We start from the raw sequence: 57,281 nt of genomic DNA on the forward strand, positions 1-57,281 counted from the left end.
TTCACCGAATTAAATCCCAGTGCGGAGATCGATACGAATAGATTTCTGGCATCTATAAGATGCTGCAGTGCGGAGAAAATAGGTACGGGAGTCCCAACTATAAAGTGCTAGTGGGGTCCGCATTACGATGGGCAAATCAGGGGAGAACGGCGTATGCAGAGAGGCATGGCGGAGCATTGGATTCATTCCATGAAAATAACGTGTCCTTGATTCAAATCATATAGTCGCACAGTTGTAACTGTCAATGTTGAAGCCATGCTAGGGGTGTTTGATATTATGTTCATTCTCAGTTTGGTTTTAAGGGAAGGCAAAGCCCGGACCTTGTAAAAAGCTAATACTTTCACGTGTGTAGGGGGAGGCGACCATTTCAAACGGTAGTAAAATATAATGAACGATAGAGTTGCCGTGCAAATTCCAGAATATCTACGGTGAATATCTGAATCGGTCAAAGGCTGACACGGCGTGCGATCGTTACGAGCTAACTGCTTGCGCGGTTGGTACGCGAGGGATTCCTTGTGCCCGACGGGCGCTCACGCGGCATGATTTATCACCTGCCGGGTGAGCAACTGCCTACGCCGGAGCAAGTGTTCGCAGGTCCGCTACAGAGCTCCGAACATAACGCCGGCAGCTCCGAACATAAGGTCGAGCTGGATATGCAGCGAAACGTTGATGGCTGCTTGTTGAGCGATCATATTGACGCGCCGCTGATCGACGCTTTGGACAGGCTTGATGCAGGGTTTCGAGAAAAGCTCGAAATACGCATGATGCGTTGAAGTAGTTTTGTACCCTTAAAGCAACGTCTATCGGAACGCCAAAACGAAAAAACCCGCCAGAAGGCGGGTTTTTCGGGGGTTTCAGAGATTTTGAAAGCCTTCTCTGGAACCTTGTATGGTGCCGGCACCAGGAATCGAACCCGGGACCTACTGATTACAAGTCAGTTGCTCTACCATCTGAGCTATACCGGCGTGTTGGGCGACGATTATAGCGATTGGATTGGTTCTGTAAACCCCTGAATTCTGACTATTTTTGCGTGGGGCTTTGCCAGGGATCAATAGTGCTTGTCGGTCGTGTCTTTTCGCGCTTTTCAGGCAATTTCCATTAAGGATCACGTGGCGCTGAATACTCGCATTTTCTGTTCTAACAGCCCTTTGGTTCTGCGGTTATGTCCTTTCGAGCGAACGCTTATGCACAACAAGATTCGTGGCGCACGCGTTATATGACGAATTTGTGGATCCGTTCTCATTGGCACGCAAATCACTGTTTTTCTGGTTTTTTATTCGAGTGTACGAAAACTGAACAGTATCGTTTCACCTCTGAAACAGCTGTAAATATCGGATCCACGATTTTTTCATCAACAGAGTTATCCACAGGCTGTGATGCTTTAAGGGCGTTCCGCCAGCATCAGGAAATTGCGCGGTGTGAGTGGGGTTTCACAGAAAGTGCCGAGACGAACCGTATAGCCCTGCTCAAGCAGGAAAAGGGCTCGGTCAAGGACCAGCCAAAGCTCCAATGGGCGTCGGAAAAGTCCGCGTAGCAACTCCAGATTGCGTACTTGCGCCAATCGCTGCCAGCCGGCGGCTTCCAGCGCTGGCCAGTCCTGCGGGCTGATTGTGGATAACTCTTTGAGCCCGGCCAAATGATGGCAGTAATCGGAGAAGGGCTTGTCCAGCCAGGTGCTGGGCAGGGAGGGGGTCGGCAAGTATTCGTCAACGCCACGCAGCTGCCGTTGCAGCAGGTCGAAGGCCAGGCGCCGGGCCATGGAGGTATCACGCTGGCGTCGGACGCGAGCGCCAGCGGTGACGGTTTCGCTCATCGGTAGCGCGAGATCATCGAGGGATAGATGTAGGTCCGAGGCCTTGGCGGCCGACGAAATCGGCGAGTACTGAGAAAGACTGATCCGGTTGTAGCAGCAAGGGGCGATGGCGAGTTGCTTGCAACCTGCCGCACTGGCGAGCTGAATCAGGCGCACATGCAGATCGCCGCAGGCGTGTAGCGCGACAGGCGTGTACTCGGCATTCAATAAAGAAGCCGCGTTGGCCGCGAGTACATCCTGTTCAACATGCAGCGCATGCAGTTGATGACGCTGGCTGAGGGCCTGGCCGCTGGCAACCAGCGCCGGGTCAAATTCCAGGCAAGTCAGTTGTTGGCCGGTTTGCAGCAGTCGACGCCCCAAGTGCCCTTTTCCCGAGCACCAATCCAGCCAGTGCTTCGGCGCATCGGCAAACTGCAATCGACTGGTGAAGGCTTCGATCTGCTGCCACTTGCGCCCCGGCACATCGACATTCAGTCGATGACCGGCCGCTTCCAGCGAATGTGCGGGTAATTCATCCACAGCACTCAGTGCTAAGGACATCGCCGCCAATGAAGCAAAAGGCTCCGGCGCATCTAATAGGGCGGGTTGGTTGTGAGCGTTTTCCGCGTCCTGAAGCGACCGTCCGCGTAGCCAGGCGGCCAACTCGGGGTAGGAGGTTTCCCAAGGGAGTTGCAGATGAGTAAAAGGCCGTGGTTTCCACAGTGCCTGATGCTTTGTCAGAAAAGCATCCAGCGCGGTGAAGCGGGCGAGTAGTTTCTCGCCCGTCAACACCTGGGAATCAACGCCCTTGGCAGGCATCGACGCGCAACCAGCGCTCCAGCAGCTTGAAGCCGCGCACCAGCACATAGGCCATCAGCAGGTAGAACATGCCGGCGGCGAAGAAGATCTCTACCGGCAGGTAAGTCCTGGCAATGATGGTGCGCGCCATGCCGGTCAACTCCAGCAGGGTCACGGTGCTGGCCAGAGCGCTGGCCTTGAGCATCAGGATCACTTCGTTGCTGTAGGCCGGCAAGCCGATCCGCGCCGCCCGTGGCAGCATGATGTAGATCAGCGCCTTGGCTTTGGACATGCCCAGGGCTCGTGCCGCTTCGATTTCGCCCGGTGGGATCGCCTGAATGGCGCCGCGCAGGATTTCAGCGATATAGGCCGCGGTGTGCAGGGTCATGGTGGCCGTGGCGCACCAGAACGGATCGCGCAGGTACGGCCACATCGAGCTGTTACGAATGACGTCGAACTGCGCCAGGCCGTAGTAAACGAGGAACAGTTGAACCAGCAACGGCGTACCACGGAAAAAGAAGATGTAGCCGTAGGGAAATGCCCGCACCCACCACAGGCGCGATGAGCGCGCGATGCCCAGCGGAATGGCCAGCAGCAAACCGGCGATCACGGCGATGGCTACCAGCTCCAGGGTCAGGGTTGCGCCCTGAGCCAGTTTCGGCAGCCACTTGATGATGATTTCCCAGTTCATTGAGTGCTCCTCGCGAAGCCGCGAGCGGCGCGTTTTTCCAGGAAGTGCATGCCGGTCATGGCCAGAATCGTCAGGCTCAGGTACATGAACGCAGCGACCATATAGAAGGTGAACGGTTGCTTGGACACGGTCACGCCGATTTGCGCGTGACGCATGATTTCTTCCAGACCGATCACCGACACCAGCGCGGTGTCTTTCATCAGGATCATGAACAGGTTGCCCAGGCCGGGCAGGGCGATACGCCACATCTGCGGCATGATCAACTTGGTGAAGATGCGCCATTTCGACAGGCCCAGCGCCACGCCGGCCTCACGATGGCCCTTGGGAATGGCCAGGATTGCGCCACGAAACACTTCCGTGGCGTAGGCGCCGAAGCACAGGCCCAGCGCAATCACACCAGCGGCGAAGGCGTTGAGTTCCAGATCGGGATTGCCGAAGAACTCGCCCAGGGCGCGCATCAGATTGACCGTACCGAAGTAGATCAGCAGCACCCAGAGCAATTCCGGGATGCCGCGAACCAGGGTCGAATAAGTACCGCCAAGCCATTGCAGCGGCTTGTACGGGGAAGTCTTGGCCAATGCGCCGAGCAGACCGAGCACCAGTCCCAGGCACAGGGCCGAGAGCGCCAGTTTCACAGTCATCAGCGCGCCAGCGGCGAGCGCCGGGCCGAATCCGTAGAGGTCGATAATCATGGATTTCTTTTCAAATCGCGGCAGGCAAGGCCGGGGACCGGCACCGTCAAAAGGCGGCGCCGGTCCGGCAGGTCAGTATCAATAGATGCTGAACGGGAAGTACTTGTCGTTGATCTTCTTGTAGGTGCCGTCAGCGACGATTTCTTTCAGTGCGATGTTCAGCTTCTCGCGGATCGGGTCGTTTTTACGCACAGCGATACCGATCTTGTCGCTTTCTTCCACCGGGTCGCCCTTGAATTCGTAAGAACGGCCGGCGTCGCTTTTCAGCCACTCGTAGTTGACGTATTTGTCCGCCAGGATGCCGTCCAGGCGACCGGAGGTCAGGTCGAGGTAGGCGTTTTCCTGGGTGTCATAGAGTTTGACTTCAACGCCATCCATGTTGTCTTCCATCCAGGTGCCGGCGAGGGTCGCACGTTGTGCGCCGATCACTTTGCCTTGCAGGGAAGCCTTGTCGGTTTTGAAGTCTTTGTCTTTCGGTGCGATGAATTGCAGCTTGTTGGAGTAGTACGGGTCAGTGAAGTCCACCGCTTGCTTGCGCTCGTCGGTGATCGACATCGAAGAGATCAGGAAGTCGAATTTCTTGGCGTTCAGGGCCGGGATGATGCCGTCCCAGTCGGAGGTGACTACAGTGCACTCGACTTTCATCTTGGCGCACAGGGCGTCGCCGATTTCCTTGTCGAAGCCGACGACATTGCCACTGGCATCTTTGTTGTTGAATGGCGGGTAAGCCGCTTCGATGCCCATCTTCAGGGTTTCAGCCATGGCACCGGCGCTGAAGGCCAGGGTGACGGCGGCAGCCAGGAAGACCTTTTTGTAGTTCTGCATGCGGGTAGCTCCGTTAGCGGTTGCTGGACATGAATTGTTTGCAGCGTGCCGAAAGCGGGTTTTCAAACACCTGCTGTGGCGATCCTTGCTCTTCTACCAGGCCCTGGTGGAGGAACACTACTTCGCTGGAGACCTGACGGGCGAAGCCCATTTCATGGGTGACCAGCAGCATGGTGCGGCCTTCTTCGGCCAGTGCGCGGATGACATTAAGTACTTCCTGGACCATTTCCGGGTCAAGCGCGGAGGTGGGCTCGTCGAACAGGATGACCTTGGGCTGCATGGCCAGGGTGCGGGCAATTGCCGCGCGTTGTTGCTGTCCGCCGGACAATTGCGCGGGGTAGGCGTGGCGCTTGTCGGCGATGCCGACCTTGGCCAGCAAGGCTTCGGCAACTTCAATGGCTTCGGCCTTGCTCTGGCCGAGCACGCGGCGCGGGGCCTCGATGATGTTGTCGAGCACGCTCATGTGCGGCCACAGGTTAAAGTTTTGAAACACAAAACCGATTTCGCTGCGCAGGCGATTGATCTGCTTGCCGTCGGCAGCGACCAGTTCGCCGTTCTTGGCGGCTTTTAGCTTGAGTTCTTCACCGGCCACCAGGATCTGGCCTTGGTGCGGGTTTTCCAGCAGGTTGATACAGCGCAGGAATGTGGACTTGCCGGAGCCGGAGGAACCCAGAATCGAGATCACATCGCCATCGCGGGCGGTCAGCGAGATGCCTTTGAGCACCTCCAGCGAACCGTAGCGTTTGTGCAAGTTGCGGATTTCAAGCGCGGGCGTGGCCTCAGCCATGTGCGTTCCTCATATATGTATCGCTCCTGCTGTTGGTTGCCTTCCTGGCGAGGCGGCCAACCTAGCATAGCGTTTCAGTGGCAGCCAACAGCGCTCCAGACGGTAAACGGGTGGCGTATGGCAGGTTGTCGCATCGGCACAGCAGACTGTCGCCCCGTCAACAACCGAACAGCCGTTTGAAGCATGCTTCAAAGTAGAAAGCGGGTCTGCTGTCGCAAAAAAGGGCGCGATGTTGCCAGCTTTGACGGGGGGTGGGAAGCGCTAACCGGCCAAACGTACTTTTATTGTGCGTTACGTATTTTTGGGGTGTGTTTCCGGTGCGGTGTTTCGTTCATTAAGTGGGTCGCAGGGTAACGTTCTGGCAAAGTGCTATTACTATCAATGACTTGCAATGACTGTCGGGTCAGGGCGAAGTCGCCGGCCTAGACGGTTTCGAAACATTTTGGCGCAATTATTGCGTGCAGATTCCGGAACGCCCCGTTGGTTTCTTTTTACAGAAGAGAAATTCAAACGGGATGCATGCATTCGCTTTTCCTTACAAAGGTAGTTTCAATGAGCAATACCCAAAGCTCTAACGGCCTCGAACAGGGGCTCAAACCGCGTCATGTGACCATGCTGTCGATTGCCGGTGTTATCGGCGCCGGCCTGTTCGTAGGCTCGGGCCACGCTATCGCTGCTGCTGGTCCGGCCGTGCTGTTGGCCTACGCCGCCGCCGGCATGCTGGTGGTCCTGGTGATGCGCATGCTTGGTGAAATGGCTGTCGCCTCGCCAGACACAGGCTCTTTTTCGACATACGCCGATCGCGCGATCGGTCACTGGGCTGGTTTCACCATCGGGTGGTTGTACTGGTGGTTCTGGGTGCTGGTTATCCCGTTGGAGGCCAACGCCGCCGCAACCATCCTGCATGCCTGGTTCCCAGGCGTGGGCATCTGGGCCTTCGCCTTGGTCATCACGATGCTGCTGACCATTACCAACCTGTTCAGCGTGAAGAACTACGGTGAATTCGAGTTCTGGTTCGCCCTGGTTAAAGTGCTGGCGATCATCGGCTTCATTGTTCTCGGCGTCATGGCAATTTTCGGTTTCCTGCCGGGCAGCCAGGTCAGCGGCGTTTCCCACCTGTTCGACACTCAAGGCTTCCTGCCAAACGGCATGGGCGCGGTGTTGGGTGCCATTCTGACCACCATGTTCTCCTTCATGGGCACCGAGATCGTGACCATCGCGGCCGCGGAATCGAAGAACCCTGGCCAGCAAATCTCCAAGGCCACCAACTCCGTGATCTGGCGGATTGGTTTGTTCTACCTCGTATCGATCTTCATCGTCGTGGCCCTGGTGCCATGGAACGACCCGGTATTGGCCAGCCTTGGTTCTTATCAGACCGTGCTTGAGCGCATGGGCATCCCGAACGCCAAGATGATCGTCGACATCGTGGTTCTGGTCGCTGTGACCAGCTGCCTGAACTCGGCGCTCTACACGTCGTCGCGCATGCTGTTTTCCCTGGGCAAGCGCGGTGATGCACCGGCCATGTCCACCCGCACCAACAAGAGTGGCACGCCATACTGGGCGGTGATGTTGTCCACTGGCGCAGCGTTCCTGGCAACATTCGCCAACTACGTGGCCCCGGCTGCGGTGTTCGAATTCCTGCTGGCCAGCTCCGGCGCTATCGCGTTGCTCGTGTACCTGGTGATTGCGATCTCGCAACTGCGCATGCGCAAACAGCGTATGGCTCGCGGCGAGAAAATCGTTTTCAGCATGTGGCTGTTCCCGGGCCTGACCTACGCGGTGATCATTTTCATCGTCGCGGCCCTGACCATCATGCTGTTCCAGGACGCCCATCGCGTGGAAATCCTGGCGACCGGCCTGCTCAGCGCTCTGGTGGTTGCCACCGGTTTGCTGGTTGCTCGCCGTCGTCGCAACGAGCAGGGAGTTGCGGCAGTCGCGCGCTGAGTCTTCTGGCTCAAGGTAGATTGTTGATGTAAAAAACGGCCGCTGTCAGTGATGACAGGCGGCCGTTTTTGTTTTCAGGGGTAGGACTCGATTTAGTAGTAGATAACCCAATCTTCTACTTTAGAGAGGCTCGCGCTCCTGATCGTTGGGCTGTTCACGGTTGGCCATGAAGTCGGCGCTGGCAGTTCCAATATCGTCCGGCGCATCCAGCGACTGGCTGTAGACGTCCAGTGCGTCGCCGAAATCGGTGATGAATTGCGGCTCGGACAGCCACGCCTGAGCGGCGTCGCGGTCCATGCCATCAGCCCACATGCGGTAGTCGATCAGCATGTCGGCGGCCAGGTGGGTGGCGGCCATGCCTTCATCGTCGGCGTTTTCCATGTCCAGCAGTTCTGGATGGTCAATGATGATAAAGGCGAGGTTCGTCAGCAGCACGGAGAGCATTTCGCTGCGGCTAATGGCTTCCGCATCACGCATTTTGCTGAACATCGCCAGGGTGTATTCCGGGATCGGCTCGCCGATTTCGCCCAGGTCATCGTCCAGGGCGACGGGTTTTCTGCCGTGGATATTGATTTGCTTGGCTTTGAGCTTGGCGCGTTTGGCGCGTTTCTGTTGCTTATTCAGGGATGCCATGGGAACTCAGTTCGGTTTCTATTGGTTTTGGGCTGCGATGATTTCGGATGCGGCCACGTAGTCAGCCTGGAAGGCTGGAGATTCGATCCACGCCATCGCGCCAGCTTCGTCGGTTTCAGTGGACCATTGGCGATATTCGATCAGCGCGCCGATGATGAAGTCTGTCGCTGTTTCTTCGCCTTCCTGCTCCAGCACCAGCGCGAGCAGGGGGTGTTCAAGAAAGGCCGCGCACATCGCTTGTTGGCTGATCTTTGCTGCATCGATCATTTCCTTGAACATGTCAGTCAGGTCCACGGACTCGAAATCGATGCGATCGTCGTTCGGGTCCAGCTCGACCGGCGCGGCGGCTCGTTGGGTGCGGTTCTGCTTGGCCTTGGCCTTGGCGCGGGAGGCGCGTTTTTGCTGCTTGTTGGCGGAGGCCATGGGCGTCGTTCCGTAATTCGTTGAAAGGGCAGTGGCTCAGTTGCGTGGCACTGTCCGCCCCGGTGTGCCGGGGGCCAGTTCGCCGTTTTGCAGCCAGGACAATGCAATGGGCCATAGTGTGGCTTGGTATGCGCTGCGAAAAAAGGCGAAATGTCCGACTTCTGCTTCGCCGATGTCTTCGGGAGCAATGCGCAGATGGGTGTTGGTGCTGCTGGTGAAGTAGCCGAGCAGGCGTTCGATGGCCGGGATGGTGCCGTAGGGATCATCGCTGATGCTGATCGCCAGGATTTTCGCGCAGACATTGACGAAGGGCAGGCGACCGGTGGTTGCATGTATGGCGCGACCGCTTGGGCGTTTTTCGTAGCGCGGTGTTGGCGTGCTCCAGTCGCGGACCACGCCAGCGGGCGTGTCTTCCAGCCAGCCTAGGCGTTTGCCGGGGAAGTAACCGCACATCATTGTCACCAGCGGCATTACCACATGCCACTTGCCGAACATCCGCCAGCGATGAGCAGGCGTGTAGTCGCGCCAGTAAGCGAACTGCGCACCGACTGTCACCAGGCGTCGGATTAACTGGCCCGAAGCTCCCAGGCCCGCTGCGCAGCCTCCAAAGCTATGGCCGACTACATCGACCGGCTGGCCAGGAAACTCGCGATGTACGCGCTGCAACATCGCCTCGAAATCCAGGGCGCCCCAATCGGTCCATGAGGCTTGAAGTCCTTTGATAGATGCCGGGCGTGATTCACCAATGCCTCGGTAGTCATAGGTGATGACATCGAAATCGTTAGCGAACAGATAATCGGCAAAGCGTGAATAGTGCCGGCAGCGAACCGAGGTGGCGGCATTGATGATCACGACCGGGCGTGAAGTGTCCCGGGTGGCGTGCCGCCAGATGAAGCCGCCGAGGATGTAACCGTCGGCGGCGGGTTGCTTGAAGGGGGCGGCAACTACGTCTGTCGCCGGCTGCATCTCGATTTGTGTGGGGGGCAGTGATGGCATGTCCTGCAAATTCATCGGCGTTGGACCTTTCCGGGTAGTTGACCACGATAGTCTTCACGCCATGTATGAACAATCCATCGTCACTATCACGGTTCCTGATGAAGCCGTTCTTCAAGTAACGCCTGCTCCCGGTCCAGTTCTGCTCGCAGTTCTTCCTCACTGGGAAGTACCAGTTGGTACTTGCTGGCGAACAGTTGCTCGTTGCCCTTCAATACCGAATAGCGCACAACGGATTCATCCTTTTGTGCGCAGAGAATGATGCCGACGGTGGGCCCATCTTCAGCTCCGCGCTTCAGGTCGTCGTACATTCGCACATACATGTCCATCTGGCCTACATCCTGATGGGTCAATTCACCACGCTTGATATCGAAGATAACGAAGCACTTGAGTAGATAGTTGTAGAACACCAGATCGATGTAGAAGTCCTTGCTGTCGGTACTGATACGCTGCTGGCGGGCAATGAAGGCAAAGCCTTTGCCCAGTTCTAGCAGAAAGCCTTGCAGTTGTTCGATCAGTGCCTGTTCGATTTCACTTTCCTGAAGTTTGCCCGCATTGGGCAGCCCGAGGAATTCCAGCACCACCGGGTCACGGATAAAATCCCGGGGGCGAGCCTTCATTTGCTGGATGTTGGTGGTGGCTTCCTGCATGACGGGTATACGGTCTCTACTCGCCAGGAGGCGTTCGTAGTAAAGAGTATTGATTTGGCGCTCCAGCGCTCGGCTCGACCAGTTTTGAGTGGCTGATTCGTTCATGTACCAAAGGCGAGCACTTTCGCTGTCGACTCTCAGCAGCCTGCGATAGTGGGTCCAACTCAATTCGGGGCGCACTGCGTTCCAAATTGGAAAGGTCTGATAGAAATCTCGCATGTATCGCAAATTGCGCTCATCAAAACCTTTTCCAAAATCGGCAGTAAGGGCTTTGGCCAATTTGGCCAGCAATTGCTTGCCATAACCCGCCCGCCGAGCGCCTTCCTGCTCGAACTCAACAATATGCCGGCCGATCTGCCAGTAGGTTTGCACTTGAACGGTGTCGACGGCTCGCAGCACCTTCTGGCGTGCCTGGCGGATCAATTCACCAAGATCGCCAAGCAATGAAGCAATTTGTGGATCGTGTGTGTCATCGGGTTTGAGGGCGCTCATTAAGTCTTCCGCAGCTGGTTGAACAGGCAGAAGAGAATGGCAAAACAGTCCTGGCCGACGATGCAGGGCGCCGCCGAGAAGCCGGAAGGAAATGCCTGACTCGTTGGCAGGACCGGCCCGATGTCGTGTGAGGCGTCAGGAGCAAATCACGTAGTACGTTTCGTAGTGAGCCCAATCACGAATCGATCTGGAACATGACCACTCCCTCAGAAATCACAATTAAGTAACGATGGGCTCTGTAAGCCCGGGAGTCGTCTTCATGAAGAGTTTCCATTCACTGATGTTGCCCCTCGCCACGGTTGGCGTTCTGATGCTTCCCGCCATGTTGCAAGCAGCCAGTCTTGGACCGATCGACAGCTCGGGTGTGCAGGTTCAGAGGCAGGAACAGAACGGTATTGCTTATTTGTCGGGCGGTATCGGCGAGGATGAGTCGAGAGCTATCCAGCAAACCACGGGCTACAACTTGCACATGACCTTCTCTATCGGGACGGAGAACAAATACATTCCCGATGTGGATGTGGTCATTCAGAAAGCCCCGAGGCAAACGGTGTTGACGCTCAGTCAGGCTGGCCCGCTGGTCTACGTTCAGTTGCCGGCCGGTAAATACACTATTGTCGCGACACGTAATGGTGAGGAGCGACGTGACACTGCGGATATAGGAAGTGGCGCAGCTCGTAACCTAGTTTTCCACTGGAATGGTGATAGCTAGACCAGCGAGGAAGGAAGGGCGGCTATGTCGCGAGTGAGTCGGGGAATAGCTCTTGGCTAAATCGCAGGCATAAAAAAACCCTGAATCTTGCGATTCAGGGTTTTCGGTATTTGGTGCCCAGAGACGGAATCGAACCGCCGACACGGGGATTTTCAATCCCCTGCTCTACCGACTGAGCTATCTGGGCAACGGGGCGCATTAAACTGGTTTTTCAGGGGGTCGTCAAGCAAGTTTTCAAAAAATATTTAATTATTACCGTCGCTTACGATCCAACCCCCAATTTCACGGGATTACTCGGCGGGCGGCACGTAGCCTTCGGCCTTGGCGTAATCCTCGCCGGAGAAGAACTTATCCATCTCGCCCTGAAGATATTTGCGATCTTCGGCGTTCATCATGTTCAGGCGTTTTTCGTTGATCAGCAAAGTCTGGTGCTTTTGCCAGTCGGCCCAGGCCTTGGCCGAGACGTGGTCAAAAATGTCCTGGCCTTTGGCTCCCGGGAAGGGAGCACGCTCCAAGGCAGGCAATTCTTCTTTGTACTTGCGGCACATGATGGTGCGGGTCATGACGACTCTCCTGCGTTCAATACGACGGCCGCGCGTTCGAGCAAGGTTTTGACCGGGGCGGCGAGGCCCAGGCGCGGCGGGGTGGCGAGGTTATACCAGAGCCAGTCGGCCTCGGCCACGTGATGGCCAGCCTCCTGGACCTGAACCAGCCAGGGTTCGATAGACAACTGAAAATGGCTGAAGGTGTGCACCAGGCTCGGCAGCGCCTGCTGGGTGCCGAGTTCCAGCGAGTGCTGCGATGCCAGATGCTGCAGGTCATCGAGGTCGTCGAGTTCCGGCAGGCTCCAGAGACCGCCCCACAGGCCCGTGGAAGGGCGACGGTAAAGCAGAATCGCGCCTTCACCATTGGCGAGCATCGGCATCAGCGTGCGTTTCTGCGGGATGGCTTTACGCGGCTTGGGGATCGGGTAACGGGTTTCCAGGCCAAGCATGTGCGCTTCGCAGCCCCTTTCCAGCGGGCAGAGCAGGCAGCTCGGTTTGCTGCGGGTACATAGTGTCGCGCCCAGGTCCATCATCGCCTGGGTGTAGGCGTTGACCCGATCATGCGGCGTAAAGCGCTCAGCGTTCGCCCAGAGCTGTTTGGCGACCTTCGGCTCGCCGGGGTAGCCCTCTTGTGCGGTATAGCGCGCCAGCACCCGTTTAACGTTGCCGTCGAGGATCGGTGCACGCAGGCCCATGCTGATACTGGCAATGGCGCCGGCGGTGGACAGTCCTATGCCCGGCAAGTCGGTAAGTTTTTCCACGTCCCGGGGAAATTCGCCACCATATTGCTCGACGACGATCTTCGCGGTTTTCTGCAGATTACGCGCACGGGTGTAGTAACCCAGACCGGTCCACAGGTGCAGCACTTCGTCCTCCGGTGCAGCGGCCAGGGCTTCGACCGTCGGCAGCGAAGCCATGAAACGGTCGAAGTAATTCAGCACCGTGCTGACCTGGGTTTGCTGCAGCATGATTTCCGAGACCCAGACCCGATAGGGGTTGATGTCCTGTTGCCACGGCAAATCGTGACGGCCGTGGCGGTCGAACCAATCCAGCACCGCCGTTGAAAACTGCTCGGCTCTCATCGTTTGAACAGCCCCTTGAGTGCGTCTTTGAGTTCCGGGCTGACCTTGTCGCCAAGCTTTTCGTCGATTTTTTCGCTGATTCGCTCGCCAGCCAGTTTGCTTGCGACCTGACCCATGCGCTCTTTGTCCAGCCGGCAGGCCTTGGCGCCCAGTTCCAGAGGGCCACGGCAACGAAGCGGCCACTCGATGCCGACGAATTTCTCACTCACCTGGCAGGCCGGGTCCGGCATGTCGCTCTTGTCGCCTTCGACGATGATGCCTACGCGGTAGTCCATACCCAGTACACGCAGGTCGACATCACCGTCGCCATTGACGGTCATGCCCGGGATGCGCACTTTAAGGTCCGGGTTGCTGGCTACGCCGTTACGGAAATTCAGGTTGCCCTTGAGTTCCTGGAACGGTGTGTCCTTGCCCCGCGGTTCGCCGCTGAGGGTTTTGCGGTTGAGCGTGGCGATACCTTTGCACAATTGTTGTTCAAGATTGGCATTGAGCAGCACGCCATTGTTGATGACGAAACTGGCATTGCCATTGAGGGTTTCGATCAGCGCTTTCTGGCTGTTGCCACTGCCGGTGAGAGTGCTGTTGAGTGTTACCAGGCCTTTGACCGGTGGATTTTTGCCTTGGCCTTCGAGGATTTTTTCCACCGGCACCCGATTGATCTGCGTTTGCATATTCAGCACTGGCGTTTGCTGGCGCACGTCAAGGGTGCCTTTGGCTTCGAAGCTGCCTTCGTACAAGTCGCCGCGCAGGTTCGCCAGCGTGAGCAGCCCGCCTTGGCCAGTGGCCTTGAGTACAGCGTTGTGGATCGGCAGTTTTTCCAGGGTCAACTGGCCGAAGGTCAGGTCGGCATCCACATCAAGTTTGCTCAGGCGCTCCACCGGCAACAAGCGTTCATTGCTCCACGCCTCTTTGGTCGGCGCTGGCGGCAGCGGTGTGCTGCCAGCGCCCGCCATGGCATCGGCTTCGGTGCTGGCGACTTCAGCCTGACGCACCTGTTTCGCACTGGTGGCCTCGGCCGACTTCGGCGGCAGGTAACGGTCGATGTCAAAGGTGTCAGCCTTGAGTGTTGCGCGCAGTGATTGCTTGGCGAAGTCTTCGACGGCGATGCGACCGCTGAAGGTGCTGTCGTCGACTTTCAGGTTGATGTCATCGAGCGTGAGGCTGGTGGGTGTACCTGCCAGGCGGCTGACCAGTTCGACTTTGCTCAGGCTGCCTTCGGCCATCGCCGGGAGTTTCTGGCCGATGCTGTCGACGAATTTCGCCAGATCGAACTGGGCAATCGACAAGCCACCGCTGATCTGTGGGGTCTTGTCGAGGTCGTTGACCTTCAGTTCACCCAGTGCGCGCAGTTGGTTGGCGGAGATTTTGATGCCGGTCCATTCAGCGACGTTGGCGGCCTTGTCCAGCAGCAACTGGCCCTGAGCGGCGAAGGTCATGGTCTTGCCTTGCAGGGGATCGCCGGCGACTTCACCGGATAGTTTCATGTCTTCGAGCTTGTAGCGCTTCAACGCGCGTTCAAAACGCAGTTCGCCGTTGAGTTCGGTGCGGACCCGCAGAACCGGCTGGTTGGTGCCCAGGAAGGCGGTGAGCTTGACCGGGATGTTGGTGGAGTCATGCACCGGCCCCGTGCTCAGTTGAATGCTTTCCGCGCTGAATTGCTTGCCCGTTTTCTCGTCGTTGTATTCGACGCGGGCGTTGTTGACAGTCAGGCTGTCGATGTCCAGGCGAATGGGCTGAGCCGGTTTTTCTGCTGGAGCGGGGGTTTGCGGAGCAGGCTCACCGGCGGTGGCGGGAGGTGTGCTGGCGGTGTTCGCAGGGGCCGGCACCTTGCCAATGTCTTCCCAGTTGCCATGGCCATCCTTGTCGCGGTTCAAGCGCAGGTTCAGGCCTTCGACGCGCACATCGCTCATCTGCACTTCACGACGCAGCAGCGGCAGCACGCGGACTGACAGACCGAGCATCTGCAAATCAGCGAACGGTTCGGTTGGCTTGGCCAGGGTCGCCACGGCGGCGTCGTGCAACTCCAGGCCCAGCCATGGGAACAGGCTCCAGCCGATATCGCCATTGAGCGTCAGCTCGATGTGGGCCTTGTCGCGGGCAATCTGGCGGATCTCGTCTTTGTAGTCGTTGGGATCGAAGAGGTGGGTCAGGGCAAAGCCCAGCGCCACAATGATCAGCAACAACCCGAGAAGCACCAGACCCAGGATTTTGCCAAACGCTTTCATGGGCGAGTCCTTGTAGTTATTCGAAATCGAAATTTAGCCGAGGAGTATAGCGCTCCAAAACGGACGACCGGTCAGCGATCATTCCGACAGAACATCAAGTGGCACGTTCAACTTGGCCGCCAAAGCCTGGACTTCCAGGTGACCGACGGGCGCCAGCAGACGCAGGGTGGCGCCCGATTGCGCAGCCATGGTCTGTGCTTCTCGCACCAGGCGTTCCGCGACCCCACGACGTCGGGTGATTTTTCGCACACACAGCTGAGACAAATGCCAGACCTCCGGGTGTCGTTGCAGGCGTGCCGCACCCAGCAGTCGATCATTGAAACGTCCTGCGATCAGAGAACTGTCCTGCAAACAGGTTTCAATCAATTGCGTATCCCCTGCAAACGGCGCGAACAGCCACTGTGGGGCGTCACCATAGATCTTCTGCAAGTCTTGCTGATCCTCAGGGGTGGCTTCGTTCAGCAACTCGACAATAACCGGCATGGTGTCTCCTCTGGAGTGAATCGGCAGCTGCTAGAGGCCGAGAGATCGGATAACGTACAAAAGGTGATATCAGTTTGGCATTTCTGTCACGTGCAAATGGTAACCTTCGCCGTTCGTCGGTCCTTCTGTGACCAGATATCGCACCAGAATGAAGCCTCACCCTGGAAAAAGAACAGTCATGCCTGCGTGCAACAAGGCTGGGGGGGAAGAGTGGCTGGCGAACCATACTAATAATTGGGGGATAACAATGACCACGAGTATCGCGGCGGACGGCTATGCCGGCCAGCCCTCGTTCCTGTCCAAGGAGCGCATCATCGCCAAGCCCGGTTTCAACCGTTGGCTGGTGCCACCGGCCGCTTTGGCCATTCACCTCTGCATCGGCATGGCCTACGGATTCTCGGTGTTCTGGCTGCCGCTGTCCAAGGCCTTGGGTATCACTAAACCACTAGCCTGCGCACCGGACATGAGCTTCATCGCTCAAGTCTTTTCTTCGCAATGCGACTGGCCGATCTCGATGCTCGGCTGGATCTACACCCTGTTCTTCATCTTCCTGGGTTGCTCGGCAGCGATCTGGGGCGGCTGGCTGGAACATGCGGGGCCTCGCAAGGCTGGCGTCGTGTCGGCAGTGTGCTGGTGTGGCGGTCTGCTGATCTCCGCGCTGGGTATTTATACCCACCAGATCTGGCTCATGTGGATCGGCTCCGGGGTCATCGGCGGTATCGGCCTGGGTCTGGGATACATCTCGCCGGTGTCGACCTTGATCAAGTGGTTCCCGGACAAGCGCGGCATGGCGACCGGCATGGCGATCATGGGCTTCGGCGGCGGCGCGATGGTCGGTGCGCCCTTGGCGACAGCGCTTATGAGCCACTTTGGTTCAGCTGAAGGCGTTGGTGTATGGCAGAGCTTCGTGGCTATGGCCGCGATCTACTTCATGTTCATGATCGGTGGCGCGCTGTCCTACCGCGTGCCCCCAACCGGCTGGAAGCCAGAAGGCTGGACCGCTCCGGCGAAAAAAGCTTCAAATGCGATGATCACCAATCGTCACGTGCACGTGAACGTGGCGTGGAAAACGCCGCAGTTCCGCCTGGTGTGGCTGGTGCTGTGCCTGAATGTTTCGGCCGGTATCGGCATCCTCGGCATGGCTTCGCCACTGTTGCAGGAAGTCTTCGGCGGCAAGTTGCTGGGCAATGACCTGGCGTTCGGTCAGTTGGACGCCGGACAACTGGCTTCGATCGCTGCGACCGCTGCCGGTTTCACCGGTTTGCTGAGCCTGTTCAACATCGGTGGCCGGTTCTTCTGGGCCTCGTTCTCGGACTTCCTGGGCCGCAAAAACACCTATTTCGTGTTCTTCGCCCTGGGCTTTGCGCTGTACGCACTGATTCCAAATCTCGGTCATTTGGGTAACGTCGCGCTATTCGTAGCAGCGTTCTGCATCATTCTGTCGATGTACGGCGGAGGTTTTGCCACCGTTCCAGCTTATCTGGCTGACCTGTTCGGTACGCAAATGGTCGGCGCGATCCACGGTCGTCTGCTGACGGCATGGGCTGCAGCGGGCGTGTTGGGCCCGGTGCTGGTGAACTATCTGCGTGAGTATCAGTTGAGCATCGGCGTTGAACGTGCCGCGGCTTACGACATCACGTTGTACATCCTGGCGGGCTTGCTGGTGCTGGGTTTCATCTGCAACCTGCTGGTGCGCCCGGTGGCCGACAAGTACTTCATGACCGACGCTGAACTGGCTGCCGAACAGGCGCTGGGTCACGATAAAGGGGCTGACAGCAGCACCGTGCTGGAGTGGAAAGCGGCTGCGGGCACCAAGCCGCTGGCGATCGCTGCCTGGCTGGTGGTAGGAATTCCGTTGGCGTGGGGTGTTTGGGTGACGCTGCAGAAAACTGCAGTTCTGTTCCATTAAGTAAACGGTAAACGCACTACCCCTGTGGGAGCGGGCTTGCTCGCGAAAGCGGTGTGTCAGTCGACTTCAATCTTGACTGACACACCGCTTTCGCGAGCAAGCCCGCTCCCACATTTGTTTTGTGGTGTGCCCAAATGGCTTGTATGGACAGGTATATCCCCGACGACACGGGGTTCTATCCGTCAGTGATATCACCTCCCGTGTTTCTGTTTCCCGCCCGCGCCCCTATAATGGCTGCCTTTTTCGCCCAATGATTTTGCGGAGCTGGTGATGGCCGAACGTAAGGCGTCAGTCGAGCGCGACACTCTGGAAACCCAGATCAAAGCCTCGATCAACCTGGATGGCACCGGAAAGGCCCGATTTGATATCGGTGTTCCTTTTCTTGAGCACATGCTGGACCAGATCGCCCGTCACGGGCTGATCGACCTGGATATTGTCAGCAAGGGCGACCTGCATATCGACGACCACCACACCGTGGAAGACGTCGGTATCACTCTGGGTCAGGCATTCGCCAAAGCCATCGGCGACAAAAAAGGCATTCGTCGCTACGGCCACGCCTACGTGCCGCTTGATGAAGCGCTGTCGCGCGTAGTGATCGACTTCTCCGGTCGTCCAGGCCTGCAGATGCACGTTCCGTATACCCGCGCCACCGTCGGCGGTTTTGACGTTGACCTGTTCCAGGAGTTCTTCCAGGGCTTCGTCAACCATGCGCTCGTCAGCCTGCACATCGACAACTTGCGTGGCACTAACACCCACCATCAGATCGAAACCGTGTTCAAGGCTTTCGGCCGCGCGCTGCGCATGGCGGTAGAGCTCGATGACCGCATGGCCGGTCAGATGCCATCGACCAAAGGCGTTCTGTAATGCAGACAGTCGCGGTTATCGATTACGGCATGGGCAACCTGCACTCGGTGGCCAAGGCCCTCGAACACGTCGGTGCCGGCAAGGTTCTGATCACCAGTGATGCGAACGTGATTCGCGAAGCCGACCGGGTGGTTTTCCCCGGCGTCGGCGCGATTCGCGATTGCATGGCGGAAATCCATCGCCTGGGTTTCGATTCGCTGGTGCGTGAAGTCAGCCAGGATCGCCCGTTCCTCGGCATCTGCGTCGGCATGCAAGCCTTGCTCGACAGCAGTGAAGAGAACGACGGCGTTGACTGCATCGGCCTGTTCCCGGGCGCGGTGAAGTTCTTCGGCAAGGACCTGCATGAAGACGGCGAACACCTGAAAGTCCCGCACATGGGCTGGAACGAAGTGAAGCAGACGGTGAATCACCCGCTGTGGCACGACATTCCGGACCTGGCACGGTTCTACTTCGTGCACAGCTATTACATCGCGGCCGCCAACGCGCGCCAAGTGGTGGGTGGCGGTCACTACGGTGTCGATTTCGCCGCAGCGCTGGCCGATGGCTCGCGTTTCGCTGTGCAGTTCCACCCGGAGAAGAGCCATACCCATGGCCTGCAGCTCTTGCAGAACTTCGCGGCGTGGGATGGTCGCTGGTAAATGGCAGCCAAGAAGTCGAAGCCACCGATCCTGACCCTCACTCCTGAACAAGAGAGCGAGGCCAATCACAAGATCAAGCGCTTCATGGAGGATCGCTTCGAACTGAACCTGGGTTCGTTCGAAGCGGCCGAAATCCTTGAGCTGTTTACCCGCGAAATTGCTCCGCACTATTACAACAGGGCGATTTTCGATGTGCAGACGCATCTCAAAGAGAGGTTCGAAAGCATCGAAAGCGACCTGTGGGCGCTCGAGAAAAACTGATTTTCGAGTGAAGCTGAACAATCGAATTTGAAGGTTTGCCAGATGCTGATTATTCCCGCTATCGATCTTAAAGACGGTGCCTGTGTTCGTCTGCGCCAGGGCCGCATGGAAGATTCCACAGTGTTCTCCGATGACCCGGTGAGCATGGCTGCCAAGTGGGTGGAGGGCGGTTGCCGTCGTCTGCATCTGGTCGACCTGAACGGCGCCTTTGAAGGCCAGCCGGTCAACGGCGAAGTAGTCACCGCCATCGCCAAGCGCTACCCGAACCTGCCGATCCAGATCGGCGGCGGCATCCGTTCGCTGGAAACCATCGAGCATTACGTGAAAGCGGGCGTGAGCTACGTGATCATCGGCACCAAAGCCGTGAAAGATCCGGCCTTCGTTGCCGAAGCCTGCCGCGCATTCCCAGGCAAGGTGATTGTCGGCCTGGATGCCAAAGACGGTTTCGTCGCCACTGACGGCTGGGCTGAAATCAGCACCGTGCAGGTCATTGACCTGGCCAAGCAGTTCGAAGCCGACGGCGTGTCCGCCATCGTTTATACCGACATCGCCAAAGACGGCATGATGCAGGGCTGCAACGTACCGTTCACCGCAGCGTTGGCCGCTGCCACGCGCATTCCGGTGATTGCTTCCGGCGGCATTCACAACCTGGGTGACATTAAGTCGCTGCTCGACGCCAAGGCGCCGGGCATCATCGGTGCGATTACTGGCCGGGCGATCTATGAAGGCACCCTTGATGTCGCTGAAGCGCAAGCTTTCTGCGATTCGTACAAAGGCTGAGGACTGACCATGGCGCTGGCCAAACGCATCATCCCTTGCCTGGACGTGGACAACGGCCGGGTGGTCAAGGGTGTGAAATTCGAAAACATCCGCGATGCCGGTGACCCGGTGGAAATCGCCCGTCGTTACGACGAGCAGGGCGCGGACGAGATTACTTTTCTGGACATCACTGCCAGCGTCGACGGTCGCGACACCACGCTGCATACCGTAGAGCGCATGGCCAGCCAGGTGTTCATCCCGCTGACCGTCGGCGGTGGCGTGCGCACCGTGCAGGACATTCGCAACCTGCTCAATGCCGGCGCGGACAAGGTTTCGATCAATACCGCAGCCGTGTTCAACCCGGAATTCGTCGGCGAAGCGGCGCAGCATTTTGGTTCGCAATGCATCGTGGTCGCCATCGACGCAAAGAAGGTCTCGGGACCTGGCGAAACTCCGCGCTGGGAAATCTTCACCCACGGCGGCCGTAAGCCGACTGGCCTCGACGCTGTCGAGTGGGCGAAGAAGATGGAGGGCCTGGGTGCCGGCGAAATCCTGCTGACCAGCATGGACCAGGACGGCATGAAAAACGGCTTCGACCTGGGTGTCACCCGTGCCATTAGCGATGCGCTGGGCATCCCGGTGATTGCATCCGGTGGTGTCGGCAATCTGCAGCACTTGGCTGACGGCATCCTCGAAGGCCACGCGAGCGCAGTGTTGGCGGCAAGTATTTTCCACTTCGGCGAATACACCGTTCAGGAAGCCAAGGCCTACATGGCCCATCGCGGCATTGTGATGCGCTAAACAAACACATACAGGCCAGTGGACATCATGGCGGGCTCAAGGCACTCTTGGGTACGCCATGGATTTCGGTAGCCAGACATGCTTAAACGCCTTCTTCTCGTCCTTGCCAGTGCTTCTCTGTTGTTGATCAACGGGGCTCACGCTAACGATAATCCCGATACCGACATGGTGTTGCTGACGGAAAACTTTCCTCCGTACAACATGGCGAAGAATGGCAAGAACTTCGCTCAGGACGAGAATATCAATGGCATCGCCACTGATATCGTCCGTGAGATTTTCAAGCGCGCCGACATTACCTACAGCCTGACATTGCGTTTTCCTTGGGAGCGCATCTACAAACTCACCCTGGAAAAACCCGGTTACGGTGTGTTCGTCATGGCGCGGCTACCGGACCGCGAAAAGCTTTTCAAATGGGTTGGCCCCATCGGTCCGGACGACTGGATCATGTTGGCGAAGGCTGACAGCAAGATCACCCTCGAAACGCTGAATGACGCACGCAAATACAAGATCGGTGCGTACAAGGGTGACGCAATCGCCGAGACTCTGACCAAGCAGGGGCTCAATCCGATCGTCGTGCTGCGCGATCAGGACAACGCGAAGAAGCTGGTCAACGGTCAGATCGACCTTTGGGCTACAGGCGACCCGGCCGGCCGTTATCTGGCTCGACAGGACGGCGTGACCGGGCTCAAGACAGTGCTGCGCTTCAATAGCGCCGAGCTTTATCTGGCGCTGAACAAGGACGTGCCGGACGAAACCGTTGCCAAGCTGCAGGCTGCGCTGGATCAGCTGCGCAAGGAAGGCGTGGTGGACGACATTATGGCTCGTTACCTGTAGGTGCTGGTGAGTCTGTCCCCGGCATGGGGCTGAGGACTTCGCCGTCTTTTTCTGGCGGATATTCGGTCAAGTAAAGACTGTCGATATCGGTGTAGCGGATGGCAGTCGCCACTTGAGTACCGTCTTCGCGCAGTAGTCTGTAATCACTTTGCATCAGATAAACCGCCACGACTTTGTTTTTCGCGACACGTGTGATGATCTCCACGGGTGTCGAGGTTATCCAGTCGCTGTGTGATGTTTCGGTGTGCGTGAAATCCTTGCTCAGTCTCGCCGAGAACCTTATTGGGGATGACAGCAAAAGAAACAGATGCACCGGGTTTGACACGTAAAGCGGCCATTCGGATACGACCCTGATAGTAGTGACATCAGTGAACGCTTCCAGCAATTCAATCCTCTGGACTCGCGGTGCTTTCCATTTGAAGGTCTGGCCGACAATGCCGGTGTTATGGCCGTGCCCGGCGAGCACATAACGGTCCGATCTTTCCAGGCGGTAGAACGCTGATGTCCGGAATTGCTCAAGCGGTGTCAGGTCCGGGTCTTTGACCGCGAACCAGGGCAGTCGGACAGTTTGAGTGATCTTGACCATCTCTTCGGTTGCGGGCGTGTCGTAGCCGCAGAGGATTGGAGCCGCGGGAGGGGTATCGACCTGCAGAGGTATCTGCATGCGCAATGAGTAAGCGGCGTCTTCTGCTGCAGGTCGGGTATGGCGGGTGACACCGACAAACGTACCCGGCGAAAAATAGAGCTCTCCAGCTGCTGCGCTTGGCGGCTCGATGGCCCAAGCACTGAAGTCCTGTTTGGCACCACTACCGCTGTCGCTCCAGATCCTGTTGCTGACGTTCGACGCGATCACCAAGTCTGCTCGCACGCAACGAACGGTGTTAGACGATGGCTTATCGCGTCCATTGGAGCACACCATCCCCAGTGCAACATAACCGGCGGGAGGAATCGGGCGCCATATCGTGCAGTCCGCGGCGGCACCCGAGCTTGAATCTCTCCAGACGCGTTCAAAGTCATCAGGCGCGCTGAGCGCTTTACCTTTCGAGGCATCTCCGTCCTCCGGGGCGCCTTCACAGACCACCGCTACAATGGTGTTTCCATTGATGTTGTCGTATCCGGGCGTGGCGAAATCGCCGAGTGGAAAATACCCCGGTAGTAAATCGGGGGCGGGGGTAGGGCGCCAAAAACTGCCAGACTTCGAATCAGAACCCCTGCTGTCCCAGATTCGGTGAAAATCAGTCGTAAAGTTGATTAACAGATTACCGAACTTTATCGGTTCCCTTTGCCCTGCGGGCGATGTTTCGTTTTCACGGGTGTTCATATTCAATCCTGATAGTTCAAAGGTGACTTTCGTAAGTCACGAATGGTTGAGTTCTTACTATCAGGAGTCGGGCGAGGCGTCTGGCGGTAACTATTTATAGTTTGTGGCAGTTATAGGTTTTGGAAGGGTTTATCTGTAGGTGCCGTCTTTGCCATGGGCGGCCGTTGCACGATTGCCACGCACGCTGATCATCTGGCGGATATCGATCCACTCAATCCCCTGGGTCTTGAGTTTCGGCAATTCCCGCTCCAGTACCGCCAATGTCTGTGGATAAGGATGACCGATCATCACCGCCGAACCCTGTTTGCGCGCCAGGTCAATCGCGGTCTGCAATTGGGTGTAGATCGCCACTTCGGTGCGTTCATCATCAAGAAACACATCCCGCGAAACACTTGCCAGATCGATCTTCTGCGCCTGTTGTGCCGCTACGGTTTGCGCGCTGGTGCGGCTGTCGACGAAAAACATGTGCCGTCGCTGCAGCTCACCCATCAACCATGCCATGGCGGCCGGTTGAGCGGTCATGCGACTACCCATGTGGTTATTGATGCCAGCGGTATAGGGCACCATTTTGAAGGCGGCGTTGAGACGTTTTTCGAGCTCTTCGATGGGCAGTTCAGGATGCCAGGCGAACGGGCCGGTGGCGGGGTCCATGGGCATGTGCAGAATGACGGTTTTGCCGGCGCGATGGGCTTCGCGGGCGAATTCGGTAGCGTGTGGGGTATCGGGCATGATCGCCGTGGTAACAGGGCCGCGCAGAGCCAGCACGCGGCGATCCCGGGGCAGGTTCTGCCCCAGGTCATCAATGATCAGGCTCAGGTAGGCCTTGTGAGGCGTCGGCCTGACGGGTTCTGCGTGAGCAGTACCCGTCAGGCAGCACAACAGGACGAGGATGAAGCGCAGATCCATCCTCAACGGCCGGAGGTGATGCTCAGCCCTTTAAGCAGGCTCAAGGCCTGGGCCAGTTGGTAATCGTCATCCTGTGGCATCGCTTTGGCTTTGCCGCCAGAACCTGTCGGTTTGTCGGCACCGCCGTTGCCATTGCCCAGGTGACCTTGCAGGTCGGCTTCCTTGAAGTAGTCGCCGTCCTGCTCGCTGGTGATCTTGGCCTTGCGTACTTCGATGTCCGGGACGATGCCTTGGGCCTGAATCGAGCGACCGTTCGGCGTGTAATACAGTGCCGTGGTGATTTTCAGCGCGCGTTCGTTGTTTAGCGGCAACACGGTTTGCACCGAGCCTTTGCCGAAACTGGTGGTGCCCATGACTACGGCGCGTTTCTGATCCTGCAAGGCGCCGGCGACAATTTCCGAAGCCGAAGCGCTGCCGCCGTTGATCAGTGCAACCATCGGCACGGCTTCGCTTTCGTCTTTGCCGGTGGCCGAGAAGCGCAGTTCGGAGTTGGCGATACGGCCCTTGGTGTAGACGATCAGGCCTTTGGTGATGAAGTGATCGACCACTTCCACCGCCGCTTGCAGCACACCGCCTGGGTTGTTGCGCAGGTCCAGGATGATGCCGTTGAGCTTCTTGCCGTTGTCCTTGCGCAGCTTGGCCAAGGCCTTGGAGACCTCTTCACCGGTCTTGACCTGGAACTGGGTGATGCGGATGTAGCCGTAGCCCGACTCCAGCAGCTGGCTCTTCACGCTCTTCACTTGAATGATGGCGCGGGCCAGGGTCACGTCGAACGGTGTGCCGCCGTCGCGTACCAGGGTCAAGGTGATTTTCTGGCCGATCTTGCCGCGCATTTTGTCCACGGCTTCGGTCATGCTCTGGCCACGGGTCGGCTGGCCGTTGATCTTGACGATGAAATCGCCGGCCTGAATGCCAGCCTTCGAGGCTGGAGTGTCATCGATCGGCGACACCACCTTAATGAAGCCGTCTTCGGCGCCGACTTCGATGCCCAGGCCACCGAATTCGCCGCTGGTGCTTTCCTGCAATTCAGCGAAGTCTTCCGGGCCAAGGTAAGCGGAGTGCGGATCAAGGTTACTGAGCATGCCCTTGATGGCGTTTTCCAGCAGGGTCTTGTCGTCCACTGGCTCGACATACGCGGCCTTGATCCGATCCATGACCTCGGCGAAGGTGCGCAACTCTTCCAGCGGCAATGGCGCCTTGGTGGTCGCAGCAGTGCCCACCGGTGCGACCGCCGGGGCCGGTTGAGCGGCGAACGCCAACGGTGCGCCGATCACCAGGGCGATCGTCAGGGCCAGCGAGGTAAGGCGGGACAAATGCAGCATGTCGAACGAACTCCTGAATTGGATGGCGCGCTTATCCTTGCGCGCGACACCATTGTGCCGGATCACTCGGGTGACCCTGCTGACGAATCGCGAAATACAGCGCTGGCGTGTCCTGTCCGCCACTGTTACCGACAGTGGAGATGGACTCACCGGCTTTTACCACGTCACCCGCAGACTTGAGCAACGTCTGGTTGTGACCATAAAGACTCAAAAAACCGTTGCCGTGATCGAGAATCACCAGCAACCCGGCGCCGCGCAACCAGTCGGCGAACACCACACGACCGCCATGCACCGCATGCACCGCGCTGCCGGCGGACGCGCCGATCATTACCCCATCCCACTTGGTCCGGGCATCGTCGCCACGGTTTTCACCGAAACGCGCTAACAGTCGACCGTCGACAGGCCATGGAAGTTTTCCGCGGGTTGACGCAAACGGGCCGCCAAAGGTCTCGCCTGAACTGGAAACCAATGCGCCAGGTGTCGATTTAGCGGGTTTGCGTGGGGCATCGTCACTGGCATCTGCCTGCGCCTGCGCCTGAGCCTCACGTAAACGCTTTTTTTCGGCTTCCTGCTGGGCAATCAGCGCTTTTTGTCGCGCTTCTTCTGCCTCACGGGCCTGGCGGGCCAGGGTTTCTTCAATGGTTTTAAGGACTTTAGACAGGTCTGCCTGATCCTGCTCGCGGGCTGCCAGTTTCTGGTCGCGAGCCTTCACGTCGTCATTGAGCTTGGTCAGGACTTGCTGGCGTTCCTGGCGGACTTTGTCGAGTTCGTCGCGCTGACTGTCGAGGCTGCTGTTCTGTACCAGCAACTGGGCCTGTTGCCTGGCGATATCCTGCTCGACGTTGGCCAGCTGGCGCAGGGTTTCGTTGAAATTCTTCAGCTGCTCCAGGCGGGCCTGGCTCAGGTAATCGTAATAGGTGAGGGTTCGGGCGAATTTCTCGGGATTCTGCTGGTTGAGCAGCAGCTTCAAGTATTCCTGGCGACCGTTCTGATAGGCCGCCCGGGCCTGAATGGCGATCAGTCGTTGCTGTTCAGTGCGCGCGCTCTGGAGTTTTTTTTTCTCCGCATCGAGTCGCTGTAACTCGGATTCACTCTTCTTCAGCTCTTTTTGCAGGGCTTCGACCTGCTTTTCGAGCTTGCCCATCTCGGTCTCGGTGCCCTTGAGGTCTTTCTGCACACCGGACTTCTCTTCCTGCAGCTTGCCCAGCAGTTTTTTCAGCTCGGCAATGTCCTGACGCGTGGCGTCCAACTGTTGTTGGGTTTGCGCGCGCTCGTCAGCAAAGGCCGGTTGGAGCAGGCAAGTCAGAGCAAGGGCTATCAGGACGCGAAGCATAGAGGCGGGTGACACCAGGGAAAGGGACGGCCTAGTATGCCCGCCCCACGCTGCAAAAAAAACGCCCAATTGGGGCTGTGTGATAACTGGAGTAAGCGACAGGTCCGATTCCATTTGGAAAACTCCATAAACCACTGTGGGAGCTGGCTTGCCAGCGATGGCGTCTGCACATTCAACATAGTCGTTGGCTGTCAGACTGCTATCGCTGGCAAGCCAGCTCCCACAGGTTTTAGTGGTGTTTACAGAGACTGCTTACACCAGAATCGAGGTCCCGGTCATTTCCACAGGTTTTTCCAGGCCCAGCAGCTTCAGCATGGTCGGCGCCACGTCTGCCAATACCCCGCCTTCACGAACCTTGAGGTTACGCTTGCCGACATAAATGAACGGAACGGGTTCGGTTGTGTGCGCGGTGTGGGCCTGGCCGGTGGATTCGTCGGCCATCTGCTCGACGTTGCCGTGGTCGGCGGTGATCAGCGCTTCGCCGCCGACTTTCTCCAGGGCATCGACGATGCGGCCGACGCACTTATCCAGGCACTCAACGGCTTTTACCGCCGCTTCGAACACACCACTGTGGCCCACCATGTCGCCGTTGGCGTAGTTGACGACGATCACGTCGTAACGCTGGTTTTCGATGGCGTCGACGATGCGGTCGGTCACTTCCGGCGCGCTCATCTCAGGCTGCAAGTCATAGGTAGCGACTTTCGGCGAAGGAATCAGAATGCGCTCTTCACCCGGGAACGGTTCTTCGCGGCCACCGGAAAAGAAGAAAGTCACGTGGGCGTACTTCTCGGTTTCAGCGATACGCAGCTGGGTCTTGCCGTTTTTCGCCAGGTAGTCGCCCAGCACGTTTTCCAGGCTGCCGGCAGCGAAAGCCGATGGCGCGGGGATGCTGGCGGCGTATTGGGTCAGCATCACGAAGCCGGCCAGTTCAGGCTGACGGCTGCGTTCGAATTCCTTGAAATCGTCTTCGACGAATACGCGGGTCAGCTCGCGGGCACGGTCGGCGCGGAAGTTCATGAACACCACAGCATCGCCGTCTTCGACTTTGACTGGTTCGCCGATGGAGGTGGCTTTGACGAATTCATCGCTCTCGCCACGTTCGTACGCAGCCTGCAGGCCTTCTTGAGCGCTGGCGGCGTTGAATTCGCCATTGCCGTCGACGATCAGATTGTAAGCCTGGGATACGCGGTCCCAGCGATTGTCACGGTCCATCGCATAGTAACGACCGATGATGCTGGCGATGCGACCTTTGCCCAGAGCCTGGAAGGTGGCGTCGAGCAACTCAATCGACGATTGCGCACTTTTCGGCGGCGTATCGCGGCCATCGAGGAAGGCGTGCAGGTAGATTTTTTCCGCGCCGCGTTTAGCGGCCAGTTCGGCCATGGCGACCAGGTGATCCTGGTGGCTGTGTACGCCGCCATCGGACAGCAGACCCATAAAGTGCACGGCCTTGCCGGCCGCGACGGCCTTATCCACCGCAGCGCAAATGGTCGGGTTTTCGAAGAATTCGCCGTCGCGGATCGATTTGGTCACGCGAGTGAAGTCCTGGTACACCACGCGGCCGGCACCGAGGTTCATGTGGCCGACTTCGGAGTTGCCCATCTGGCCATCCGGCAGACCGACATCCATGCCGCTGCCGGAGATCAGGCCGTTCGGCACGGTGGCCCACAGACGGTCCAGTACGGGTTTATTCGCCGCAAAAATCGCGTTGGATTCAGGGCTCTCACTGTGACCGAAGCCGTCGAGAATGATCAGGACCAATGGTTTAGGCGTGGTAGTCATGGAATCCACTCTGGCTTGAGTTAAAAAGGGGCGATGGAAAAGGGAGTGGCAGTTTAAAGCGAAGTTCCGGCCACGTCACCGCCGGACGGGGTTTGGCCCACCATGGGGGCTGTGTATACTGGCCGACATTTTAACGCCCTGGAACCTCCTTCGATGGTTGATCACCTGATTCAATTCGCCACCAACCACTACATTCTCGTGGGTATCTTCGTTGTACTGGCGGCCCTGCTGTTGGCCTATCAGATGCAAGGCGGCGGCCGCAGCCTAAGCACCGGTGAACTGACCGGCCTGGTCAACAAGGACGCGGGCGTTGTGATCGACATTCGTTCGACCAAGGATTTTGCTGCCGGTCACATTGTTGGCGCAGTCAACATTCCTCAGGACAAACTGGCCGCCCGTATCGGCGAACTGGAAAAGCATAAGGCCAAGACCATCATCCTGGTCGACGCCCTGGGCCAGACTGCCGGCACCCATGCTCGTGAACTGATGAAGGCCGGCTTCACCGCCGCCAAGTTGTCCGGTGGTGTTTCCAGCTGGAAAGCCGACAATCTGCCACTGGTGAAGTGATATGAACAACGTCGTCGTCTACTCCAGCGATTACTGCCCCTATTGCTCGCGAGCCAAGTACCTGCTCGAGAACAAAGGCGTGGCCTTCGAAGAGATCAAGGTCGATGGCAAGCCTCAGGTGCGCGCCGCCATGGCTCAGAAAGCCGGACGTACGTCCGTGCCGCAGATCTGGATCGGCAGCACCCACGTAGGTGGTTGTGATGATTTGTTTGCTCTGGAACGTGCCGGCAAGCTCGACGCAATGCTCAAGGCCTGAATTCCGTACCCTATAAAAGACCCAAGATCAGAAAGGATCTGAGATGACTGACCAACAGAACACTGCAGCTAGCGAAGAAGAAACCGCACCGCAATTCTCCTTGCAGCGCATCTACGTACGTGACTTGTCCTTCGAAGCTCCGAAAAGCCCGGCGATCTTCCGCCAGCAGTGGGAACCGAGCGTGGGTCTGGATCTGAACACCCGCCAGAAGGCTCTGGAAAACGACTTCCACGAAGTCGTACTGACCCTGTCGGTTACCGTGAAGAACGGTGAGAACGGAGAAGTGGCGTTCATTGCAGAAGTGCAACAGGCCGGGATCTTCCTGATCAAGAACCTGGACGATGCATCGATGAGCCACACCCTGGGTGCGTTCTGCCCGAACATCCTGTTCCCGTACGCTCGTGAAACCCTGGACAGCCTGGTGACCCGTGGTTCGTTCCCGGCCCTGATGCTGGCTCCGGTGAACTTCGACGCGCTGTACGCACAAGAACTGCAGCGCATGCAGGCGGCTGGCGAGACTCCAACCGTTCAATAAGCTGCGCTGCTGAAAATCGCGGGCGAGCCCGCTCCCACAGGATTGTGCAAAACCTGTGGGAGCGGGCTTGCCCGCGATTGTTTCTGTCAGGCGAAAAGTGTTTCGGACTACTTGAAGCCGTTCTGCCGCCAGGCCTCGTAAACGGCTACCGCCACGGTGTTGGACAGGTTCAGGCTGCGACAGCCTTCACGCATCGGCAGGCGCAGGCGTTGTTCGTCGGGCAGGGCATCCAGCACCTCGGCCGGCAAGCCACGGCTTTCCGGGCCGAACAGGAATGCATCGCCCTCGACGAAGCTGGCGTCGTGGAACGGCCGCGAGCCCTTGGTGGTGAAAGCGAACACCCGTGGGTGACCCAGGCTTTCCAGGCAGCTTGGGAGGTCCGCGTGGCGTTGCAGGGTGGCATACTCGTGGTAATCGAGGCCGGCCCGGCGCAGGCGCTTGTCGTCCATCTCGAAGCCCAGCGGTTCGATCAAATGCAGGTGGCAGCCACTGTTGGCGCACAGCCTGATAACGTTGCCGGTATTCGGCGGAATTTCTGGTTGGAAAAGGATGACGTGAAACATGCACGGCTCCGAAGGTAAAGATGAGCGGCATTCTACGCCGCAAGCCGACCCTCGTTCGAAACTATTCCTGCGAGTGATGGCTTCGCTGGCGATTGTCGGAGTGATGGTGGGGATGATGATCGGTCGCCTGACAACCCCCGACCCCAGCGAATTGCAGCAAGTCGAGGTGACGAATGACGGGCTAGTGGTGTGGTTCAACAACGAGCCCAAGACCCATGGCGAGATCGTCGATGGCAGTATCGCGCTGTTGTTCGAAGCTCAAGGCAAGGCGCAAAAAGGTCAGCTCAAGCTCGACGGCAAGGACGTGAACTGGCGAACGCGTTTGAGTGATGGGGGGTTGTTGTTGACGCTGGTGGCAGCCCGGCCCCTGCAGGGCGATTGGGCTGGTAGCGAGGTCGATGACCGCTGGCGGCTGGAGATCCATCTCCGGGAGCAATAAAAGAGGGAATCCCCGGCCTGCCTGTACCAAGGTCCCCAAACGGGAGGGCTCGCGCATTGCGTCGTGAACCCGGTGTAAAGAAGGAATCCCCGGCCTGCCTGTACCAAGGACCCCAAAACGGGAAGGCTCGTCGCTTGTGCGGTGTGAGCCCGGTGTAAAGAGGGGAATCCCCGGCCTGCCTGTACCAAGGTCCCCGAAACTGGGTAGTGAACTGAATCACTGATGAGACTATTGCAGGGGGCGTGCCAGGTTTTAACGAGTTGAAACACAAAGACGCTTAAAAACGTTGAAAGCCCCGTAATCCGGGGCTTTCGTGTTTTTTCGATAGGGGTTCGATTGCGAACAATGGTGGGACTGTAGATCCGTTGCCGTGCGCGATTGCGGTTCACGGTGCATTCAGTCGGTGCACGTTGGCCCAAAAAGCTTCGCGGGCAAGCCTCGCTCCTACAGGTCAACAAATATCCCGTAGGAGCGAGGCTAGCCCGCGAATGGATCTGAAGAACGGCGGTGATCTTAAGGCGACTAGCCCTCATCCCCCTCATCATCATCCCCACCATCCACCTTCATCCCCAGCTCCTTGATCTTGCGCGTCAGGGTATTACGCCCCCAGCCCAACAAAACCGCGGCATCACGGCGGCGGCCAGCGGTGTGTTTGAGGGCGGTTTCGATCATGATCCGCTCGAAGGCCGGCACGGCGCTGTCCAACAGGTTCGACTGACCGCGCGCCAGAGCCTGATCGGCCCATTGGCGCAGCGCCTGCTCCCAATTGGTCACCGGTGCCGAATCCTGAGGCAAGCTCAGCAGCTCCGGTGGCAGGTCGCCGATATGCACTTCACGACCCGAAGCCATCACGGTGATCCAGCGGCAGGTGTTCTCTAGCTGACGTACGTTGCCCGGCCATGGCAGGTTCTTCAGGTATTCCTCTGTCTCGTTTTTCAGCAGTTTTGGCTCGACGGCCAGCTCTTGCGCGGCACGGCTGAGGAAGTGCTTGGCCAGGGTCGGGATGTCTTCGCGGCGGTCTGACAAACGCGGAATGTGGATTCGGATCACGTTGAGACGGTGGAACAAGTCCTCACGGAATTTCCCGGCGTGTACCAGGGTTTCCAGATTCTGGTGGGTCGCGGCGATGATCCGCACATCCACCTTTACCGGCACATGCCCGCCAACCCGATAGAACTCGCCATCGGCCAGCACCCGTAGCAGGCGGGTCTGGGTATCAGCCGGCATGTCACCGATTTCGTCGAGGAACAACGTACCGCCATCCGCCTGTTCAAAGCGTCCACGACGAAGGTTGGCGGCGCCGGTGAACGCGCCTTTTTCGTGACCGAACAGCTCGGATTCCATCAGGTCTTTCGGGATCGCCGCCATGTTCAGCGCGATGAACGGCGAAGCCGCGCGCGGGCTGTGGCGGTGCAGGGCATGAGCTACCAGTTCTTTACCAGTCCCCGATTCGCCGTTGATAAGCACAGTGATATTGGAGTGGCTCAAGCGCCCGATGGCGCGAAACACTTCCTGCATCGCCGGCGCTTCGCCGATGATTTCCGGGGTGCGCGTCAGGGCGACCGGGACTTCCAGCCCTTGTTGTTCTTGAGCGTGCTGGTTGGCGCGCTTGACCAGGGAAACCGCTTCATCGACGTCGAACGGCTTGGGCAGGTATTCAAACGCGCCGCCCTGATAGGACGCGACAGCGCTGTCCAGATCGGAATGCGCCGTCATGATGATCACTGGCAGCCGTGGGTGTTGTTCGCGAATCCGCGCAAGAAGGTCCAGGCCGCTGGCGCCGGGCATGCGGATGTCAGAGATGATCACGTCCGGCTGCTGGCGCGCCAGGCGGCTCATCACGCCATCGGCGCTGTCGAAGCTTTGTGTGGTCATGCCTTCTTGCTGCAAGGCTTTTTCCAGAACCCAACGGATAGAACGGTCGTCATCGACGATCCACACGGTTTCACTACGGCTCATGTCGATGCGGCTCCTTGTTCCAGTGGCAGAAAGATCGAGAAAGTGGTGTGGCCTGGGTGGCTGTCACATTCGATCAGGCCCTGGTGCTGGCTGATGATGTTCTGGGTAATGGCCAGGCCCAGCCCGGTACCGTCCGGGCGACCGCTGACCATGGGAAAGAAGATGGTTTCCTGGAGTTCCGCAGGAATGCCCGGACCGTTGTCGATGATTTCGATCTTGGTCACCAGGCGATGGCGCACGTGGCCGATAGTGAACTGGCGCATCGCACGGGTACGCAGGCTGATGCGGCCCAGGCGCAGCTCGTTCTGGCTGCTGATGGCCTGCATCGCATTGCGCACGATGTTCAGCACGGCCTGGATCATCTGTTCGCGATCAATCAATACGTCGGGAATGCTCGGGTCGTAGTCGCGCACCAAGGTGATGCAGCCCTGGCTTTCGGCCTCCACCAGATGGCAAACGCGCTCCAGCACCTCATGGACGTTGCACATGGCGAGCGACGGCAGCTTATTGGAGCCGAGCATACGATCCACCAAATTACGCAGGCGATCGGCTTCCTCGATGATGACGTTGGTGTAGTCGCGAAGGCTTTCTTCCGGGAGTTCACGGGCCAGCAATTGCGCTGCGCCACGAATGCCGCCCAGCGGATTCTTGATTTCATGGGCGAGGCCGCGCACCAGCATCTTGCTGGTTTCCTGTTTCGACAGCTGCGCTTCTTCCTTGGTGATACGCAGCAGGCGGTCGCGGGGATGGACTTCGAGCAGCAGCATCGTTTCGCCACTGCTCAGGATCGGCGTGACCGCGTAATCGACCGTCAGAGTCTGACCGGTGAGGGCGGTGAGCATCGCTTCGCGCTTGGTGAACGGATGCGCCTGCTGGACCGCCTGGCGCAAGGAATTCAGGGCCTCGGTGGACTCGGTGAATAACTCGCTGATGAACTGACCATGGCTACGCTGGCCGCTGATGGCCAGAAGCATTTCCGCCGCCGGGTTCATGTACTCGAGGCGCAGTTCGGCATCGAGCAGGATGGTCGCGGTGGTGAGGTTGTCGAGTAGCAAGCGGTGTAGTGCGTCGCTGATGGTCATTCAGGACCTCTTTTGGCGCATGAATAAAGAGCTGATACGAGGAAACTGCAAAAACCAAACCAAGGCTCCGAAAAGAAGCGCTCAACGCCTGAAACGGGCGTTTGACGCTCGATTGCGTGGCGCTCCGGCAGATGTCGCGGGTATTTTCGAACCAAAATGGGTTGGAATTCGAGCGCTGTGCAACCATTCGCACCAATATAGTGCGCAAACCTGAACAAGGTTAAAAGAAGCGTAGGAACGGATTTTTTCTTCGACGGGTTTGTCGCTGAGTGAGCATTCCGGCCGTTGTAGTCGCTGAGGGTGCAGGGTTTAGTCAGCCGATTGCCCTGGGCATCGACATAGGTGAAAACCGCCGCCGACGTGGGCGGTGCGATCAGGCACGTGATAGCAGCCAGACCTTCAAGGCTTGTGCATCCGTTGCACGGTAAAGGTCACAGCGGGGCTTTGCTGGATCACGGTTTCGCCTTTGATCACTTGCACGGCGAGGCTGTGCAGGCCGCGATCAATGTTCTCCAGTTGCAGGATCGGCACGTTGCCTGGTTGGCCGTAGGGTTGCTCGTCCAATAGCAACCTGAACAGATGCGGACCTTGCAGGCGTGGTTTGATCAACACGTTAACGGTGAAAGTGCCGTTGTTGGCGCGTAGGGCTCCAGTGGTGGGCGGGCCGGTGAGTTCGAGCACCTCGTAGGCGCTGTGGGGTTGCTCGTGGGCTTTGGCAGGGGGTGCGGGTTTGCCGGGTGATAGTGTATCAACGCTGTTGAGGGGTGGCAGCTCGACCGGCTGAGCCTTTACGCCATCCGGCGGCTGATTGCTGTAGGCGGTGTTTCCGTCGGCGTCGGTGTACTTGTAGATCTGCGCTGCGGCGGGCAGGGCGATCAGTAGCAGGATGAAGAGAAAACCACGACCCATAAAATCGACCGGAAACGAAAGCGTTGGATTGCAGCATAGGTCAGGGGTGGTGGTTGGCCCAGCTTGTTAACATCTGGGCACAGAAGAGCAAGATCAAAAGATCGCAGCCTTCGGCAGCTCCTACAGGTGTATGCATTCCAATGTAGGGGCTGCCGAAGGCTGCGATCTTTTGACAGCCCCATAAAAAAGGCCTTCCGAAGAAGGCCTTTTTTTGTCACGCCGCTTGCGCAGGCGCTACCGGATCAGCAGCTGTAGTACAGCTCGTATTCCAGTGGGTGTACGAAGGTACGTACTTTGATTTCTTCTTCGCTTTTCAGGGCGATGTAAGCGTCGATGAAGTCGTCGGAGAACACGCCGCCTTTGGTCAGGAACGCACGACCTTTGTCCAGCTCTTCCAGGGCTTCTTTCAGGCTGCCGCAAACTTGTGGAATTTCTTTCGCCTCTTCAGGCGGCAGGTCGTACAGGTTTTTGTCAGCTGCGTCGCCAGGGTGGATCTTGTTCTGGATACCGTCCAGGCCAGCCATCAGCAGCGCTGCGAAAGCCAGGTACGGGTTGGCTGCTGGATCCGGGAAACGAGCTTCGATACGGCGGGCTTTAGGGCTCGACACGTAAGGAATGCGGATCGAAGCGGAGCGGTTACGGGCCGAGTAAGCCAGCATTACTGGAGCTTCGAAGCCTGGAACCAGACGCTTGTAGGAGTTGGTCGCCGGGTTGGTGAAACCGTTCAGGGCCTTACCGTGCTTGATGATGCCGCCGATGAAGTACAGAGCGGTATCGGACAGGCCGGCATAGCCTTCGCCTGCGAAGGTGTTCTTGCCATCTTTCCAGATGGACATGTGTACGTGCATACCCGAGCCGTTGTCGCCGTACAGAGGCTTAGGCATGAAGGTAGCGGTACGGCCGTAGGCATCGGCAACGTTGTGCACGACGTACTTCAGGGTTTGAACTTCGTCGGCTTTCTTCACCAGGGTGTTGAACTTGACGCCGATTTCGTTCTGACCGGCAGTTGCCACTTCGTGGTGGTGAACTTCAACGGTCTGGCCCATTTCTTCCAGTGCGTTGCACATGGAGGTACGGATTTCGTGGTCGTGGTCGAACGGCGGAACCGGGAAGTAGCCGCCTTTGACGCCTGGACGGTGGCCTTTGTTGCCGCCTTCCACGTCCTGGTCGGACATCCACGAACCTTGTTCAGAGTAGATCTTGAACATGGAGCCAGAAATGTCGGACTTGAATTTCACTTCGTCGAAGATGAAGAACTCAGGCTCTGGACCCGCGAAAACGGTGTCACCGATACCGGAGGACTTCAGGAACTCTTCGGCTTTCTTGGCGATCGCACGTGGGTCGCGGTCGTAGCCTTGCATGGTCGAAGGTTCGATGATGTCGCAGACCAGGATCAGGGTCGGCTCTTCGGTGAACGGATCGAGAACGGCGGTATCGTCAACCGGCATCAGGATCATGTCGGAGGCTTCGATGCCTTTCCAGCCAGCGATGGACGAACCGTCGAACATTTTGCCGACTTCGAAGAAGTCGTCTTCCAGCCCGTCGCGAGCCGGCATGGTCACGTGGTGCTGAATGCCTTTGGTGTCCGTGAAGCGCAGATCAATCCACTTGACGTCATGATCTTTGATGAGTTGAACCGACTTCGACATAGTGTCCTCCGGGTGGATTAGGGCTGGTAGTGGATGCCCTTTAATGTTTGTGATGCCGGCGCGAATACTCTGCCAAGGCAACCTGCCTCACAAGGGAGCAAATTGCATGCCAGTGCCCCAGCTTGGGTTTTTTGCCCCAATTTCACGCTTATAGACGTGCAAAGGGTCTTTAAGCGGAAAATCTCGCCCCTTAATGTAGCGTCGAAATTGGAAAGTGACCCGTTTTGGTGCGCGCGAAACCTTCTGCATATTAACTGGTTAAACCTTGAGCAATTTCCGCTATAATCCGCGCCCCCCTTTTTCGGCAGGCCTCGCGCGCGCTGTTTCCATGAAATTAATCGTAAAAGTCTTCCCCGAGATCACCATCAAGAGCCGCCCGGTACGGATGCGTTTCATCCGCCAATTGGCCAAGAACATCCGTGCCGTGCTCCGCGATCTGGACCCGGCTGTGGTGGTGAACGGCGTATGGGACAACCTCGAGCTGGAAACCCGCGTCAGCGATCCCAAGGCGCTCAAAGAGATGGGCGAGCGTCTGAGCTGCATGCCGGGCGTCGCGCATTTCCTGCAAATCGACGAGTATCCGCTGGGCGATTTCGACGACATCGTCGAAAAGTGCAAGCAGCACTACGGGGATGCACTGGCCGGGAAGATCTTCTCGGTGCGTTGCAAGCGCGCCGGCAAGCACACGTTTAGCTCGATAGATATCGAGAAATATGTCGGCAGCCAGTTGCGTCGCCAGTGCGGTGCCGCCGGGATTGACCTGAAAAAGCCTGAAATCGAAGTTCGCATCGAAGTTCGCGACCAACGGTTGTTCGTGATCCACAGTCAGCACAATGGCATCGGCGGTTATCCGCTAGGCGCGCTGGAGCAGACGCTGGTGCTGATGTCCGGTGGTTTCGACTCCACCGTCGCGGCTTACCAGATCATGCGCCGTGGGCTTATGGCGCATTTCTGCTTCTTCAATCTGGGCGGACGGGCCCATGAATTGGGCGTCATGGAAGTCGCGCATTTCATCTGGAAGAAGTACGGCAGCTCCCAACGCGTGTTATTTGTCAGTGTGCCGTTCGAGGAAGTGCTGGGAGAAATTCTCGGCAAAGTCGATAACAGTCATATGGGCGTCGTATTGAAGCGTATGATGTTGCGCGCTTCCTCCCGGATTGCCGATCGACTGCAAATCGACGCGCTGGTTACCGGTGAGGCGATCTCCCAGGTGTCGAGCCAGACGTTGCCGAACCTGTCCGTGATCGACTGCGTGACCGACAAGCTGGTCTTGCGCCCACTGATCGTCAGTCACAAGCAGGACATCATCGATACTGCCAACGAAATCGGCACCGCCGATTTTGCCCGGCACATGCCGGAATACTGCGGGGTCATTTCGGTCAATCCGAAGACTGCCGCCAAGCGCCACCGTGTGGAGCATGAAGAGAAAGAATTCGACATGGCAGTCCTTGAGCGAGCGCTCGAGAACGCCAAGCTGGTGCCGATCGATCGGGTGATCGACGAATTGGGCCAGGACATACAGATTGAAGAAGTCAGCGACGCGCTGGCAGGTCAGATCGTGATCGACATCCGCCACCCGGATGCTGCCGAGGATGACCCGCTGGAACTCGCTGGTATCGAGGTACAAGCGATGCCGTTTTATGCTCTGAACGCTCGTTTCAAGGAACTGGACCCTACTCGCCAGTACCTGTTGTATTGCGACAAAGGCGTGATGAGTCGCCTGCATGCCCACCATTTGCTCAGTGAGGGGCATGCCAATGTGCGCGTTTATCGACCGAGCTAAGAGCCCGGGGCTGTTTGCCTGTGGCCTGCGTCACCGGCCCCCGACTCTGCCGTCAAGCTGTAACGGCAAGGCCTGACTCTACTGTAAATCGCTGCCAAGACTTGTCAGCACACCGAATCCTCTGATCGAGATACACAAGTGATCGAAAATCTACGCAACATCGCCATCATTGCTCACGTTGACCATGGTAAAACCACCCTGGTAGACAAACTCTTGCGTCAATCCGGCACCCTGGAGCGCAACGAGCTCAACGACGAGCGCGTGATGGACTCCAACGACCAGGAAAAAGAGCGCGGTATTACCATTCTGGCGAAAAACACCGCCATCAACTGGAACGGCTACCACATCAACATCGTGGACACCCGGGCCACGCCGACTTCGGCGGCGAAGTTGAACGTGTAATGTCGATGGTTGACTCCGTTCTGCTGCTGGTTGACGCTCAAGACGGCCCTATGCCGCAAACCCGATTCGTGACCAAGAAGGCTTTCGAAGCCGGCCTGCGTCCAATCGTGGTGATCAACAAGGTTGACCGTCCAGGCGCGCGTCCGGACTGGGTTCTGGATCAGATCTTCGACCTGTTCGACAACCTGGGTGCTACTGAAGAACAGCTGGATTTCAAAGTCGTATACGCCTCGGCCCTGAACGGTATTGCCGGTCTGGATCACACCGACATGGCTGAAGACATGACCCCGCTGTACCAGTCGATCGTCGACAACGTACCAGCGCCGAAAGTCGACCGTGACGGTCCGTTCCAGATGCAAATTTCCGCTCTGGACTACAACAGCTTCCTGGGTGTTATCGGCGTTGGCCGTATCGCTCGTGGTCGCGTCAAGCCGAACACTCCGGTCGTGGCTATCGACGTTGACGGCAAGAAGCGTAACGGTCGTATCCTGAAGCTGATGGGTCACCACGGTCTGCACCGCATCGACGTTGAAGAAGCTTCGGCTGGCGACATCGTCTGCATCAGCGGCTTCGACCAACTGTTCATCTCCGACACTCTGTGCGACCCACTGAACGTTGAAGCGATGAAGCCGTTGACCGTTGACGAACCAACCGTTTCGATGACCTTCCAGGTAAACGACTCGCCTTTCTGCGGTAAAGAAGGCAAGTTCGTGACCAGCCGTAACATCAAGGAACGTCTGGACAAAGAGCTGCTGTTCAACGTTGCACTGCGCGTTGAAGAAGGCGACTCGGCTGACAAGTTCAAAGTCTCCGGCCGTGGTGAGCTGCACCTCTCGGTACTGATCGAAACCATGCGTCGCGAAGGCTTCGAAATGGGTGTTGGTCGTCCGGAAGTGATCATCCGCATGGTTGATGGCGTCAAGCACGAACCGTACGAAAACGTGACCATCGACCTGCCGGAAGAATCCCAAGGCGCGATCATGGAGCAAATGGGCCTGCGTAAAGGCGACCTGACCAACATGGTTCCGGATGGCAAGGGCCGTGTACGTCTTGAGTACAACATCCCGGCTCGTGGCCTGATCGGTTTCCGTAACGAGTTCCTGACCCTGACCTCCGGTGGCGGCATCCTGACTTCGATCTTCGATCGTTACGACGCGATGAAGTCCGGCGACATGTCCGGCCGTCAGAACGGTGTACTGGTTTCGGTTGCAACCGGTAAGGCACTGACCTACTCGCTGGAAACCCTGCAGGCTCGTGGCAAGCTGTTCGTTGAGCACGGTCAGGACATCTATGAAGGTCAAATCGTTGGTCTGAACAGCCGCGACAACGACCTGGGTGTTAACCCGACTAAAGGCAAGAAGCTCGACAACATGCGTGCTTCGGGTAAAGACGAAACTATCGCTCTGGTTCCGCCTGTCAAGTTCACTCTGGAGCAAGCTCTGGAGTTCGTACAGGAAGACGAGCTGTGCGAAGTCACTCCTAAGTCCATCCGTCTTCGCAAGAAGATCCTGGGCGAAAGCGAGCGTACCCGCGCTGCCAAGAAGTCCGGTAACTAAGTCATTTAGTTAGCTGACAAAAAAACGCCCCCGGTCGAAAGGCCGGGGGCGTTTTTGTTGTGCGCCCAGCATGGGCGCAATCTTGTGGGTGAAAGTCCCGCCGTGAGCTGACCACAGCGAACGAAGTGAAGCGCAACTGCATGAGGGTGACCGAGTGTGGGGAGGAAGCGTGAATCGAAACCGTGAGCCGATGGACAAGAACCGGATATAAGGCGATGCCGACCAGGGCGAGCGGGCAATAAATCGCAAAGCTCTTGTGGTCAAAGGGCGGCAACGTAAATCCGGCGGTTGTGCGGGGAAGGATTGCGTTCTTACCTGGGGAGATCTCGCCTCGTGCCTGAAAGGGCGACGGCGTAAGCCGGAGCGAGAAGTCAGCAGAGGCCGTAGTAGTCTTTTTTTTGACGAAGGGCCGAACGAGAGAAAGCGTTATAGGCCATGTTGATGCGAACGACCGGAAGTCAGATGCCTGCCAAACGCGGGGCGGATAGAGACTGCGAACGGTGAAACCGTGAGAAGCTCCGTCAGCGACGAGGTCAATCGCCCGCAAAATGAACCCGACAACGCAGGGCAAGGGCTGCTGGAGCGGGCCTTTGCGAGAGAAAACCTGAAACGGGCGTGGAAGCGGGTCAAGGCCAACAAAGGTGCGGCGGGAGTCGACGGTCTGGATATTGAACAGACCGCCGAGCATCTGCTGACTCGATGGCCAACAATTCGTGAACAGCTTCTATCAGGTGTCTACCGGCCCAGTCCGGTACGCCGAGTGGTCATTCCCAAACCTGACGGCGGTCAGCGCGAGTTGGGTATTCCCACGGTCACCGACCGCTTGATCCAACAAGCGTTCCTGCAAGTCTTGCAGCCAATACTCGATCCGACGTTCAGTGAACATAGCTACGGCTTTCGCCCGGGGCGCTCGGCGCAGGATGCCGTTCTAGCGGCTCAGCGTCATGTGTCTTCAGGGCGCAGAGTGGTGGTGGATGTTGATCTGGAGAAGTTCTTTGACCGGGTCGATCACGACATTTTGATTGATCGTCTAGGCAAAAGGATCGCGGACCGGGCGGTTGTTCGCTTGATCCGGGCTTATCTGGATGCGGGAACGCTGATCAATGACGTGGTCGAGAAAAGCCGCTGCGGGGCGCCGCAAGGCGGTCCGCTGTCGCCGTTGCTGGCGAATGTGCTGCTGGACGAAGTGGATCGGGAGCTTGAGCGTCGAGGTCATTGCTTCGTGCGCTATGCCGACGATGCGAATGTGTATGTCCGCAGTCATAAGGCGGGGCAACGGGTGATGGACTTGCTGAAGCGTCTGTATGAAAGGCTGCACTTGAGCGTCAACGAGAGCAAGAGTGCGGTGGCGAGCGCGTTTGGCCGCAAGTTTCTGGGATACGCCTTCTGGGCTTCTCCACAAGGCGTCAAAAGAGCAGTGGCGGTCAAGGCGCGCAAGCAGTTCAAACAACGGATACGCGAACTCACCCGTCGCTCAGGCGGTCGCAGTCTGCGACAAGTTGTCGAGAACCTACGCCCTTATCTTATGGGCTGGAAAACTTACTTCGGGTTGTCACAAACGCCGAAAATCTGGCGAGAGCTGGACGAGTGGATGCGACACCGATTGCGAGCGATCCAGCTTAAACAATGGAGGCGTGGTCCGACGATTTACCGCGAACTGCGGGGGTTGGGAGCCAGCAGCCAAACGGCTCGGAAAGTGGCGGCCAACTCTCATAGCTGGTGGCGTAACAGCCGCTTTGAGCTCAATCGAGTGTTGAATGTGGCGTGGTTCGACAGACTGGGTCTGGTGCGACTCTCATAACCTCAATCTCTCGAACCGCCCGGTGCGGACCCGCATGCCGGGTGGTGTGGCAGGGGAGCGGCCTATGAAGGCCGCCCCCTATGCCGATTGTCTTGAATTTGTGCGGAAAATTTGATGGCCTCTTCGCGGGCAAGCCTCGCTCCTACAGGTTCTGCGCATGTCACGTGAATCGCGCATGACCCGTAGGAGCGAGGCTTGCCCGCGAAGAGGCCAGATCAGTCAGCGAAAATTCGGGTCAGAACTTCTCGAGAGTCCGGCGACTGCTGCTTTCACGCACCACTTCTTTGGGCTTGTACGCGCAATACCCCGGCCGTGGGCCGATTTTGGGATGATTGCGGCAAGTGTCGGGGCGCTTTTCATAAATAGTGCACAGACGGCTCTTACGATCCAGGTACAAGCAATCGTTGTTGCTCATGCGCTGAAGTGTGAAGATCTCGGACTTCTGGTTGTAACGCTCGACGATCCCTTCTTTCTGCAGGCGCTTGGCGATGTTCTTCGGTGGATCACCGCGCTCGAAATCGTCGACGATGCCGATACGGATCAGATCCTTGATCTTGACCTCGACGGGCAGGGTGCAGCAGCTGGACATGCAGCCACCACACATCGGGGCGGAGTACTTGGCCCAGGTATCGAGTCGGTCGATCTCCGCGGCGGCGATCAGGTTGGGCTTCATCATCGGTTGTTACCAGCGTGCATCAGGGCGCGCGATCATACCGGGACTGGTGGATTTTTGAACAACCTTTCGCCAGATTTTTTCTGCGCCGCCAATTGACCGCTAATCCGGCACGGCCCCTGCATTGATTCACGTACACGACAATGTAATGCCGGCCCAATCGTACTCACGGGAAAAACTGCCGAACCAGAGCCTCTACCGCCTGTCAGACCGTCTAGGCTCAGACAATTCCAAGCTCGCTCGAGGTCTTATCGATGACTCAAGAACCACTTGTTCGCGAAGCAGAGGTGGCCGCATTCCGCGACGCCGTCTTGACCAAACTCACTTATGCGGTGGGCAAGGACCCGGATCACGCCTTCGACCATGACTGGTTCGAAGCCATTGCGCTGGCCGCGCGTGATCACATGGTCGAGCACTGGATGGACCACACTCGGCAGATCTACCGCAAAGGTCAGAAACGCGTTTATTACCTCTCCCTGGAATTTCTCATCGGCCGGTTGCTTTACGACAGCCTGAGCAACCTCGGCCTGCTCGATGTGGCACGTGAGGCGCTGACTGAACTTGGCGTCGACATTGAGCGCATTCGCTTGCTGGAGCCCGACGCGGCGCTGGGTAATGGCGGCCTCGGTCGTCTGGCGGCGTGCTTCATGGAAAGCATGTCGACCCTCGGCATCGCCGGTCATGGTTACGGCATTCGTTACGAACACGGCTTGTTTCGCCAGGCAATTGTCGATGGCTGGCAGCAGGAACAGACCGAACACTGGCTGGATTTCGGTAACCCCTGGGAGTTCGAGCGGCCAGAGGTGGCTTACCCGATCGGCTTTGGTGGCGGCGTCGAGACCGTTACCGATGAGAGCGGCAAGTCCAGGCAAGTCTGGCACCCGGCGGAAACCGTTCGGGCCATTGCCTACGACACACCGGTGGTCGGCTGGCGGGGGCGAGCGTGAACACGTTGCGCTTGTGGCGCGCACGGGCCATGGAAGATTTACACCTGGAACGCTTCAATGCGGGTGACCACTTGGGCGCGGTCGCTGAAGTGGCCCGGGCCGAAGCATCTCCCGCGTGCTCTATCCGGCGGACAGCACCGAAGCCGGCCAGGAACTGCGCCTGCGTCAGGAATATTTCTTCGTCGCCGCGTCCCTGCAGGACCTGCTTCGTCGCCATCGCAACATGCACACCTCGGTGCTGACCCTGGGCGACCATGCGGCGATCCAGCTCAACGACACCCACCCCTCGATTGCCGTCGCCGAACTGATGCGGCAATTGGTCGACGTGTATGACGTGGCTTGGGACGCGGCATGGCAAGTCACGGTCGACACGCTTTCCTACACCAACCACACACTGCTGCCCGAAGCGCTGGAAACCTGGCCGGTGGGTTTGATGGAACGCATGCTGCCGCGGCACATGCAGATTATTTACCTGATCAACGCCCAGCACATCGATTCGCTGCGCGCCAAAGGCATCCACGATTTCGACGTGCTGCGCGCAGTGTCGCTGATCGAAGAAGACAACGGTCGTCGCGTGCGCATGGGCAACCTGGCGTTCCTTGGCTCCCACAGCGTCAACGGCGTGTCGGGGTTGCATACGCAACTGATGCGCAAAACGGTGTTCTCCGAACTGCACAAGCTCTACCCGGATCGGATCAACAACAAAACCAATGGCATCACCTTCCGCCGCTGGTTGTACCAGGCCAACCCGAGCTGACCTCGATGCTGGTCGATGCCCTCGGCCCTGGCATTCGGGATAACCCTGAGGACGGTTTGATCGCCCTTGAACCGTTCGCCGAGAAGGCCGCGTTTCGCAAGGCCTTTGCCGAACAGCGTCTGCACAGCAAAAAAGCCTTGGCGCACATCATTCACGAACGGCTGGGTGTGGCGGTCAACCCGGCGGCGATGTTCGACGTGCAGGTCAAGCGGATCCATGAGTACAAACGCCAGTTGCTCAACCTGATGCACACCGTGGCGTTGTACCAGGCGATTCGCGCCGAGCCGGAAATCGACTGGGTGCCGCGGGTGAAGATCTTCGGTGGTAAAGCGGCGGCCAGTTATCACCAGGCCAAATTGATCATCAAACTGACCAACGACATCGCCCGTGTGGTGAACAACGACCCGACCGTGCGCGGCTTGCTCAAGGTGGTGTTCCTGCCCAACTACAATGTCAGCCTGGCGGAGAGCATCATTCCGGCGGCGGATTTGTCCGAGCAGATTTCCACCGCCGGTTTCGAGGCGTCGGGCACCAGCAACATGAAATTCGGCCTGAACGGCGCGCTGACCATCGGTACGCTGGACGGTGCCAACGTGGAAATGTGCGACCGCATTGGCGCCGAACACATGTTCATCTTCGGCCTCAGCGCCCAGCAGGTTGAAGCGCGCAAGCAGAACCACGAGTTCAGCGCGGTGCCGGATATTGCCGCGTCCCATCGGCTCAGCGATGTGCTGCAAGCGATTCGCGGCGGGGTGTTCTCGCCGGATGATCCGTCGCGTTACACCGGGCTGATCGATTCGCTTGTGGACTACGACCGCTTCCTGGTCTGCGCCGACTTCGATTCCTACTGGAACGCGCAGATGCGGGTCGAAGCCCATTGGCACGATTCCCAGCAATGGTGGCGCTCAGCGGTGCTGAACACGGCGCGGATGGGCTGGTTCTCTTCAGACCGGACGATTCGTGAGTACGCCACGGATATCTGGAAGGCGTTGGAGTAACTTTTAGCAATAATTGCGCGCAAGGCCCGGCGATTGCCGGGTCTGGTCGATATACTAAGCATCAACTTGATCCATGTGGGAGCGGGCTTGCTCGCGAAAGCGGACTGACATTCGGCATCTATGTTGACTGTCAGGCCCTCTTCGCGAGCAAGCCCGCTCCCACATTGGATTTGTGGCGCCGGTTCTAACCGTTTTCACACTGGATTCCGGGCGTCTGGTCACTAGACTCAGACAGACGCTGTACCGCCCGGACTCGCCCCATGAAGGGGCCGCTTAGGGATATCGACCATGCAATGGATGTTCATGCTGATTGGCCTGGTGCTGGGCTGGATACTCGATGAGTCGTTCAGCGATGCACTGCTGGGTGCATTGCTCGGTTTGGTGATTGGCCAGGTCATTCGTATTCACCAATTGGCTTCGCAAGCCACTGAGCAGCGTCGTTTGCTTGAGCAAGCGCAGGTTGCACTGCATGGGGTCGAGCAACGGTTGGCCCTTTTGGAAGTGTCCGGCGTCACCGCTACTGAAACCGGTGAAGCTGTAATCAAGGAAACCACTCCAGCCCCTGACATCGTTGTCGCGCAAGCCCCTGTCGAAACCCCGGAACTGATCTGGGAACTGCCGCCCGAACTTGAACCCGTCGATGCCTGGAAACCGCAGCCTGCCATCCGCGATCCGCAACTCCCCGCCATTCCCCGCGGCCCCAACTTCATCGAACGCGCCATCAGCGCTGCCCGCGCTTGGTTGTTTGGCGGCAACACCGTGTTGCGGGTCGGCGTGGTGCTGTTGTTTCTCGGTCTGGCTTTCCTGCTGCGCTACGCCACCGAAGGCATCGTGGTGCCGATCGAGTTGCGTTATGCCGGTGTCGCGGCGGTGTCGTTGGGGCTACTCGGCCTGGGCTGGTGGCTGCGTACACGAAACAATCATTACGCTTTGATGCTGCAAGGCGCCGGCGTCGCTGTGTTGTATCTGACGGTGTTTGCAGCGATGCGCCTGCATCCGTTGCTCGATCCTTCGGCGGCGTTTGGCATTCTGGTAGCGATAACGGTGTTCTCGGCGATCCTCGCCGTGACCCAGGATGCCATGGGGTTGGCTTGCGTCGCCGTGCTGGGTGGATTCGCCGCACCGATCCTGGCCTCCACCGGCAGCGGTAGCCACATCGCGCTGTTCAGCTACTTCGCCCTGCTCAATGCCGGCATCCTGGCCATCGCCTGGTTCAAGGCCTGGCGCTTGCTGAATGTCATCGGCTTTGTTGGCACCTTCGGCATCGGTTTCGCCTGGGGCTTGCGCTCCTATACACCGGAACTGCTGTGGAGCACCGAGCCGTTTCTGATTCTGTTCTTTCTGATGTACCTGGCCATCGGCCTGCTATTTACCCGTCGCAAGCTGTTGGAAATGAGCGGCGAGCCCGAGGACGACAGTCGTGCAGCATTGTTGCGCTGGTCGGCGCGCAAAGGTGACTACGTCGATGGCACGCTGCTGTTTGGTCCACCGTTGGCGGGCTTCGGCTTGCAATTCGCTCTGGTACAGCATTTGGAGTTCGCTGCTGCGTTCAGCGCCTTGGCGCTGGGTATGATCTACATGGGGCTGGCCCGTTTGCTGATGGGTGGCCGTGCAATGCTGTTAGGCGAAACTTGCCTGGCCTTGGGTGTGATCTTTACCAGCCTGGCGATCCCGCTGGGGCTGGATGCGCGCTGGACGAGCGCCGCATGGGCAGTGGAAGGCGCGGGGATTTTCTGGCTCGGCCTGCGTCAGCGGCGGCCATTGGCCCGAGCCTTTGCCTTACTGCTGCAACTGGGTTCGGCGCTGGCGTTTTTCAGCGGGCTGCGCAGCGGTGAGGGCAGCCTGCTCGACGGCACACCGTTGGGCGCGCTGATGCTGGGCGTCGCACTGTTGTTCAGCTTCTACCAGTTGTATAAAGCGTTGCCGGAGCAAGCCAAGCCTTGGGAGCGCCAAGGCATGCCGGTTTTGGCCTGTCTTGGTCTGGCGTTTCTCTATCTGTTGGCACCGTTGTTTTTCTTTACCCACGGCACGGTGATCAGCTGGGCCTTGGCCGGGTTGGTGACGGTAGTTGTCGGTCTGCGCCTCGAATCGCGGGTGGTCCTGCTCACCGCGCTTGCGGTGCAACTGTTGGGTGGTGCGTTGTTCCTCACATCGTGGCCTCTGTTCAGTGAAGACCTGCGGCCATTGGCCCATGGCAGTTTCTGGGCGCCGCTGATGCTGGGGCTGGCTGCGTTGGCCTGCGCCTGGCGTTTGCAAATCGGCCATGCGGCCATGGCGTTTGATGGATCGACTTTGCAGCGTTTGTCCCGGATGTTGCTCGTGTGGGGCGCGGCCTGGTGGGCGTTGGCATGGGTCAGTGAGGTGCTGCACTTTGCGCCGTTGCCGCTGCAAGCGACACTTGTGCTGGTTGTCGCGGCCGTGAGCGTTGCACTGTGGACCTTGTTGGCGCTGCGTCTGGAATGGCCGTCGCTGGGGTTGCTCTGCACCGTGTTGATACCCGCTGGCGCGCTGGTGTTGTTGGCGGCCCTTGGGCCACTTACTGGTGAACCGCGGTATCACCCGGCCGCCAATTTCGGCTGGCTGGTCTGGTCAGCGCTGTTCGTGGTGCATTTCATCTCTCTGCGGCGCCTGGCGCCGATGTTGCCGGCGCGGATATTGAGTACTGCTCATGTAATCGGCTGCTGGCTGTTGATCGGGGTGTTGGCCCTGGAGTTGCGTTACGGCCTGATGCTGTTGTCCGAGCAATACAACGCCTGGCGCTGGCTGGGTTGGGCGATCCTGCCGAGTCTGTATCTGGTGCTGATGGCAGCACCCCGCGCCTGGCCGTGGCCGGTGTCCTCTTACTCCCGCGAATACCGGGTGTACGCTGGCGCACCGCTGGCGTTGTTGATGCTCGTCTGGTTCTGGTTGGCGAACGCCTTCAGTGACGGCGCCGCGGAGCCGTTGCCTTATGTGCCGCTGATCAACCCATTGGAGTTGGGTCTGATGTTTGCGTTGTTCGGCGTCTATGTCTGGTCCCGCACTGCCGTGACACAACTGGCGGCGGGCGAGGAATTCGCAGCCAAAGCCATACAACCGATCATGGGTGCCTCGCTGTTCGTTTTCTTCACAGCATTGGTCATGCGCACAGCGCATCAGTGGAGTGGTGTGCCGTTCGAGCTTGATCTGCTACTTGAGTCCATGCGAGTGCAGGCTGGCCTGTCTATCGTCTGGACCTTGATGGCCCTTGGATTGATGATCGGCGGACATTTGCGCCATCGCCGCGAAGTCTGGCTGATCGGCGCAGCGTTGATCGGCATCGTGGTGACCAAACTGTTCTTTATCGAATTGAGCAGTCGCGGCGGACTCGCCCGGATTGTCTCGTTTATTGGCGTTGGCGTGTTGCTGCTGGTGGTGGGCTACTTCGCTCCGTTGCCGCCCAAACGCGTCGAGGCGGTGTCGGGCGCTGAAAAACCGGACCCTCAAACCGAAGGAGTGTCGTCTTGAGTCAGAAGTTGAACCTGGGATGGTTGGGCGCTGTTGCGATGGGCATGGCGCTGTCGGCCAGTGCTCAGGAAAAACCGGCGGACTTCACCACGCAGGTGCCGTTGTCCGTGAGCGGCGAAGGCCCGTGGTATCGCCTTGAATTGCCCTTGGCGGTGCAGCTGAATGCGCGTCAGACAGACCTCAGCGATGTGCGCGTGTTCAATGCTGTCGGCGATGTGCAGGCCTACGCCTGGCGCGGGTAACCGCACAGACCGACGAAAACCGCAACCTGACCGACGTCAAATGGTTCCCGCTATATAACTCGGCAGACGCTACCGAACGCACACCGAGCGTGCGTGTGCAATCAAGCGCCAACGGCGCGCTGGTCGAAGTGCAGCCCTCCACCCAGCTGGAAGCGGGCGAAGAAGAGTTGCGTGGCTGGCTACTCGACGCCAGCGGCATCAAGGCACCGTTACAGCAGTTGGTTCTCGACTGGACCAGTGAGCGCGATGGTTTCCAGCGGTTCAGTATCGAAGCCAGCGACGATTTGCAGCATTGGCAGTTCTGGGGCGAAGGGCAGGTGGCGCGGTTGGCCTTTGCCGATGAACGGGTCGAACAACATGAAGTCGGGCTGCCCGGGCAGTCGGCGCGATATCTGCGATTGCTGTGGAACACGCCGCAATCGGCGCCGATCCTGACTTCAGCACAACTGCAAAGCACTGGCCCCCGCAGCCTGTCGTTGCCGCTGGTCTGGTCGCAAGCGTTGGCGGGCAATACCGTGAAGGCAGGTGAGTACACCTGGCAATTGCCGATGGGGCTGAACGTCGAGCGCGTGCAGGTCGCGTTGGATCAGCCCAACAGTCTGGCGCCAGTGACCTTGTCCGGTCGCCGGGAAAGTAGTCTGCCTTGGCAGCCGCTGAGCGGTGGTTTGCTGTATCGCCTGACCCAAAGTGGCCAGGATGTGGTGCAGAACGAATTGCAGTTGTCGGGGCAAACCGTACAGCAGTTGAAACTGACCGTGGACGAGCGTGGCGGTGGCTTGGGGACTCAGGCGCCAACGTTGAAATATGCCGTGCGCGCCACGCAATTGGTGTTTCTGGCACGCGGCCCCGGGCCATACACGCTGGCGTTGGGCAGTGCGACGGCCAAGGCGGCGAACCTGCCGTTGGCGACGCTGATTCCAGATTACAGCGCGGCGAAACTGGTGACGTTGGGCAGGGCTTCGGTCGGTGGCGGGACTGTGGTGGCTGCGCCTCCCTCGACAGTGTCGGCTCCGGTCGGGACAGACTGGAAGAAATTTGGCCTGTGGACGGTGTTGTTGCTCAGCGTGCTGTTTCTGGCCGCGATGGCGTTCAGTCTGCTTCGCAAGCCGCCGGCCAACTCCTGAGAATGGCTGGTGCTGCGCACCAGTTCGCGGGCAAGCCTCGCTCCTACAGGTTGTACGTGACCTGTAGGAGCGAGGCTTGCCCGCGAAGGCGTCCTTACAGTCACCAAAAATCCCCAAACGGCCACCAAACCTTGCCCAATTCGAACTACGCTAATCCCCGCGCATGAACTCTCTTCAGCCGATCACGTCTGATAGGAGGAAATGCGCCCCGACTCGCGTTAAACTGCGCGGGTTTTTAAGCCCCCCCATTCCTCCGGAGCCTTCCATGTCCCGCGTTACCTTGAGTCGCTATTTGATTGAGCAGACCCGTAGCAACAACACTCCTGCCGATCTGCGCTTCCTGATCGAAGTGGTGGCGCGTGCTTGCAAGGAGATCAGCCACGCCGTTTCCAAAGGCGCCCTGGGCGGTGTTCTGGGCAGCATGGGCACTGAAAACGTCCAAGGCGAAGTGCAGAAGAAGCTGGACGTGATCTCCAACGAAATCCTGCTCGAAGCCAACGAGTGGGGCGGTCACCTGGCCGGCATGGCGTCCGAAGAAATGGACAACGCCTACCAGATCCCGGGCAAATACCCGAAAGGCGCCTACCTGCTGGTATTCGATCCACTGGACGGTTCGTCGAACATCGATATCAACGCTCCGGTCGGTACTATCTTCTCGGTGCTGCGTTGCCCGAGCGAATACCTGAGCCAGAACGAAGCCTTGAATGAAAAAGCTTTCCTGCAGCCAGGCACCCAGCAGGTAGCCGCCGGTTACGCCATCTACGGCCCTCAAACCATGCTGGTGCTGACCCTGGGCGACGGCGTCAAAGGCTTCACCCTGGACCGTGAAATGGGCAGCTTCGTCCTGACCCACGAAAACATCACCATTCCTGAATCCACCCAGGAATTCGCCATTAATATGTCCAACCAGCGTCACTGGGAAGCTCCAGTGCAACGCTACGTCGACGAATTGCTGGCTGGCGAAGAAGGCCCGCTGAAAAAGAACTACAACATGCGTTGGGTCGCCGCGATGGTCGCGGACGTACACCGTATCCTGACCCGTGGCGGCCTGTTCATGTACCCACGCGACAGCCGCGAGCCGTCGAAGCCAGGCAAGCTGCGCCTGATGTACGAAGCCAACCCGATGTCGTTCCTCGTGGAACAAGCGGGCGGTGCCTCCACGGACGGCCACCAGCGCATCCTCGACATCCAGCCTGAAGGCCTGCACCAGCGTGTAGCGGTGTTCCTCGGCTCGAAAGAAGAAGTCGCACGCGCCACGGCTTACCACAAGGAGTAAGCCATGAACGCGCCCTGGCAGCCGTTGCTCGAATGGTGGTTCGGACACTCCGAATCACCGAACGAAGTGGCGGCGCAGAAGGGCAAGTTGTGGTTCGGCAAGCGTGACAGCCAGGACCTCGAAGCGCGCAAGCGTTTCGGGGCCCAGGTCGAGCAGGCACTGGCCGGCGGATTGACCGAGTGGGCGCAACGCCCCGAAGGTTGGCTGGCTCTGGTGCTGTTGCTCGACCAACTGCCGCGAATGATCTTTCGCGACTCTCCCCAAGCTTATTCAGGTGACATCAGGGCTCAGGTGCTGGTGGCGCAGGGCATTGCTGCGGATTTCGATGGGCAGTTGCCACCGATTCAGCGGGTATTCATCTACCTTGTGTTCGAACACTGCGAAAACCTTGCGCTGCAGAACGAGGGTGTCTCGCGCCACATCGAACTGCTCGCGCAACAACCGGAGTCTGATCAGGCGTTGTTTGCCGACTATCTGAACTATGCCGAGAAGCATCAGAAAGTGATCGCGCAATTTGGACGGTTTCCGCATCGCAATGCGGTGTTGGGAAGGGAGTCTACGGCGCAGGAGCTGGAGTTTCTCTCGAGGCCGGGTTCAAGGTTTTAATTCTTCAGTGCGGCTGCTGCCGTCTTCGCGGGCAAGCCTCGCTCCTACAGGATTAAGGCGTTGCGCAAAATCTGTAGGAGCGAGGCTTGCCCGCGAAGGGGCCAGTGCAGACGCTAGATCCTGAAACTACCCACCAACTGCTTCAACCGCGCCGCCTGCTGCTCAAGGTCTGCACACGCGCGCAAGGTCGACTGCAGGTTCTCCACACCTTCCTGGTTCAGCGTATTGATCTCGGTAATGTCGACGTTGATCGATTCCACCACGGCGGTCTGTTCTTCCGTCGCCGTTGCCACGGATTGGTTCATGCCGTCGATTTCGCCGATGCGCTGGGTCACGCTGCCCAGGCGTTCTCCAGCCTGGTTGGCGATGCCGACACTGCTTTCGCTCTGGCGCTGGCTGTCGGTCATGATGCTCACCGCTTCGCGGGCACCGACTTGCAGCTCTTCGATCATCTTCTGCACTTGCTGCGCCGAATCCTGGGTGCGATGGGCGAGGTTGCGCACTTCATCGGCAACCACCGCAAAACCACGTCCGGCTTCACCGGCGCGCGCTGCTTCGATGGCGGCGTTAAGGGCCAGCAGGTTGGTCTGCTGGGAGATGCTGGTGATCACTTCCAGAATCTGCCCGATGTTGACGGTGTTGCTGTTTAGCGTCTCGATGTTGCCACACGAATCACTGATCTTTGCTGACAGCTGATGCATCGCCGAGATGGTTTTATCCACAACCTGCTGGCCTTCTTCGGCCAAGCTGCGGGCATCGCTCGAATGCTGGGAGGCGAGGGCGGCGTTCTGGGCGATTTCCTGGGCGGCGGCGCCGAGCTGGTTGATCGCCGCGGCAACGCTGCTGGTGCGCGAGGCTTGCTGATCGGAGTTGAACATCGACGAGTTGGAGGCCGCCACTACACGCAGCGCCACTTCATTGACCTGGCCGGTGGCCGAGGATACTTCGCGGATCGAGGTGTGAATACGCTCGACGAAACGGTTGAACGACAGGCCCAGCGCGCCGAATTCGTCATGACCGTGAATGGTCAGGCGTTTGGTCAGGTCACCTTCACCTTCGGCGATGTCGTGCATGGCACGGCCCATGGTCAGCAATGGCTGCATCAGGAAGCTGATCAGCATACCCAGCAACGCGATGATGATCACCACCGCGATCACCATGGCAATAATCGCCGAGGTGCGAAATTCGCTGAGCATCGAAAAGGCGGTGTCCTGGTCGAGCACCAGCGCCACATACCAATCCGCCGACGGCACACCGTTGACGTGGGTGAAGGAGATGAACTGGCGCTTGCCGTCGATCTCGACTTCTTTCATACCTGGGCTGACTTTCGGTGTGTCGCTCGGGTAGGCGTCGGACAGGTTCTTGAGCACCAGTTTGCTATCCGGGTGGATCAGGATTTTGCCGTCGGCGCCGACGATGAACGCGTGGCCGTGTCCACCGAAGTTCAGCGAGTTGATGATCGCGCTGACGCTGGACAGATCGATGTCGGCGCCGGCGACGCCGATCATTTGGCCCTGGCGCTGCACCGGCGTTGCCACGGTAATCACCAGTTTGCCCGAAGACGCTGCGATGTACGGTTCAGTGACGATGGTCTGCTGTGCGCTGTTGGCCGCTTTGTACCAGCCGCGGGCGCGTGGGTCGTAGTCCGCCGCGCGGTTGCCCGCCGGGACCGAGAACATCACGCCATCGCTGCCGCCGAAGTAACTGAGCTGGAAGTTACCGGTATAGGCGGGCAGGTCGATGGCGCGCTTCAGATTTGCCAAGGCGCTGCCGTCCACGGCAATTTGCTGGGACAGCGATTGCAGCAGCTGGATGCGGCTCTCCAGCCAGGTCTGGATGTTGCTGGTGGTCAGGCTGCCGAGCTCCTGCATTGAAGCCTCGGTACTGCTGCGCAACGTCTGACGCTGGCGATAGTCGTTGAACAGGATGAAACAGGCGAATGCAACGGCCACCACGAGGGCTGCAGCCAACAGAATTTTGTGGCTGAACTTCATGTTTCTGGTCATAAAATGAGCTACCACGCAAAGGCTTGTCGACGAAGGGGGCAAGTGCCGCAACCATGGGCATCGCACTGCCATATATGTCGACCGGGCGGCGCCAAAGATTAGGCGCTTTTCAATAAAACCGACGAAATGCTCGATAGCTGCACAAAGTAATTGATTCCCTGGCAGAAGGCAGACGAGCGGCCCCATAAATAGGCGTCGGGCGAGGGAACCAGAGAGGGGTTTTCTCTTCTAAGGTTCTGCTCGGCAGCCATGCCGATCCCTTCGCCCCCGGAGTTACACCATGTCGCTGCGATCCATCGCCCTGCTTTCGTTCTGCGTGTTGTTGGCTGCATGCAGCAAGGTCAATCAGGAAAATTACTCGAAACTCTCTTCCGGTATGACCAAGACCGAGGTTGAAACCTTGTTGGGCAAACCGGCCGATTGTTCAGGCGCGCTCGGCATGTCCAGTTGCACTTGGGGCGACAAGAACAGCTTTATCAGCGTGCAGTATGCCGGTGACAAAGTGCTGATGTTTTCCGGCCAAGGCCTGAAGTAATCCGGGGCTACGCGCCCACGGGAGAAAAACAATGAAGCGGTTATTGATGATGCTTTTTGCCGGCCTGGTATTGGCCGGCTGCGCCACTTCTGGCCAGGATCCGTTGGCGCCCAAGACCGTCAACAGCGTCAACCTCAAGCGCTACCAGGGCACCTGGTACGAGTTGGCCCGTCTACCGATGTACTTCCAGCGCGACTGCGCGCAATCGGAAGCCCACTACACCCTCAAGCCTGACGGCAATGTAGCTGTGCTCAACCGCTGTCTGACTGCGCAATGGGAGTGGGAAGAGGTCAAGGGTACGGCTTATCCACAGGTACCGGGCAAGTCCGATAAATTGTGGGTCGAGTTCGATACCTGGTTCTCCCGGCTGATACCGGGTACGGCGAAAGGCGAATACTGGGTGTTATTTGTAAGCGACGACTACAAGACTGCCATCGTCGGCGACCCGAGCCGTCGTTACCTGTGGCTGCTGTCGCGCACCCCGACTGTCAACGGTGTCGTGCGTGAAGAATTGCTGAGCAAGGCGCGTCAGCAGGGTTACGACACCACGCGGCTGATCTGGCGGGCGTCGGATACGCAGATGGCCAAGACCTCCAACTGACCATTGCGGTACTGATCGTTCCCACGCTCTGCGTGGGAACGCAGCCCGGGACGCTCTGCGTCCCAACAGCGGACGCAGAGCGTCCATTGAGGCATTCCCACGCAGAGCGTGGGAACGATCAGGTCAAGTGTCAGCCCAGGAGATCGCGCAGGACTTGGGTGAACGCTCGGTTACTTTCCTCTTCTGCGGCATGCCGCCCATCACGCACAACCCACTGGCCATTGACCAGTACATCCCGCACCTGACGGTCCCCACCGGCAAACAACCAACGATTCAGAATCCCGTCACCACTGGCAGTCGCCAGATATGGATCATTACCATCCAGCACCAGCCAGTCAGCACGTTTGCCCACTTCCAGCGCCCCAATCGGCTGCCCCAGCGCCTGCGCGCCACCATCCAGCGCGGCATCGAACAACGTGCGGCCGACCATCGGTTGATCCGCCCCGTACAAACGGTTACGTCGCTGATCGCGCAGACGCTGACCATATTCCAGCCAGCGCAATTCTTCGACCACGCTCAATGACACATGGCTGTCGGAGCCGATGCCCATGCGTCCGCCCTGGGCGAGAAAATCCACAGCCGGGAAAATCCCGTCGCCGAGGTTGGCTTCGGTGGTCAGGCAAAGGCCGGCGATGGCGCGACTCTTGGCCATCAACGTAACTTCTTCCGGATTGGCATGGGTGGCGTGGACCAGGCACCAGCGCTGGTCGACTTCAGTGTTTTCGTACAGCCATTGCAGCGGACGGCGGCCGCTCCAGGTCAGGCAGTCGTCGACTTCCTTCTGCTGTTCGGCGATGTGGATATGCACAGGGCATTGCTTGTCGCTGGCCGCCAATACTTCACTGATCTGCCGTGGTGTAACCGCGCGTAGCGAGTGGAAACACAGACCCAGCGACTGGGCCTTCTGCTGCGCCAGCAGAGGTTGCAGGCGCGATTGCAGCTTCAGGTAATTCTCGGTGCTGTTGATAAAGCGGCGCTGGCCATCATTCGGCGTCTGGCCGCCGAAACCTGAGTGGCTGTAGAGCACCGGCAGCAGGGTCAGGCCGATACCGGCAGCACTGGCCGCCTGGCTGATGCGCAGCGCCAGTTCGGCTGGATCGGCATACGGTTGGCCGCTGGTGTCATGGTGAACGTAGTGAAATTCCGCTACCGAGGTGTAACCGGCCTTGAGCATTTCGATGTACAACTGGCGGGCGATGACCCCGAGTTGTTCCGGGCTGATTTTTCCGACGAGGCGATACATCAAATCGCGCCAGGTCCAGAAACTATCGTTCGGATTACCGGCCACTTCGGCCAGCCCAGCCATGGCCCGTTGGAACGCGTGGGAATGCAGATTCGGCATGCCCGGTAACAACGGACCGCGCAACCGTTCGGCACCATCTGCATGGGAATCGGCCTGGATATGGGTCAAGACGCCATCGGCGCTGACCTCTAGACGTACATTGTTGGCCCATCCACTAGGCAGCAGCGCGCGTTCGGCAAAGAAGGCGGACATGGTTCAGCACCCCATCGTGTGTTATTTGTATATACATATACAGACGTTTGCCTGCCCGGTAAACTCCGGCAAGCTAGCAATCTCTCTTCAACGAACAAGGATTAACCGTGCCGACTCCGCCTGCAGTTTCTCCGTTGGCCGCGAACATGGGCGATAGTCCGGCGCCCTTGTACGCTCGCGTCAAACAAATGATCACCCAGCAAATCGACAGTGGAAACTGGCCGCCGCACTACCGCGTTCCGTCGGAAAGCGAGCTGGTCAGCCAGCTGGGTTTCAGCCGCATGACCATCAACCGCGCCCTGCGCGAGATGACCGCCGACGGTCTGTTGGTGCGCATGCAAGGCGTCGGCACATTCGTCGCCGAGCCCAAAAGCCAGTCCGCCCTGTTTGAAGTGCACAACATCGCCGACGAAATCGCCTCCCGTGGTCATCGCCACACCTGCAAGGTCATTACCCTTGAAGAAGAGGCCGCAGGTTCCGAGCGTGCGCTGGCCCTGGACATGCGTGAAGGCCAGAAAGTATTCCACTCACTGATCGTGC

Annotated in this window: 47 protein-coding genes, 2 tRNA genes and 6 pseudogenes (1 of these 55 cut by a window edge); 26 read left to right on the forward strand and 29 right to left on the reverse strand. The window is 58.5% G+C overall.

The window, feature by feature from the left end:
* Positions 1 to 539 precede the first annotated feature (539 nt).
* Positions 540 to 773, forward strand: a complete 234-nt coding sequence (locus CES87_RS11630) for a hypothetical protein (protein WP_256590866.1) — start codon at positions 540 to 542, stop codon at positions 771 to 773.
* A 116-nt stretch (positions 774 to 889) separates the two neighbouring features.
* Here the strand turns inward: CES87_RS11630 and CES87_RS11635 are convergent.
* The 6 genes from CES87_RS11635 to CES87_RS11660 form a co-directional block, all read right to left on the reverse strand.
* Positions 890 to 965 (reverse strand) — tRNA-Thr (locus CES87_RS11635).
* Positions 966 to 1,381: 416 nt separating this feature from the next.
* Positions 1,382 to 2,611 (reverse strand): methyltransferase, encoded by a 1,230-nt coding sequence (locus tag CES87_RS11640; protein WP_128606221.1) that lies wholly within the window; start codon positions 2,609 to 2,611, stop codon positions 1,382 to 1,384.
* Positions 2,592 to 3,281: an ABC transporter permease gene (locus CES87_RS11645; RefSeq protein WP_128606222.1), complete on the reverse strand. Its 690-nt coding sequence runs from the start codon at positions 3,279 to 3,281 to the stop codon at positions 2,592 to 2,594. The genes CES87_RS11640 and CES87_RS11645 overlap by 20 nt, the downstream gene beginning before the upstream one ends.
* Positions 3,278 to 3,973 carry an ABC transporter permease gene (locus CES87_RS11650; RefSeq protein ID WP_128606223.1) on the reverse strand — a complete coding sequence of 232 codons (696 nt, stop codon included), beginning with the start codon at positions 3,971 to 3,973 and terminating at the stop codon, positions 3,278 to 3,280. Before CES87_RS11650 ends, CES87_RS11645 begins: the two co-directional genes overlap by 4 nt.
* Before the next feature lie 78 nt (positions 3,974 to 4,051).
* Complete coding sequence (locus tag CES87_RS11655; protein WP_128606224.1) at positions 4,052 to 4,798, reverse strand: ABC transporter substrate-binding protein; 747 nt, start codon at positions 4,796 to 4,798, stop codon at positions 4,052 to 4,054.
* Between the two features lie 13 nt (positions 4,799 to 4,811).
* Positions 4,812 to 5,585 (reverse strand): ABC transporter ATP-binding protein, encoded by a 774-nt coding sequence (locus CES87_RS11660; protein WP_007972784.1) that lies wholly within the window; start codon positions 5,583 to 5,585, stop codon positions 4,812 to 4,814.
* A 552-nt stretch (positions 5,586 to 6,137) separates the two neighbouring features.
* Here CES87_RS11660 and gabP point away from each other — a divergent pair.
* Positions 6,138 to 7,529, forward strand: coding sequence for a GABA permease (gene gabP, locus CES87_RS11665; protein WP_128606225.1), 1,392 nt, complete (start codon positions 6,138 to 6,140; stop codon positions 7,527 to 7,529).
* A 192-nt stretch (positions 7,530 to 7,721) separates the two neighbouring features.
* On the opposite strand, the pseudogene CES87_RS11670 reads toward gabP, so the two are convergent.
* The 4 genes and pseudogenes from CES87_RS11670 to CES87_RS11685 form a co-directional block, all read right to left on the reverse strand.
* Positions 7,722 to 8,162 (reverse strand): annotated as a pseudogene (locus tag CES87_RS11670) (hypothetical protein); the annotation flags it as partial.
* 18 nt (positions 8,163 to 8,180) lie between these two features.
* Positions 8,181 to 8,585 (reverse strand): hypothetical protein, encoded by a 405-nt coding sequence (locus CES87_RS11675; RefSeq protein ID WP_128606226.1) that lies wholly within the window; start codon positions 8,583 to 8,585, stop codon positions 8,181 to 8,183.
* 36 nt (positions 8,586 to 8,621) lie between these two features.
* The gene (locus tag CES87_RS11680; RefSeq protein WP_128606227.1) at positions 8,622 to 9,596 is read right to left on the reverse strand and encodes an alpha/beta fold hydrolase; all 975 of its coding nucleotides are present in this window, start codon (positions 9,594 to 9,596) and stop codon (positions 8,622 to 8,624) included.
* A gap of 71 nt (positions 9,597 to 9,667) precedes the next feature.
* Complete coding sequence (locus CES87_RS11685; RefSeq protein WP_128606228.1) at positions 9,668 to 10,720, reverse strand: YhcG family protein; 1,053 nt, start codon at positions 10,718 to 10,720, stop codon at positions 9,668 to 9,670.
* Between the two features lie 259 nt (positions 10,721 to 10,979).
* On the opposite strand from CES87_RS11685, the gene CES87_RS11690 reads away from it, so the two are divergent.
* Positions 10,980 to 11,429, forward strand: coding sequence for a carboxypeptidase regulatory-like domain-containing protein (locus CES87_RS11690; protein WP_128606229.1), 450 nt, complete (start codon positions 10,980 to 10,982; stop codon positions 11,427 to 11,429).
* Positions 11,430 to 11,540: 111 nt separating this feature from the next.
* Here the strand turns inward: CES87_RS11690 and CES87_RS11695 are convergent.
* The 5 genes from CES87_RS11695 to CES87_RS11715 all read right to left on the reverse strand — a co-directional run bounded on the left by CES87_RS11695 (position 11,541) and on the right by CES87_RS11715 (position 15,764).
* A tRNA-Phe gene (locus CES87_RS11695) sits at positions 11,541 to 11,616 on the reverse strand.
* Positions 11,617 to 11,719: 103 nt separating this feature from the next.
* A complete protein-coding gene (locus tag CES87_RS11700) occupies positions 11,720 to 11,992 on the reverse strand; it encodes an oxidative damage protection protein (RefSeq protein WP_095192313.1) in 273 nt (90 codons plus the stop codon).
* Positions 11,989 to 13,056, reverse strand: a complete 1,068-nt coding sequence (gene mutY / locus CES87_RS11705) for an A/G-specific adenine glycosylase (RefSeq protein WP_128606230.1) — start codon at positions 13,054 to 13,056, stop codon at positions 11,989 to 11,991. Before mutY ends, CES87_RS11700 begins: the two co-directional genes overlap by 4 nt.
* A complete protein-coding gene (locus CES87_RS11710; RefSeq protein ID WP_128606231.1) occupies positions 13,053 to 15,281 on the reverse strand; it encodes an AsmA family protein in 2,229 nt (742 codons plus the stop codon). The genes mutY and CES87_RS11710 overlap by 4 nt, the downstream gene beginning before the upstream one ends.
* A gap of 78 nt (positions 15,282 to 15,359) precedes the next feature.
* Positions 15,360 to 15,764 (reverse strand): acetyl-CoA sensor PanZ family protein, encoded by a 405-nt coding sequence (locus CES87_RS11715; RefSeq protein WP_128606232.1) that lies wholly within the window; start codon positions 15,762 to 15,764, stop codon positions 15,360 to 15,362.
* A 247-nt stretch (positions 15,765 to 16,011) separates the two neighbouring features.
* Between CES87_RS11715 and CES87_RS11720 the strand changes: the two genes are divergently transcribed.
* The 8 genes and pseudogenes from CES87_RS11720 (at position 16,012) to CES87_RS11755 (ending at position 21,830) form a co-directional block, all read left to right on the forward strand.
* The gene (locus tag CES87_RS11720; protein WP_128606233.1) at positions 16,012 to 17,673 is read left to right on the forward strand and encodes an OFA family MFS transporter; all 1,662 of its coding nucleotides are present in this window, start codon (positions 16,012 to 16,014) and stop codon (positions 17,671 to 17,673) included.
* A gap of 24 nt (positions 17,674 to 17,697) precedes the next feature.
* A pseudogene (locus CES87_RS33025) lies at positions 17,698 to 17,790 on the forward strand (metal ABC transporter ATP-binding protein); the annotation flags it as partial.
* Positions 17,791 to 17,943: 153 nt separating this feature from the next.
* A complete protein-coding gene (gene hisB, locus CES87_RS11730; RefSeq protein ID WP_003218037.1) occupies positions 17,944 to 18,537 on the forward strand; it encodes an imidazoleglycerol-phosphate dehydratase HisB in 594 nt (197 codons plus the stop codon).
* On the forward strand, positions 18,537 to 19,175 hold the full coding sequence (gene hisH, locus CES87_RS11735) for an imidazole glycerol phosphate synthase subunit HisH (RefSeq protein ID WP_128606234.1): 639 nt from the start codon (positions 18,537 to 18,539) through the stop codon (positions 19,173 to 19,175). The genes hisB and hisH overlap by 1 nt, the downstream gene beginning before the upstream one ends.
* A complete protein-coding gene (locus tag CES87_RS11740) occupies positions 19,176 to 19,436 on the forward strand; it encodes a DUF2164 domain-containing protein (protein WP_128606235.1) in 261 nt (86 codons plus the stop codon).
* A 42-nt stretch (positions 19,437 to 19,478) separates the two neighbouring features.
* Positions 19,479 to 20,216 carry a 1-(5-phosphoribosyl)-5-[(5-phosphoribosylamino)methylideneamino]imidazole-4-carboxamide isomerase gene (gene hisA, locus CES87_RS11745; protein ID WP_017336056.1) on the forward strand — a complete coding sequence of 246 codons (738 nt, stop codon included), beginning with the start codon at positions 19,479 to 19,481 and terminating at the stop codon, positions 20,214 to 20,216.
* 9 nt (positions 20,217 to 20,225) lie between these two features.
* Positions 20,226 to 20,996 carry an imidazole glycerol phosphate synthase subunit HisF gene (hisF, locus tag CES87_RS11750; RefSeq protein WP_007897430.1) on the forward strand — a complete coding sequence of 257 codons (771 nt, stop codon included), beginning with the start codon at positions 20,226 to 20,228 and terminating at the stop codon, positions 20,994 to 20,996.
* A 78-nt stretch (positions 20,997 to 21,074) separates the two neighbouring features.
* Positions 21,075 to 21,830 (forward strand): ABC transporter substrate-binding protein, encoded by a 756-nt coding sequence (locus tag CES87_RS11755; RefSeq protein ID WP_128606236.1) that lies wholly within the window; start codon positions 21,075 to 21,077, stop codon positions 21,828 to 21,830.
* Here the strand turns inward: CES87_RS11755 and CES87_RS11760 are convergent.
* From CES87_RS11760 to gpmI, 5 genes are all read right to left on the reverse strand, one after another.
* Positions 21,811 to 23,151, reverse strand: a complete 1,341-nt coding sequence (locus CES87_RS11760; RefSeq protein ID WP_128606237.1) for a Vps62-related protein — start codon at positions 23,149 to 23,151, stop codon at positions 21,811 to 21,813. The genes CES87_RS11755 and CES87_RS11760 overlap by 20 nt on opposite strands.
* A 129-nt stretch (positions 23,152 to 23,280) precedes the next feature.
* Positions 23,281 to 24,057, reverse strand: a complete 777-nt coding sequence (locus CES87_RS11765; RefSeq protein WP_128606238.1) for a divergent polysaccharide deacetylase family protein — start codon at positions 24,055 to 24,057, stop codon at positions 23,281 to 23,283.
* A 2-nt stretch (positions 24,058 to 24,059) separates the two neighbouring features.
* Complete coding sequence (locus CES87_RS11770) at positions 24,060 to 25,379, reverse strand: S41 family peptidase (RefSeq protein WP_128606239.1); 1,320 nt, start codon at positions 25,377 to 25,379, stop codon at positions 24,060 to 24,062.
* Positions 25,380 to 25,410: 31 nt separating this feature from the next.
* Positions 25,411 to 26,712: a murein hydrolase activator EnvC gene (locus CES87_RS11775; protein ID WP_128606240.1), complete on the reverse strand. Its 1,302-nt coding sequence runs from the start codon at positions 26,710 to 26,712 to the stop codon at positions 25,411 to 25,413.
* Positions 26,713 to 26,964: 252 nt separating this feature from the next.
* Entirely contained in the window at positions 26,965 to 28,494 is a 1,530-nt protein-coding gene (gene gpmI, locus CES87_RS11780) for a 2,3-bisphosphoglycerate-independent phosphoglycerate mutase (RefSeq protein ID WP_128606241.1), read from the reverse strand.
* A 153-nt stretch (positions 28,495 to 28,647) separates the two neighbouring features.
* On the opposite strand from gpmI, the gene CES87_RS11785 reads away from it, so the two are divergent.
* Genes CES87_RS11785 through secB form a run of 3 tightly spaced genes read left to right on the forward strand, consistent with a single transcriptional unit; the run spans position 28,648 to position 29,852 of the window.
* The gene (locus CES87_RS11785; protein ID WP_128606242.1) at positions 28,648 to 29,061 is read left to right on the forward strand and encodes a rhodanese-like domain-containing protein; all 414 of its coding nucleotides are present in this window, start codon (positions 28,648 to 28,650) and stop codon (positions 29,059 to 29,061) included.
* 1 nt (position 29,062) lies between these two features.
* Complete coding sequence (gene grxC, locus CES87_RS11790; protein WP_007939440.1) at positions 29,063 to 29,317, forward strand: glutaredoxin 3; 255 nt, start codon at positions 29,063 to 29,065, stop codon at positions 29,315 to 29,317.
* 43 nt (positions 29,318 to 29,360) lie between these two features.
* Positions 29,361 to 29,852, forward strand: a complete 492-nt coding sequence (gene secB, locus CES87_RS11795) for a protein-export chaperone SecB (protein WP_059406415.1) — start codon at positions 29,361 to 29,363, stop codon at positions 29,850 to 29,852.
* A 107-nt stretch (positions 29,853 to 29,959) separates the two neighbouring features.
* On the opposite strand, the gene CES87_RS11800 is transcribed toward secB, so the two are convergent.
* Positions 29,960 to 30,415, reverse strand: a complete 456-nt coding sequence (locus tag CES87_RS11800) for a tRNA (cytidine(34)-2'-O)-methyltransferase (protein WP_128606243.1) — start codon at positions 30,413 to 30,415, stop codon at positions 29,960 to 29,962.
* Between CES87_RS11800 and CES87_RS11805 the strand changes: the two genes are divergently transcribed.
* On the forward strand, positions 30,414 to 30,854 hold the full coding sequence (locus tag CES87_RS11805; protein WP_128606244.1) for a hypothetical protein: 441 nt from the start codon (positions 30,414 to 30,416) through the stop codon (positions 30,852 to 30,854). The two genes, CES87_RS11800 and CES87_RS11805, sit on opposite strands and share 2 nt — an antisense overlap.
* A gap of 522 nt (positions 30,855 to 31,376) precedes the next feature.
* Here the strand turns inward: CES87_RS11805 and ntrC are convergent.
* The 4 genes from ntrC to glnA form a co-directional block, all read right to left on the reverse strand.
* Entirely contained in the window at positions 31,377 to 32,813 is a 1,437-nt protein-coding gene (gene ntrC, locus CES87_RS11810; RefSeq protein ID WP_128606245.1) for a nitrogen regulation protein NR(I), read from the reverse strand.
* Positions 32,810 to 33,895 carry a nitrogen regulation protein NR(II) gene (gene glnL, locus CES87_RS11815; protein WP_128606246.1) on the reverse strand — a complete coding sequence of 362 codons (1,086 nt, stop codon included), beginning with the start codon at positions 33,893 to 33,895 and terminating at the stop codon, positions 32,810 to 32,812. Before glnL ends, ntrC begins: the two co-directional genes overlap by 4 nt.
* A gap of 399 nt (positions 33,896 to 34,294) precedes the next feature.
* Positions 34,295 to 34,804 (reverse strand): DUF4124 domain-containing protein, encoded by a 510-nt coding sequence (locus CES87_RS11820; protein ID WP_128606247.1) that lies wholly within the window; start codon positions 34,802 to 34,804, stop codon positions 34,295 to 34,297.
* A 242-nt stretch (positions 34,805 to 35,046) separates the two neighbouring features.
* Positions 35,047 to 36,453 carry a type I glutamate--ammonia ligase gene (glnA, locus tag CES87_RS11825; RefSeq protein WP_128606248.1) on the reverse strand — a complete coding sequence of 469 codons (1,407 nt, stop codon included), beginning with the start codon at positions 36,451 to 36,453 and terminating at the stop codon, positions 35,047 to 35,049.
* A 328-nt stretch (positions 36,454 to 36,781) separates the two neighbouring features.
* Here glnA and thiI point away from each other — a divergent pair, with 328 nt between their 5' ends.
* From thiI to ltrA, 3 genes and pseudogenes are all read left to right on the forward strand, one after another.
* Positions 36,782 to 38,236, forward strand: coding sequence for a tRNA uracil 4-sulfurtransferase ThiI (gene thiI, locus CES87_RS11835; RefSeq protein ID WP_128606250.1), 1,455 nt, complete (start codon positions 36,782 to 36,784; stop codon positions 38,234 to 38,236).
* Positions 38,237 to 38,374: 138 nt separating this feature from the next.
* Positions 38,375 to 40,194 (forward strand): annotated as a pseudogene (gene typA / locus CES87_RS11840) (translational GTPase TypA).
* A gap of 508 nt (positions 40,195 to 40,702) precedes the next feature.
* Positions 40,703 to 41,995: a group II intron reverse transcriptase/maturase gene (ltrA, locus tag CES87_RS11850; RefSeq protein ID WP_128606251.1), complete on the forward strand. Its 1,293-nt coding sequence runs from the start codon at positions 40,703 to 40,705 to the stop codon at positions 41,993 to 41,995.
* Positions 41,996 to 42,230: 235 nt separating this feature from the next.
* Here ltrA and CES87_RS11855 read toward each other — a convergent pair whose 3' ends face one another.
* Positions 42,231 to 42,671, reverse strand: a complete 441-nt coding sequence (locus CES87_RS11855; RefSeq protein ID WP_178081416.1) for a YkgJ family cysteine cluster protein — start codon at positions 42,669 to 42,671, stop codon at positions 42,231 to 42,233.
* A gap of 251 nt (positions 42,672 to 42,922) precedes the next feature.
* Between CES87_RS11855 and CES87_RS11860 the strand changes: the two are divergent.
* The 5 genes and pseudogenes from CES87_RS11860 to CES87_RS11880 all read left to right on the forward strand — a co-directional run bounded on the left by CES87_RS11860 (position 42,923) and on the right by CES87_RS11880 (position 52,104).
* A pseudogene (locus tag CES87_RS11860) lies at positions 42,923 to 45,370 on the forward strand (glycogen/starch/alpha-glucan phosphorylase).
* Between the two features lie 288 nt (positions 45,371 to 45,658).
* A complete protein-coding gene (locus CES87_RS11865) occupies positions 45,659 to 48,856 on the forward strand; it encodes a DUF2339 domain-containing protein (RefSeq protein ID WP_128606252.1) in 3,198 nt (1,065 codons plus the stop codon).
* Positions 48,853 to 50,222: pseudogene (locus CES87_RS11870) on the forward strand (DUF3999 domain-containing protein). Before CES87_RS11865 ends, CES87_RS11870 begins: the two are co-directional and overlap by 4 nt.
* 265 nt (positions 50,223 to 50,487) lie before the next feature.
* Positions 50,488 to 51,498 carry a class 1 fructose-bisphosphatase gene (locus CES87_RS11875; RefSeq protein WP_128606253.1) on the forward strand — a complete coding sequence of 337 codons (1,011 nt, stop codon included), beginning with the start codon at positions 50,488 to 50,490 and terminating at the stop codon, positions 51,496 to 51,498.
* A gap of 3 nt (positions 51,499 to 51,501) precedes the next feature.
* Entirely contained in the window at positions 51,502 to 52,104 is a 603-nt protein-coding gene (locus CES87_RS11880; RefSeq protein ID WP_128606254.1) for a DUF924 family protein, read from the forward strand.
* A 113-nt stretch (positions 52,105 to 52,217) separates the two neighbouring features.
* On the opposite strand, the gene CES87_RS34235 is transcribed toward CES87_RS11880, so the two are convergent.
* Positions 52,218 to 52,982, reverse strand: coding sequence for a methyl-accepting chemotaxis protein (locus CES87_RS34235; protein ID WP_371858201.1), 765 nt, complete (start codon positions 52,980 to 52,982; stop codon positions 52,218 to 52,220).
* A 93-nt stretch (positions 52,983 to 53,075) separates the two neighbouring features.
* Positions 53,076 to 54,296, reverse strand: a pseudogene (locus CES87_RS34240) (cache domain-containing protein); the annotation flags it as partial.
* A gap of 94 nt (positions 54,297 to 54,390) precedes the next feature.
* Here CES87_RS34240 and CES87_RS11890 point away from each other — a divergent pair.
* A complete protein-coding gene (locus CES87_RS11890) occupies positions 54,391 to 54,645 on the forward strand; it encodes an outer membrane protein assembly factor BamE (protein ID WP_128606256.1) in 255 nt (84 codons plus the stop codon).
* A 31-nt stretch (positions 54,646 to 54,676) separates the two neighbouring features.
* Complete coding sequence (locus CES87_RS11895; RefSeq protein ID WP_128606257.1) at positions 54,677 to 55,246, forward strand: lipocalin family protein; 570 nt, start codon at positions 54,677 to 54,679, stop codon at positions 55,244 to 55,246.
* A 130-nt stretch (positions 55,247 to 55,376) separates the two neighbouring features.
* Here CES87_RS11895 and CES87_RS11900 read toward each other — a convergent pair whose 3' ends face one another.
* A complete protein-coding gene (locus tag CES87_RS11900) occupies positions 55,377 to 56,741 on the reverse strand; it encodes a formimidoylglutamate deiminase (RefSeq protein WP_128606258.1) in 1,365 nt (454 codons plus the stop codon).
* A gap of 146 nt (positions 56,742 to 56,887) precedes the next feature.
* Between CES87_RS11900 and hutC the strand changes: the two genes are divergently transcribed.
* Positions 56,888 to 57,281 carry the 5' portion of a histidine utilization repressor gene (hutC, locus tag CES87_RS11905; protein ID WP_170948611.1) on the forward strand. The gene runs 317 nt beyond the window's last position, so only the first 394 of its 711 coding nucleotides appear in the window; its start codon is at positions 56,888 to 56,890; its stop codon lies off the right edge, out of view.

Origin of the sequence: Pseudomonas sp. ERMR1:02 (assembly GCF_002277815.1) — a bacterium.
Classification (GTDB): Bacteria; Pseudomonadota; Gammaproteobacteria; order Pseudomonadales; family Pseudomonadaceae; genus Aquipseudomonas.

Coding starts and splice junctions, on each gene's coding strand:
- CES87_RS11630 (WP_256590866.1), top strand. CDS start 540: ATGATTTATCACCTGCCGGGTGAGCAACTGCCTACGCCGGAGCAAGTG.
- CES87_RS11640 (WP_128606221.1), bottom strand. CDS start 2,611: ATGCCTGCCAAGGGCGTTGATTCCCAGGTGTTGACGGGCGAGAAACTA.
- CES87_RS11645 (WP_128606222.1), bottom strand. CDS start 3,281: ATGAACTGGGAAATCATCATCAAGTGGCTGCCGAAACTGGCTCAGGGC.
- CES87_RS11650 (WP_128606223.1), bottom strand. CDS start 3,973: ATGATTATCGACCTCTACGGATTCGGCCCGGCGCTCGCCGCTGGCGCG.
- CES87_RS11655 (WP_128606224.1), bottom strand. CDS start 4,798: ATGCAGAACTACAAAAAGGTCTTCCTGGCTGCCGCCGTCACCCTGGCC.
- CES87_RS11660 (WP_007972784.1), bottom strand. CDS start 5,585: ATGGCTGAGGCCACGCCCGCGCTTGAAATCCGCAACTTGCACAAACGC.
- gabP (WP_128606225.1), top strand. CDS start 6,138: ATGAGCAATACCCAAAGCTCTAACGGCCTCGAACAGGGGCTCAAACCG.
- CES87_RS11675 (WP_128606226.1), bottom strand. CDS start 8,585: ATGGCCTCCGCCAACAAGCAGCAAAAACGCGCCTCCCGCGCCAAGGCC.
- CES87_RS11680 (WP_128606227.1), bottom strand. CDS start 9,596: ATGAATTTGCAGGACATGCCATCACTGCCCCCCACACAAATCGAGATG.
- CES87_RS11685 (WP_128606228.1), bottom strand. CDS start 10,720: ATGAGCGCCCTCAAACCCGATGACACACACGATCCACAAATTGCTTCA.
- CES87_RS11690 (WP_128606229.1), top strand. CDS start 10,980: ATGAAGAGTTTCCATTCACTGATGTTGCCCCTCGCCACGGTTGGCGTT.
- CES87_RS11700 (WP_095192313.1), bottom strand. CDS start 11,992: ATGACCCGCACCATCATGTGCCGCAAGTACAAAGAAGAATTGCCTGCC.
- mutY (WP_128606230.1), bottom strand. CDS start 13,056: ATGAGAGCCGAGCAGTTTTCAACGGCGGTGCTGGATTGGTTCGACCGC.
- CES87_RS11710 (WP_128606231.1), bottom strand. CDS start 15,281: ATGAAAGCGTTTGGCAAAATCCTGGGTCTGGTGCTTCTCGGGTTGTTG.
- CES87_RS11715 (WP_128606232.1), bottom strand. CDS start 15,764: ATGCCGGTTATTGTCGAGTTGCTGAACGAAGCCACCCCTGAGGATCAG.
- CES87_RS11720 (WP_128606233.1), top strand. CDS start 16,012: ATGACCACGAGTATCGCGGCGGACGGCTATGCCGGCCAGCCCTCGTTC.
- hisB (WP_003218037.1), top strand. CDS start 17,944: ATGGCCGAACGTAAGGCGTCAGTCGAGCGCGACACTCTGGAAACCCAG.
- hisH (WP_128606234.1), top strand. CDS start 18,537: ATGCAGACAGTCGCGGTTATCGATTACGGCATGGGCAACCTGCACTCG.
- CES87_RS11740 (WP_128606235.1), top strand. CDS start 19,176: ATGGCAGCCAAGAAGTCGAAGCCACCGATCCTGACCCTCACTCCTGAA.
- hisA (WP_017336056.1), top strand. CDS start 19,479: ATGCTGATTATTCCCGCTATCGATCTTAAAGACGGTGCCTGTGTTCGT.
- hisF (WP_007897430.1), top strand. CDS start 20,226: ATGGCGCTGGCCAAACGCATCATCCCTTGCCTGGACGTGGACAACGGC.
- CES87_RS11755 (WP_128606236.1), top strand. CDS start 21,075: ATGCTTAAACGCCTTCTTCTCGTCCTTGCCAGTGCTTCTCTGTTGTTG.
- CES87_RS11760 (WP_128606237.1), bottom strand. CDS start 23,151: ATGAACACCCGTGAAAACGAAACATCGCCCGCAGGGCAAAGGGAACCG.
- CES87_RS11765 (WP_128606238.1), bottom strand. CDS start 24,057: ATGGATCTGCGCTTCATCCTCGTCCTGTTGTGCTGCCTGACGGGTACT.
- CES87_RS11770 (WP_128606239.1), bottom strand. CDS start 25,379: ATGCTGCATTTGTCCCGCCTTACCTCGCTGGCCCTGACGATCGCCCTG.
- CES87_RS11775 (WP_128606240.1), bottom strand. CDS start 26,712: ATGCTTCGCGTCCTGATAGCCCTTGCTCTGACTTGCCTGCTCCAACCG.
- gpmI (WP_128606241.1), bottom strand. CDS start 28,494: ATGACTACCACGCCTAAACCATTGGTCCTGATCATTCTCGACGGCTTC.
- CES87_RS11785 (WP_128606242.1), top strand. CDS start 28,648: ATGGTTGATCACCTGATTCAATTCGCCACCAACCACTACATTCTCGTG.
- grxC (WP_007939440.1), top strand. CDS start 29,063: ATGAACAACGTCGTCGTCTACTCCAGCGATTACTGCCCCTATTGCTCG.
- secB (WP_059406415.1), top strand. CDS start 29,361: ATGACTGACCAACAGAACACTGCAGCTAGCGAAGAAGAAACCGCACCG.
- CES87_RS11805 (WP_128606244.1), top strand. CDS start 30,414: ATGCACGGCTCCGAAGGTAAAGATGAGCGGCATTCTACGCCGCAAGCC.
- CES87_RS11800 (WP_128606243.1), bottom strand. CDS start 30,415: ATGTTTCACGTCATCCTTTTCCAACCAGAAATTCCGCCGAATACCGGC.
- ntrC (WP_128606245.1), bottom strand. CDS start 32,813: ATGAGCCGTAGTGAAACCGTGTGGATCGTCGATGACGACCGTTCTATC.
- glnL (WP_128606246.1), bottom strand. CDS start 33,895: ATGACCATCAGCGACGCACTACACCGCTTGCTACTCGACAACCTCACC.
- CES87_RS11820 (WP_128606247.1), bottom strand. CDS start 34,804: ATGGGTCGTGGTTTTCTCTTCATCCTGCTACTGATCGCCCTGCCCGCC.
- glnA (WP_128606248.1), bottom strand. CDS start 36,453: ATGTCGAAGTCGGTTCAACTCATCAAAGATCATGACGTCAAGTGGATT.
- thiI (WP_128606250.1), top strand. CDS start 36,782: ATGAAATTAATCGTAAAAGTCTTCCCCGAGATCACCATCAAGAGCCGC.
- CES87_RS11855 (WP_178081416.1), bottom strand. CDS start 42,671: ATGATGAAGCCCAACCTGATCGCCGCCGCGGAGATCGACCGACTCGAT.
- CES87_RS11865 (WP_128606252.1), top strand. CDS start 45,659: ATGCAATGGATGTTCATGCTGATTGGCCTGGTGCTGGGCTGGATACTC.
- CES87_RS11875 (WP_128606253.1), top strand. CDS start 50,488: ATGTCCCGCGTTACCTTGAGTCGCTATTTGATTGAGCAGACCCGTAGC.
- CES87_RS11880 (WP_128606254.1), top strand. CDS start 51,502: ATGAACGCGCCCTGGCAGCCGTTGCTCGAATGGTGGTTCGGACACTCC.
- CES87_RS34235 (WP_371858201.1), bottom strand. CDS start 52,982: ATGTTCAACTCCGATCAGCAAGCCTCGCGCACCAGCAGCGTTGCCGCG.
- CES87_RS11890 (WP_128606256.1), top strand. CDS start 54,391: ATGTCGCTGCGATCCATCGCCCTGCTTTCGTTCTGCGTGTTGTTGGCT.
- CES87_RS11895 (WP_128606257.1), top strand. CDS start 54,677: ATGAAGCGGTTATTGATGATGCTTTTTGCCGGCCTGGTATTGGCCGGC.
- CES87_RS11900 (WP_128606258.1), bottom strand. CDS start 56,741: ATGTCCGCCTTCTTTGCCGAACGCGCGCTGCTGCCTAGTGGATGGGCC.